General features: G+C 66.2%; 54 protein-coding genes and 1 other RNA gene (2 of these 55 cut by a window edge). 41 read left to right on the top strand and 14 right to left on the bottom strand.

The annotated features are described in order from the left end of the window. The 6 genes from gatA to OKQ63_RS11815 form a co-directional block, all read left to right on the top strand. On the top strand, positions 1 to 384 hold the 3' portion of the coding sequence (gene gatA / locus OKQ63_RS11840) for an Asp-tRNA(Asn)/Glu-tRNA(Gln) amidotransferase subunit GatA (protein WP_264210281.1). 1,104 nt of this gene lie to the left of the window's left edge; only the last 384 of its 1,488 coding nucleotides appear in the window; its start codon lies beyond the left edge, outside the window; the stop codon is at positions 382 to 384. 41 nt (positions 385 to 425) lie between these two features. Next, positions 426 to 1,193, top strand: a complete 768-nt coding sequence (locus OKQ63_RS11835; protein WP_264210280.1) for a hypothetical protein — start codon at positions 426 to 428, stop codon at positions 1,191 to 1,193. Further along, complete coding sequence (locus OKQ63_RS11830; protein ID WP_264210279.1) at positions 1,193 to 1,882, top strand: N-acetylmuramoyl-L-alanine amidase; 690 nt, start codon at positions 1,193 to 1,195, stop codon at positions 1,880 to 1,882. Before OKQ63_RS11835 ends, OKQ63_RS11830 begins: the two co-directional genes overlap by 1 nt. A 188-nt stretch (positions 1,883 to 2,070) precedes the next feature. Continuing rightward, positions 2,071 to 2,504: RNase P RNA component class A (gene rnpB / locus OKQ63_RS11825), an RNA gene on the top strand. A gap of 119 nt (positions 2,505 to 2,623) precedes the next feature. Beyond that, the gene (gene rpmG, locus OKQ63_RS11820) at positions 2,624 to 2,791 is read left to right on the top strand and encodes a 50S ribosomal protein L33 (RefSeq protein ID WP_008554190.1); all 168 of its coding nucleotides are present in this window, start codon (positions 2,624 to 2,626) and stop codon (positions 2,789 to 2,791) included. A gap of 209 nt (positions 2,792 to 3,000) precedes the next feature. Further along, complete coding sequence (locus tag OKQ63_RS11815; RefSeq protein ID WP_264210278.1) at positions 3,001 to 3,432, top strand: hypothetical protein; 432 nt, start codon at positions 3,001 to 3,003, stop codon at positions 3,430 to 3,432. An 18-nt stretch (positions 3,433 to 3,450) separates the two neighbouring features. Here the strand turns inward: OKQ63_RS11815 and OKQ63_RS11810 are convergent, their stop codons facing one another. From OKQ63_RS11810 to OKQ63_RS11800, 3 genes are all read right to left on the bottom strand, one after another. Then, positions 3,451 to 3,924: a GNAT family N-acetyltransferase gene (locus OKQ63_RS11810; RefSeq protein ID WP_264210277.1), complete on the bottom strand. Its 474-nt coding sequence runs from the start codon at positions 3,922 to 3,924 to the stop codon at positions 3,451 to 3,453. 88 nt (positions 3,925 to 4,012) lie between these two features. After that, on the bottom strand, positions 4,013 to 4,789 hold the full coding sequence (locus OKQ63_RS11805) for a Bax inhibitor-1/YccA family protein (protein WP_264210276.1): 777 nt from the start codon (positions 4,787 to 4,789) through the stop codon (positions 4,013 to 4,015). Between the two features lie 210 nt (positions 4,790 to 4,999). Continuing rightward, the gene (locus OKQ63_RS11800) at positions 5,000 to 5,221 is read right to left on the bottom strand and encodes a DUF1127 domain-containing protein (protein WP_264210275.1); all 222 of its coding nucleotides are present in this window, start codon (positions 5,219 to 5,221) and stop codon (positions 5,000 to 5,002) included. 125 nt (positions 5,222 to 5,346) lie between these two features. Between OKQ63_RS11800 and OKQ63_RS11795 the strand changes: the two genes are divergently transcribed. Further along, on the top strand, positions 5,347 to 6,228 hold the full coding sequence (locus OKQ63_RS11795; protein WP_264210274.1) for a LysR family transcriptional regulator: 882 nt from the start codon (positions 5,347 to 5,349) through the stop codon (positions 6,226 to 6,228). A 247-nt stretch (positions 6,229 to 6,475) separates the two neighbouring features. Here OKQ63_RS11795 and OKQ63_RS11790 read toward each other — a convergent pair whose 3' ends face one another. Continuing rightward, the gene (locus tag OKQ63_RS11790; RefSeq protein ID WP_264210273.1) at positions 6,476 to 7,441 is read right to left on the bottom strand and encodes an NADPH:quinone oxidoreductase family protein; all 966 of its coding nucleotides are present in this window, start codon (positions 7,439 to 7,441) and stop codon (positions 6,476 to 6,478) included. Positions 7,442 to 7,791: 350 nt separating this feature from the next. Between OKQ63_RS11790 and OKQ63_RS11785 the strand changes: the two genes are divergently transcribed. The 3 genes from OKQ63_RS11785 (at position 7,792) to OKQ63_RS11775 (ending at position 10,513) form a co-directional block, all read left to right on the top strand. Then, positions 7,792 to 8,163, top strand: a complete 372-nt coding sequence (locus OKQ63_RS11785; RefSeq protein ID WP_264210272.1) for a helix-turn-helix domain-containing protein — start codon at positions 7,792 to 7,794, stop codon at positions 8,161 to 8,163. 141 nt (positions 8,164 to 8,304) lie between these two features. Continuing rightward, complete coding sequence (hisN, locus tag OKQ63_RS11780; RefSeq protein ID WP_264210271.1) at positions 8,305 to 9,054, top strand: histidinol-phosphatase; 750 nt, start codon at positions 8,305 to 8,307, stop codon at positions 9,052 to 9,054. 118 nt (positions 9,055 to 9,172) lie between these two features. Beyond that, entirely contained in the window at positions 9,173 to 10,513 is a 1,341-nt protein-coding gene (locus OKQ63_RS11775) for an 8-oxoguanine deaminase (RefSeq protein ID WP_264210270.1), read from the top strand. 31 nt (positions 10,514 to 10,544) lie between these two features. Here OKQ63_RS11775 and guaD read toward each other — a convergent pair whose 3' ends face one another. Beyond that, the gene (guaD, locus tag OKQ63_RS11770) at positions 10,545 to 11,843 is read right to left on the bottom strand and encodes a guanine deaminase (protein ID WP_264210269.1); all 1,299 of its coding nucleotides are present in this window, start codon (positions 11,841 to 11,843) and stop codon (positions 10,545 to 10,547) included. Positions 11,844 to 11,986: 143 nt separating this feature from the next. On the opposite strand from guaD, the gene mgtE reads away from it, so the two are divergent. The 5 genes from mgtE (at position 11,987) to OKQ63_RS11745 (ending at position 17,104) form a co-directional block, all read left to right on the top strand. Further along, entirely contained in the window at positions 11,987 to 13,375 is a 1,389-nt protein-coding gene (gene mgtE, locus OKQ63_RS11765) for a magnesium transporter (RefSeq protein ID WP_264210268.1), read from the top strand. 9 nt (positions 13,376 to 13,384) lie between these two features. Beyond that, entirely contained in the window at positions 13,385 to 13,948 is a 564-nt protein-coding gene (locus OKQ63_RS11760) for a 5-formyltetrahydrofolate cyclo-ligase (RefSeq protein WP_264210267.1), read from the top strand. A 114-nt stretch (positions 13,949 to 14,062) separates the two neighbouring features. Then, on the top strand, positions 14,063 to 14,875 hold the full coding sequence (locus OKQ63_RS11755) for a TIGR00282 family metallophosphoesterase (protein WP_264210266.1): 813 nt from the start codon (positions 14,063 to 14,065) through the stop codon (positions 14,873 to 14,875). A gap of 213 nt (positions 14,876 to 15,088) precedes the next feature. Further along, the gene (locus tag OKQ63_RS11750; protein ID WP_264210265.1) at positions 15,089 to 16,867 is read left to right on the top strand and encodes an SLC13 family permease; all 1,779 of its coding nucleotides are present in this window, start codon (positions 15,089 to 15,091) and stop codon (positions 16,865 to 16,867) included. A gap of 108 nt (positions 16,868 to 16,975) precedes the next feature. Beyond that, on the top strand, positions 16,976 to 17,104 hold the full coding sequence (locus OKQ63_RS11745) for a hypothetical protein (protein WP_264210264.1): 129 nt from the start codon (positions 16,976 to 16,978) through the stop codon (positions 17,102 to 17,104). Between the two features lie 58 nt (positions 17,105 to 17,162). On the opposite strand, the gene OKQ63_RS11740 is transcribed toward OKQ63_RS11745, so the two are convergent. After that, the gene (locus OKQ63_RS11740; RefSeq protein WP_264210263.1) at positions 17,163 to 18,938 is read right to left on the bottom strand and encodes an SLC13 family permease; all 1,776 of its coding nucleotides are present in this window, start codon (positions 18,936 to 18,938) and stop codon (positions 17,163 to 17,165) included. 123 nt (positions 18,939 to 19,061) lie between these two features. On the opposite strand from OKQ63_RS11740, the gene OKQ63_RS11735 reads away from it, so the two are divergent. Then, positions 19,062 to 19,802, top strand: coding sequence for a YebC/PmpR family DNA-binding transcriptional regulator (locus tag OKQ63_RS11735; RefSeq protein ID WP_264210262.1), 741 nt, complete (start codon positions 19,062 to 19,064; stop codon positions 19,800 to 19,802). A gap of 127 nt (positions 19,803 to 19,929) precedes the next feature. Here the strand turns inward: OKQ63_RS11735 and OKQ63_RS11730 are convergent, their stop codons facing one another. The 4 genes from OKQ63_RS11730 to OKQ63_RS11715 form a co-directional block, all read right to left on the bottom strand. Further along, positions 19,930 to 20,931, bottom strand: a complete 1,002-nt coding sequence (locus OKQ63_RS11730; RefSeq protein ID WP_264210261.1) for a DUF1036 domain-containing protein — start codon at positions 20,929 to 20,931, stop codon at positions 19,930 to 19,932. 87 nt (positions 20,932 to 21,018) lie between these two features. Then, positions 21,019 to 21,855 (bottom strand): hypothetical protein, encoded by an 837-nt coding sequence (locus tag OKQ63_RS11725; protein ID WP_264210260.1) that lies wholly within the window; start codon positions 21,853 to 21,855, stop codon positions 21,019 to 21,021. An 88-nt stretch (positions 21,856 to 21,943) separates the two neighbouring features. Continuing rightward, on the bottom strand, positions 21,944 to 22,636 hold the full coding sequence (locus tag OKQ63_RS11720) for a nitroreductase family protein (protein ID WP_264210259.1): 693 nt from the start codon (positions 22,634 to 22,636) through the stop codon (positions 21,944 to 21,946). Then, positions 22,608 to 23,537: a LysR family transcriptional regulator ArgP gene (locus tag OKQ63_RS11715; protein WP_264210258.1), complete on the bottom strand. Its 930-nt coding sequence runs from the start codon at positions 23,535 to 23,537 to the stop codon at positions 22,608 to 22,610. Before OKQ63_RS11715 ends, OKQ63_RS11720 begins: the two co-directional genes overlap by 29 nt. Positions 23,538 to 23,626: 89 nt before the next feature. On the opposite strand from OKQ63_RS11715, the gene OKQ63_RS11710 reads away from it, so the two are divergent. From OKQ63_RS11710 to OKQ63_RS11695, 4 genes are all read left to right on the top strand, one after another. Further along, entirely contained in the window at positions 23,627 to 24,229 is a 603-nt protein-coding gene (locus OKQ63_RS11710; protein ID WP_264210257.1) for a LysE/ArgO family amino acid transporter, read from the top strand. 84 nt (positions 24,230 to 24,313) lie between these two features. Then, the gene (locus OKQ63_RS11705; RefSeq protein ID WP_264210256.1) at positions 24,314 to 25,246 is read left to right on the top strand and encodes a pirin family protein; all 933 of its coding nucleotides are present in this window, start codon (positions 24,314 to 24,316) and stop codon (positions 25,244 to 25,246) included. Positions 25,247 to 25,374: 128 nt separating this feature from the next. Then, positions 25,375 to 26,250, top strand: coding sequence for a DMT family transporter (locus OKQ63_RS11700; protein ID WP_434086009.1), 876 nt, complete (start codon positions 25,375 to 25,377; stop codon positions 26,248 to 26,250). A gap of 66 nt (positions 26,251 to 26,316) precedes the next feature. Beyond that, positions 26,317 to 27,315 carry a DUF1036 domain-containing protein gene (locus OKQ63_RS11695; RefSeq protein WP_264210255.1) on the top strand — a complete coding sequence of 333 codons (999 nt, stop codon included), beginning with the start codon at positions 26,317 to 26,319 and terminating at the stop codon, positions 27,313 to 27,315. A gap of 10 nt (positions 27,316 to 27,325) precedes the next feature. On the opposite strand, the gene betI is transcribed toward OKQ63_RS11695, so the two are convergent. Continuing rightward, positions 27,326 to 27,901, bottom strand: a complete 576-nt coding sequence (gene betI / locus OKQ63_RS11690; protein WP_264210254.1) for a choline-binding transcriptional repressor BetI — start codon at positions 27,899 to 27,901, stop codon at positions 27,326 to 27,328. A 159-nt stretch (positions 27,902 to 28,060) separates the two neighbouring features. Between betI and OKQ63_RS11685 the strand changes: the two genes are divergently transcribed. The 6 genes from OKQ63_RS11685 (at position 28,061) to OKQ63_RS11660 (ending at position 35,255) form a co-directional block, all read left to right on the top strand. After that, positions 28,061 to 29,269, top strand: a complete 1,209-nt coding sequence (locus tag OKQ63_RS11685; RefSeq protein WP_264210253.1) for a BCCT family transporter — start codon at positions 28,061 to 28,063, stop codon at positions 29,267 to 29,269. Positions 29,270 to 29,395: 126 nt separating this feature from the next. Beyond that, a complete protein-coding gene (gene betC / locus OKQ63_RS11680; protein ID WP_264210252.1) occupies positions 29,396 to 30,904 on the top strand; it encodes a choline-sulfatase in 1,509 nt (502 codons plus the stop codon). Between the two features lie 62 nt (positions 30,905 to 30,966). After that, the gene (betB, locus tag OKQ63_RS11675; RefSeq protein WP_264210251.1) at positions 30,967 to 32,424 is read left to right on the top strand and encodes a betaine-aldehyde dehydrogenase; all 1,458 of its coding nucleotides are present in this window, start codon (positions 30,967 to 30,969) and stop codon (positions 32,422 to 32,424) included. Between the two features lie 210 nt (positions 32,425 to 32,634). Next, positions 32,635 to 34,290, top strand: a complete 1,656-nt coding sequence (gene betA, locus OKQ63_RS11670; protein WP_264210250.1) for a choline dehydrogenase — start codon at positions 32,635 to 32,637, stop codon at positions 34,288 to 34,290. A 164-nt stretch (positions 34,291 to 34,454) separates the two neighbouring features. Continuing rightward, entirely contained in the window at positions 34,455 to 34,694 is a 240-nt protein-coding gene (locus OKQ63_RS11665) for an HP1242/YdcH family protein (protein ID WP_264210249.1), read from the top strand. A 300-nt stretch (positions 34,695 to 34,994) separates the two neighbouring features. Further along, a complete protein-coding gene (locus OKQ63_RS11660) occupies positions 34,995 to 35,255 on the top strand; it encodes a hypothetical protein (RefSeq protein WP_264210248.1) in 261 nt (86 codons plus the stop codon). 30 nt (positions 35,256 to 35,285) lie between these two features. Here OKQ63_RS11660 and OKQ63_RS11655 read toward each other — a convergent pair whose 3' ends face one another. Beyond that, a complete protein-coding gene (locus OKQ63_RS11655) occupies positions 35,286 to 36,674 on the bottom strand; it encodes a helix-turn-helix domain-containing protein (protein ID WP_264210247.1) in 1,389 nt (462 codons plus the stop codon). Between the two features lie 75 nt (positions 36,675 to 36,749). After that, positions 36,750 to 37,961 carry a multidrug effflux MFS transporter gene (locus OKQ63_RS11650; RefSeq protein ID WP_264210246.1) on the bottom strand — a complete coding sequence of 404 codons (1,212 nt, stop codon included), beginning with the start codon at positions 37,959 to 37,961 and terminating at the stop codon, positions 36,750 to 36,752. A 184-nt stretch (positions 37,962 to 38,145) separates the two neighbouring features. Between OKQ63_RS11650 and OKQ63_RS11645 the strand changes: the two genes are divergently transcribed. The 11 genes from OKQ63_RS11645 to OKQ63_RS11595 all read left to right on the top strand — a co-directional run bounded on the left by OKQ63_RS11645 (position 38,146) and on the right by OKQ63_RS11595 (position 49,867). Next, positions 38,146 to 40,920, top strand: coding sequence for a hypothetical protein (locus tag OKQ63_RS11645; RefSeq protein WP_264210245.1), 2,775 nt, complete (start codon positions 38,146 to 38,148; stop codon positions 40,918 to 40,920). Beyond that, positions 40,917 to 41,300, top strand: coding sequence for a hypothetical protein (locus tag OKQ63_RS11640; protein ID WP_264210244.1), 384 nt, complete (start codon positions 40,917 to 40,919; stop codon positions 41,298 to 41,300). Before OKQ63_RS11645 ends, OKQ63_RS11640 begins: the two co-directional genes overlap by 4 nt. A 20-nt stretch (positions 41,301 to 41,320) precedes the next feature. Continuing rightward, positions 41,321 to 42,529, top strand: coding sequence for a hypothetical protein (locus OKQ63_RS11635; RefSeq protein WP_264210243.1), 1,209 nt, complete (start codon positions 41,321 to 41,323; stop codon positions 42,527 to 42,529). A 167-nt stretch (positions 42,530 to 42,696) separates the two neighbouring features. Continuing rightward, positions 42,697 to 44,229 (top strand): acyl-CoA carboxylase subunit beta, encoded by a 1,533-nt coding sequence (locus OKQ63_RS11630; protein WP_264210242.1) that lies wholly within the window; start codon positions 42,697 to 42,699, stop codon positions 44,227 to 44,229. 58 nt (positions 44,230 to 44,287) lie between these two features. Then, complete coding sequence (locus OKQ63_RS11625) at positions 44,288 to 44,737, top strand: hypothetical protein (protein ID WP_264210241.1); 450 nt, start codon at positions 44,288 to 44,290, stop codon at positions 44,735 to 44,737. A gap of 98 nt (positions 44,738 to 44,835) precedes the next feature. Then, on the top strand, positions 44,836 to 45,258 hold the full coding sequence (locus OKQ63_RS11620; RefSeq protein ID WP_264210240.1) for a DUF6497 family protein: 423 nt from the start codon (positions 44,836 to 44,838) through the stop codon (positions 45,256 to 45,258). Between the two features lie 214 nt (positions 45,259 to 45,472). Beyond that, on the top strand, positions 45,473 to 45,613 hold the full coding sequence (locus OKQ63_RS11615; RefSeq protein ID WP_264210239.1) for a hypothetical protein: 141 nt from the start codon (positions 45,473 to 45,475) through the stop codon (positions 45,611 to 45,613). Positions 45,614 to 45,682: 69 nt separating this feature from the next. Further along, positions 45,683 to 46,027, top strand: a complete 345-nt coding sequence (locus OKQ63_RS11610; RefSeq protein ID WP_264210238.1) for a hypothetical protein — start codon at positions 45,683 to 45,685, stop codon at positions 46,025 to 46,027. 793 nt (positions 46,028 to 46,820) lie between these two features. Next, positions 46,821 to 47,024 (top strand): hypothetical protein, encoded by a 204-nt coding sequence (locus OKQ63_RS11605; RefSeq protein ID WP_264210237.1) that lies wholly within the window; start codon positions 46,821 to 46,823, stop codon positions 47,022 to 47,024. A gap of 131 nt (positions 47,025 to 47,155) precedes the next feature. Then, positions 47,156 to 49,201, top strand: coding sequence for an acetyl-CoA carboxylase biotin carboxylase subunit (locus OKQ63_RS11600; RefSeq protein ID WP_264210236.1), 2,046 nt, complete (start codon positions 47,156 to 47,158; stop codon positions 49,199 to 49,201). Between the two features lie 162 nt (positions 49,202 to 49,363). Next, complete coding sequence (locus OKQ63_RS11595) at positions 49,364 to 49,867, top strand: hypothetical protein (RefSeq protein WP_264210235.1); 504 nt, start codon at positions 49,364 to 49,366, stop codon at positions 49,865 to 49,867. A gap of 58 nt (positions 49,868 to 49,925) precedes the next feature. Here the strand turns inward: OKQ63_RS11595 and OKQ63_RS11590 are convergent, their stop codons facing one another. Continuing rightward, complete coding sequence (locus tag OKQ63_RS11590) at positions 49,926 to 50,360, bottom strand: DUF4174 domain-containing protein (RefSeq protein ID WP_264210234.1); 435 nt, start codon at positions 50,358 to 50,360, stop codon at positions 49,926 to 49,928. Positions 50,361 to 50,537: 177 nt separating this feature from the next. On the opposite strand from OKQ63_RS11590, the gene OKQ63_RS11585 reads away from it, so the two are divergent. The 4 genes from OKQ63_RS11585 to OKQ63_RS11570 all read left to right on the top strand — a co-directional run. Continuing rightward, positions 50,538 to 51,470 carry a hypothetical protein gene (locus OKQ63_RS11585; RefSeq protein ID WP_264210233.1) on the top strand — a complete coding sequence of 311 codons (933 nt, stop codon included), beginning with the start codon at positions 50,538 to 50,540 and terminating at the stop codon, positions 51,468 to 51,470. Further along, positions 51,436 to 53,565, top strand: a complete 2,130-nt coding sequence (scpA, locus tag OKQ63_RS11580; protein ID WP_264210232.1) for a methylmalonyl-CoA mutase — start codon at positions 51,436 to 51,438, stop codon at positions 53,563 to 53,565. Before OKQ63_RS11585 ends, scpA begins: the two co-directional genes overlap by 35 nt. 310 nt (positions 53,566 to 53,875) lie before the next feature. Continuing rightward, positions 53,876 to 54,364: an MAPEG family protein gene (locus tag OKQ63_RS11575; RefSeq protein ID WP_264210231.1), complete on the top strand. Its 489-nt coding sequence runs from the start codon at positions 53,876 to 53,878 to the stop codon at positions 54,362 to 54,364. Between the two features lie 86 nt (positions 54,365 to 54,450). Next, positions 54,451 to 54,909, top strand: partial view of a VOC family protein gene (locus tag OKQ63_RS11570; RefSeq protein ID WP_264210230.1) — the 5' portion only. Its footprint extends 150 nt past the window's final position; the window shows 459 of its 609 coding nt (coding positions 1–459); it begins with the start codon at positions 54,451 to 54,453; the stop codon falls past the right edge of the window.

The raw sequence follows: 54,909 nt of genomic DNA, 5'->3' as shown, positions 1-54,909 counted from the left end.
ACCTATGTGCTGTCGGCAGGCTTCTATGACGCCTATTACAACCGCGCCCGCCGTGTCCGCACCCTGATCAAGAAGGACTTCGAGGACGTTTTTGCCGCCGGTGTCGACGCGATCCTGACCCCGGCCACCCCGTCTGCGGCCTTTGGCCTGGGCGAGATGACCGAGGCGGACCCGGTGCAGATGTACCTGAACGACGTCTTCACCGTGACGGTGAACCTGGCGGGCCTGCCGGGCATTGCGGTGCCTGCGGGACTGGACGCCCAGGGGCTGCCGCTGGGCCTGCAGCTGATCGGCAAGCCCTGGGAAGAGGGCGATCTGCTGAACACCGCTTACGCGCTGGAGAATGCGGCCGGCTTTGTAGCCAAGCCGCAGCAATGGTGGTAAACCTCTGCCGCAGCAATTGAGCAGAGCAGACAGGTAACCCCATGCGCGCATTCGCATCCTACGCCGCCGCAGGCAGCCTTCTGATTATGGCTGCCTGTTCCCCCCAGGTCCCCGACAGCGCCGCCGGCGTCGGCATCGACGGCGATCCCTTCGCGCCGCCGCCCGCTGCAGGCACCACGATCACCGGCGAACCGCTGGTGCCGCCGGCACGGGTTTCGACCGAGTCCTACCAGACTGCGTCCGCACCGCGCAGTTCAGGCCCCGCGGCCGCGGCAGTCCCGTCCGGCACGGCCGCCGGCAGCGACGGCGACATCGCCCGCGAAACGGCCGCCGCGCTGGCGGCGTCCCGGGCCAATTCCGGGGTTGCCCCCTTGGAGGCCAGCCCCTCCAACCCGGCGCCGCAGGCGGCTGGCAACGCCAGCATTTCGGATGAGAACGACTTCCAGGCGGTTGCGTCACGGCAGTCGATCGAAAGCGATGCCGCCCGGCTGGAGCGCCAGCGGGCGCAGTACCAGATGGTGCAGCCGGTTGCCGTGCCGCAGCGAATCGAAAGCGCCGGGCCCAACATCGTCCGGTACGCGCTCAGCACCAGCAACCCGAAGGGCGTGCGGGTCTACACCCGCGCGGGTCTCAACCTGCAGTCGCGCAACCAGCGCAACTGCGCCGAATTCGCCTCGCCCGACCAGGCCCAGGTTGCCTTCCTCGAGGCAGGCGGCCCCGAACGCGACCGCAAGGCGCTGGACCCGGATGGCGATGGGTTTGCCTGCGGCTGGGATCCGGCCCCTTACCGGCAGGCCGTCCGGAACTGATGGCCGCGGATCAGCGCGGGCCGGACCAGCCGGGCGCCATCTGGCACCCCAGCCCGAATTCCGGGCCGCGCAGGGACAGTCTGGCACCGTCCCTGATCGTCTTGCACTACACCGCCATGAAGGGCGCCCAGGCCGCGCTGGCGCGGCTCTGCGATCCGGCGGCGGAAGTTTCTGCCCACTACCTGATCGGCGCCGACGGCACCCTCTGGCAGCTGGTGGCGGAAGACCGCCGCGCCTGGCACGCGGGAGCCGGCGAATGGCGCGGTCAGGACGACATCAACTCCCGCTCCATCGGCATCGAACTGGACAATCTCGGAACCCACCCGTTCAGCGCGCCGCAAATGGCGGCGCTGGAAGATCTGATGCGCGGCGTGATGCGGCGATGGAACATCGCCCCGGCCGGGGTCATCGGTCATTCCTGCATGGCGCCGGGCCGGAAGACCGACCCGGGCCCGCGCTTTGACTGGGCGCGGCTGGCGCGGCAGGGGCTGGCCGCGGCTGCGGAAGGCGGTGCAGCGCCGCAAGTCCCGTCCATGGAGCTGTTTTGCAAGGCCGCACAGGCGGCAGGCTTCACCGCGGCTGCCGATGGCGGGGCGCTGCTTCAGGCCGTGCGCCTGCGGCACCGCCCCTGGGCCAGAGGGCCGCTGGCCGCGGAAGACTTCCTGCCGCTTGGCAAATGCCCGTCGTGAAGGCGGCCTGGATGCGAGGCTCAGCCTCGCGCTCCGGGATATTTGGGGCCGGATGACTACAGGATCCAGCTTTCATCCGGCTGAAAAAATCCTGGGGTGAATTGGCCGGAGGCCAAGAGGGGCAAAGCCCCGGTCCGCCGAATTATCCGCTTGACGCCGCACGCCGATGTTTCTACGCCTCGCCTCGCGCAGAAGGCTGGACGGCCGCGCGGGGCGCGCAAGCCCCTGCGAGGAAAGTCCGGACTCCATGGAGCAACGGTGCCGGGTAACGCCCGGGCGGGGAAACCCGACGGAAAGCGCCACAGAAAACAGACCGCCCGCCGGACCGGAGGTCCGCCAACGGAGCATCCGCGCGGGTAAGGGTGAAACGGTGGGGTAAGAGCCCACCGCGCTGCTGGCAACAGCGGCGGCACGGCAAGCCCCACCGGGAGCAATGCCAAATAGGGCCCCCGCGCAGGCAGGTCCCGGGGTTCCGGGAAACCGCTGCTAGGTTCGCTTCAGCCGAGAGGGGCCGGGTTGGCAGCTTGAGCGGTGCAGCAATGCGCCGCCTAGATGAATGGCCGTCGATCCCTGCCTTACGGGGCAGGGGGGACAGGATCCGGCTTACAGGCCTTCTGCGCATAAATCCCTTGGCGGTAGGGGCGAATCCTATTGACTTGGGGGCTGGGGCGGGTAAAAGCCGGGCTTCAGACAGGAATTTACCGAGAGGCTTCCAGCCTTTCCGGACGCAGGAGAAGCACCATGGCGAAGCCGACCACCATCAAGATCCGCCTGAACTCGAGCGCGGGCACCGGCCACTTCTATGTCACCAAGAAGAACGCCCGCACCATGACCGAGAAAATGGTTGTGCGGAAGTACGACCCGGTTGTCCGCAAGCACGTCGAGTACAAGGAAGGCAAAATCAAGTAAGCCTTTCCTTCGGGACGAATTGAAGACGGGTCGCGCCAGCCGCGGCCCGTTTTCTTTTTGCCCGGATGCCTGCGGTTTCCGCCGCTCCTGCGAATTGTCTGAAAATGCTGCCGGGATTTCCGCCGCGGGTTCTCCGTCCGGCACGTTTGTGCCGCATTCCCCGCCTAATCTGCTGGCTGTGGGTTAATGAGCAAACGGGTGGATGTGCCATGAGGATTTTCATGTGTGCTGCCGTGCTGGCAGCGGCCGGGGCGCCGGTTTCGAGTTCCTTTGAAGCCGTGGAGGCGGTGTCTCCGCCGCCCGCCGTTGAGACGCACGCGCTGCCATCGGCGACGCGGACACCGATCCCTGCGGCAGAGCCTGCCGGGGGGCGGCGGGCCGTGGTGGACAAGACCGTGCATCTGCGAGGACGCAGGCTGGCATTGTGCCTGGTCCGCTCCGGCAGTGCCGGCATGGCGGTGCTGAGCGTTCCGCAGGACAGTGCAGTGCCCGGCCTGCCGGATATCCCCGCGGCTGAGTTCCTCGCTCTGGTGAGCGATGCCTCCGGATGCCGCCCGGACGGAGAGGTGCGCGAGGTGGCCGGCCGCCGCGGCACAATTGCGCTGTCCGCGGGCCTTGACTGCAGCGGCGCCGGAACCTGACCCCGGGGCGCAGGGACTTCAGGCGCGCCACTCCGCCACGGTCAGCACGGGTTCCATCCCCATCCCCTTCATCAGCGCGGCCGAGGCGGAGTTGAACGGCGCGTAGGTGGCCGCAACCACCGTGGCGCCCGCTGCCAGCGCCCGCGTTCTCATCGCCTCCACCAGTGCCTTGCCGACCCCCATCCGGCGCCAGGCTTCGGTCACCGAAATATGGTGCAGCATGGCGCGTATTTCGGCTGCGCGGACGGGCAGGGCGGGGCGGTCCTGCAGTTCATAGATGAGGTAGCCCAGCAGCGCCCCTTGCGGGCTTTCTGCGGCCAGGGCGCAGACGCTGTCCTCCTTCAGCCAGTCCTGAAGCCACCCGGCCAGTTCGGCACTGCCGGGTGCTGGAATGTGGCGCTCCGGCTGATGCGCCGCATGCAGCGCATGCAGGTCCTGCAGCAGCGGCAGCAGCCGCCCGGCTTCGGATGCAGGAATTTCAATGATTTTCATGGGGCAACCCCTCTAATTCGTGCTCAAAAAAGAAGAGGGGCGGATCCTTGTGATCCGCCCCCCGCTGTCTTTGGAATGTGCTGTGCGCTTATTCGCGGTTTCCAAGCAGGTGGAGCAGCATCATGAACATGTTGATGAAGTCCAGATACAGGCTCAGCGCGCCCATGATCGCGGATTTTGCCAGCCACTCCTGGTCGCCCGCGTGGGCCATCTGCAGGTAGTCGTTCTTGATCCGCTGGGTGTCATAGGCGGTGAGGCCCGCAAAGATCAGCACGCCGATCACCGAGATCGCAAACGCCATCGCCGAGGAGGCGAGGAAGATGTTGACGATCGATGCCACGATCAGGCCGATCAGGCCCATGATCAGGAAGGCGCCCATGCCCGACAGGTCCTTCTTGGTGGTGTAACCCACCAGCGACAGGCCGGCGAAGGCGATGGAGGTGATCAGGAACACCTGAACAATGGATTCACCGGTGAACACCAGGAAGATCGAGCTGATCGACAGGCCCATGACGGTGGCGAAGACATAGAACAGCAGCTGGACGCCGGCTGCCGACATGCGGTTCGCGGCGGCGCCGATGCCAAAGACAAAGGCCAGCGGGGCAAACATGATGACCCACTTCAGCGGCGAGGCATAAAGCGCATAGCCGATGTTGGTCAGGTACTTGTCAGCGCTGAGCTGCGCCACGGCGTTTGCCGGGTCTGCGGTGACGGCCAGCCCGGAAATGGCCCAGGCAGCCAGGAATGTGATGAACGTGCCTGCGGCCATGGTGCCGTAGACCTTGTTCATATGGGCGCGAAGGCCCTCGTCAATCTGCGCGGCGCGGACGCCGGCGGCAGACCGGATGGTGTCGAATTGTGCCATCTTCAATGGTCTCCGTAATCTACTCCCTATCTGCCGGCACTCGGACCCGGCACTCGGACGGGGCCGCAGCCGGCAGCTTTCCTGCTGAATATCGGGGGAAGCGCGTTGCGGTTCAAGTCTGCCGGGCAAAGAATTGCGCGAAAAAAAGAAGAACGGGCCGCCAGGAGGCGGCCCGCGGGGAAAACAGCCGGCTGCGGGGGCTGCAAACGCTCATCTGGTCCAGTGGTCCGGTGCGCTCCAGAACCCGCGGCGCGCTTCCGCCTCCGCATCCGTCCGGGTCAGGCCGATGTCTTTGAGAGCCCGGTCGTCCAGCGTCGCCAGCTGGTTGCGCTGGCGCCGGACGGACAGGTGCCGCCGGAGGCGCTGCAGCAGCGAGAGGGACGGCCTTTGGGGGGCGCAGTTTGCGGGGCAGGATGCTGTTACGTGGGTCATGGCGCATGTCCTTCAGTGGGATTTGTGATGCTTCCCCTTGGGGTGATCAATTGTGTTGATGAATATGGCGCCGTATGGCATATTTTGAAAACGAATGTTTTTGATGCAATGAATCAGGTTCTGTGATGGTAAGAAATCTCGATATCACCACGCTCCGCTCCTTTGTGGCGGTGGCAGATCATGGCGGCGTGACCCGCGCCGCCGGTTTTCTGCATCTCACCCAGTCGGCGGTCTCGATGCAACTGAAACGGCTGGAGGAGCTGCTGGGGCTCAGCCTGCTGGACCGTTCCGGGCGCACCATTGCGCTGACGGCGGAAGGCGAACAGATGCTGGGCTACGCCCGCAGGATGGTGGCGCTGAATGACGAGGTGATCAGCCGGCTGACCGACCAGGCCTATGAGGGCGAGGTGCTGCTGGGGGTGCCGCATGATGTGGTGCACCCGGTCATCCCCAAGGTGCTGAAGCGGTTCAGCCTCAGCTATCCAAGGGTGAATGTGAACCTTTGCACCTCCAACACCCGCGATCTCAAGGCGGAGTTCGGCCGCGGCGCCTTTGACCTGATCCTGACCACGGAGACCGGTGCGGGAGAGGGCGGCGAGACCATCCACAGCATGCCGCTGCGCTGGGTCGGCGCACCGGACGGATCGGTTTGGCGGCAGCGGCCGTTGCGGCTTGGCTTCTGCCGGGCCTGCAGTTTCCGTCCGGTGGCCACCGCGGCTCTGGATGCGGCGGGCATCGAATGGGAGATGGCGCTCGAGAGTGATTCCGACCGTACGGTCGAAGCGACAGTGAGCGCCGATCTGGCCGTCGGCGTGCTGCTGGAGGGCACCCAGCCGGGGTACCAGGAACTGATCGAGCAGGGCTCCGGGCTGCCGGTCCTGCCGATGCAGCACATCAACCTTTACGGCGCCGAGCATGTGCGCGCGCCCTACGTTTCCGAGCTGGCCGAGTTTGTCCGCCAAGGGTTCCAGGGATTGCGGTCCGCGCCCCTGCGCGCGGCCAGCTGACGGTCTGATGCGGCGCCACGACAGAGGCCCGGTGCAAGGCCCCCTGCGCAGCAGTACGGGACGGCAGGCAGCCAGCGGCAGCGCTCCCGCGCCCGCAGACTGCCCTGGCTGCGCCAGCGCTCCCTTGGCGGCCTTGGGCCAGGCTCAGCGCCAAGGGCGCTGAGCCTGGCCCAACGGCAGCGGCGCATTTCAGCAAATGCGCCGGCGGCGGGCGGGAGAAGCTATGGCGGCGGGTTCTGTCTGCCGGTCAGCTGCCGCCCATGGTGATCACAACCTTGCCTGTGGATTTGCGGCTGCGCAGCAGTTCCAGCCCTTCTGCGGCCCGCTCCAGCGGCAGGGAATGGCTGATATGCGGCTTGATGCGGCCCGCGCCATGCCAGGCAAACAGCGTCTCAAACGACCGGCGCACCGCTTCGGGGCGGAATTTCATGTAGCCGCCCAGGTAGAAGCCGATCACGGTCAGGTTCTTCACCAGCAGGTGGTTGGCCGGGATCTGCGGCACCTCGCCGCCGGCAAAACCGACCGGCAGCAGCCGGGCGCCGGGATTGGCGGCGCGGAAAGCCGCCTTCCACACGTCGCCGCCCACTGCGTCATAGACAACATCGGCGCCGCCCAGAGCCTTTACCGAACTGCGCAAGTCTTCGCCGGCGTCGATCAGATGGTCGGCCCCGGCGGCCGCCGCCACGTCCAGCTTGTCCCTGCCGCGGGCCTGGGCAATCACCGTTGCCCCCATCAGCTTGCCGATTTCCACTGCGGTCAGCCCGACACCGCCCGCAGCACCGGTCACCAGCAGCGTCTCGCCGGGTTGCAGCCGGGCGCAGTGGTCCAGCGCCATCTGGCTGGTTCCATAGGCAATCTGCATTGCCGCGGCATGTTCGAAACTCATCGTATCGGGGATCCGGATCAGCCGGTCGGCCTGGAAAACGCCGGCCGTGGCAAGCCCGCCGGAGCCGCCGAACACCGCAACCCGGTCGCCGATGGCAAAGCTTTCCGTACCTGCGCCAAGCGCCGTCACCACGCCCGCAGCCTCCAGCCCCAGGGTGAACGGCGGCTCGGGGGTGTCCTGATAGCTGCCCTTCATCATCAGCAGGTCGGCAAAATTCAGGCCGCAGGCCCGAAGCTCAACCGCCGCTTCGCCGGGGCCCGGCGGCGGGCAGTCCATTTGCGTCAGAACGGCCGGGCTGCCAAAGGCAGAAACTTGGAAGGCCAGCATGTTTTCTCCTCACCTTTTGCGGGAATCAGCGTGATTCGCACAGTCACACTGGCGGGGCGCCGCGCTGCATCACACCTCGCTATTTCTGGGGAGGTACGCGATCGGCAGCTGGTTGGCAATAAAACGTTTAGAAAAATGATACATGAAATCATGCGCTTGGGTGTGCGGGCTCCGCACGGGGCGACGGCAGCCTTGCAATCAATCGCAAGGGTTGTACACTTTTGCTCAGAGGTTGAGCTCAGATCGCTCTGATGGGGAACCGTGTTTCCGGCAAGGATTTGAATTCGCCAGAACAGGTTATAGGAAACAGCGGTCCGGGTTGCGGCCGGATTCACAGTTAGGAGAAACGCATGGCTCATCCCGTTGACGTGCATGTGGGAAAGCGCATCCGCCACCGCCGGTGGCTGATCGGCATGACGCAGCAGCAGCTCGCCGAACAGGTCGGCATCAAGTTCCAGCAGATCCAGAAATATGAAACCGGTGCCAACCGGGTCAGCGCGTCCCGGCTCTGGGACATTTCGGACGCTCTCGAAGTGCCGGTGAGCTTCTTCTTCGAAGGCCTGCAGGAAGAGGGCAAGGCCGCCGCCGACAAATCCGCCGTGCCGGAAGATCTGATGGGCGACAAGGAAGCATTGGATCTGGTGCGCTCCTACTATGCAATCCCGGAAAACCAGCGCCGCCGCCTGTTCGAACTGGCGCGGGTGCTGAGCGACGCCGCCTGAAACCCGGACGGTCTGTGACAAGGCAATTGCAGCGCAAAACCGGCGGTACAGCGGGATTTGCGCTTGCAATGGCAGCGGACGGGTGGCACCCGTTCTGCTATGACCCAGGCTGTATGTTCCGACCTTGAAGTTGCGCACAGGATGGCAGACGCAGCCCGCGCCGCCATCCTGCCGCATTTCCGCGCCTCCTCTCTGACTGCCGAAAACAAGCTGGCGGGCGGGTTTGATCCCGTCACCGTGGCCGACCGCGGCGCCGAGCAGGCAATGCGGGCGGTGCTTGCCGAGCTGCGCCCCGCCGATGGCATCCTGGGCGAGGAATTCGGCTCCGCGCCCGGCACGTCCGGCCGCACCTGGGTGCTGGACCCGATCGACGGCACCCGCGGTTTCATCAGCGGCACGCCGACCTGGGGGGTGCTGATTGCGCTTGCCGATGAAACCGGACCTTTCCTGGGGGTGATCGACCAGCCCTATACGGGCGAACGCTTTTGCGGCGGTCCGGAGACCGCCGCCATGACCGGCCCGCTGGGCGAGCGGCCGCTGCAGACCCGCGCCACCACGGTGCTGGAGGAGGCCATCCTGTTCACCACCTTCCCGGAGGTCGGCACGCCGGAGGAGCGCGCCGCGTTCGAGCGGGTGTCCGCCCGCGCCAAGCTGACCCGCTACGGCATGGATTGCTATGCCTATGCGCTGGTGGCCGCGGGCCAGGTCGATCTGGTGATCGAGGCCGGCCTGAACGCTTACGACATCCAGGCACCGATTGCGCTGATCCAGGCCGCGGGCGGCATCGTCACCGACTGGCAGGGCAACCCGGCCCATGGCGGCGGCCGCGCCCTGGCGGCGGCCAATGCGCAGATTCACGCCGCGGCGCTGGAGCTGCTGCACCAGGCGTGAATGGCTTGAAACCGGCGGCGGCGGCCTGTATCGTCGCCGCCAGGCCGGTTCTTCGCCCGTTTTCCATCGGCTCATCACACATTCCACTGAAGCGGGCTGCCAAAAGGAGTGTGTGACAATGGCAGAAATCCTGATTCAAAATGCGGATGCCATCCTGACGATGGATGATGCGCGCCGTGTGCTGCACGGGGCGGACGTGCTGATCCGCGGCGGTGAAATCGCCGCTGTGGGGCAGGGGCTGGAAACCGGCGGGGATATCATCTCCGGGCGCGGCTGCGTCGTCACCCCCGGGCTGGTCAACACCCATCACCATCTGTACCAGAACCTGACCCGCGCGGTGCCGGGCGCCCAGGACGCGCTGCTGTTCGGCTGGCTGCAGCGGCTGTACCCCATCTGGGCCCGCTTCGGCCCCGACGAGATGTTCGTCTCGGCCCAGCTGGGCCTTGCCGAGCTGGCGCTGTCCGGCTGCACCCTCAGCTCCGACCACCTCTACCTCTACCCCAACGGCTCGCGGCTCGAGGACACTATCCACGCGGCCCGGGACGTCGGCCTGCGCTTCCACCCCACCCGCGGCGCCATGAGCATCGGCGAAAGCGATGGCGGCCTGCCGCCCGACAGCCTGGTCGAGGAGGAGCGCGCCATTCTTGACGACATGATCCGGGTGGTGGATGCCTTCCATGACCCGTCCGAAGGCTCCATGTGCCGGGTCGGCCTGGCGCCCTGTTCGCCCTTTTCGGTCAGCCGCGGGCTGATGCGCGATGCCGCCCTGCTGGCCCGTGACAAGGGGGTGATGCTGCACACCCACCTGGCCGAGAATGACGAGGATATCGCTTATTCCGAGGCGCAGTTCGGCTGCCGCCCGGGCCAGTACGCCGAAGAACTGGGCTGGACCGGCGGCGATGTCTGGCATGCCCATTGCGTCAAGCTCGACGTGCAGGAGATTGATCTCTTTGCAAAAACCCGCACCGGGGTGGCGCATTGCCCCTGTTCCAACTGCCGCCTCGGCAGCGGCATCGCGCCGGTGCGGGCGATGCGTGACGCCGGCGTGCCGGTGGGCCTGGGCGTGGACGGCTCCGCCAGCAACGACATGGCCAGCCTCAGCGCCGAGGCGCGCCAGGCGATGCTGCTGCAGCGGGTGGCAAACGGCGCTGACGCCATGAGCGCCTATGAAACCCTTGAAATCGCCACCCGCGGCGGCGCCGATGTGCTGGGCCGCCCCGATTGCGGACGGCTGGCGCCGGGCAAGCGCGCCGATATCGCCATCTGGGACACCACCGGCATCGCCTCCAGCGGCAGCTGGGATCCGGCGGCGCTGCTGCTGGCGGGCCCGGCACAGGTGAAACACCTGTTCGTCGAGGGCAGACAGATCATCCGCAGCGGCGAGATCACGACCATCGACCTGCCGCAGCTGATCGAGCGTCACGGCCAGCTGGCACGCGCCTTGGCTTCTTCTTTGTAAAAATACTCAAACCGCCGCAGGCGGAGGCGCGTCAGCGCCTCTCCTGCACCGGCTTGCCGCCGATCCAGACCTCGGCAATTGCGCGGTCATCGCCCATCATGATGGTCGGAAACACCGCCTCCCACAGATCTTCGGCGCGGGCCGAGCGCTGCGCGATCGCGGGGGTTGAGGCCAGATCCAGCACCACCAGATCCGCCTCCATGCCTGCCGCGATGTTGCCGATCTTCGCTTCCATCCGCAGCGCCGTGGCCGAGCCTTGGGTTGCCAGCCACAACAGCTGTGCCGGGTGCAGCGGCGTGCCGCGCAGCTGGCCGATCTCATAGGCCGCCGCCATGGTGCGCAGCATCGAAAAGCTCGACCCGCCGCCGGTGTCGGTGGCAAGGCCGATCCGCTGCCCCTCTGCCATCAGCCCGGCCATGTCGAAGAGGCCGGAACCGATGAAGGTGTTCGACGTCGGGCAATGGATCAGCCCGGCGCCGAATTCGCGCAGCCGGTGCCGTTCGCGCTCTTCCAGATGGATGGCATGGCCGTAAAGGCCCCGGGCGCCCAGCAGCCCGAATTCCTCATAGGTATCCAGATAATCCCGCGCCTGCGGAAACAGCGATTTCACCCAGGCGATCTCGTCAGTCTGCTCGCTCAGATGCGTCTGCATCAGGCATTGCGGATGCTTGGCCCATAGCGCGCCCATGGCCTCAAGCTGTTCCGGTGTCGAGGTGGGCGAGAACCGCGGCGTGATGGCGTAGTCCAGCCGGTCCACCCCGTGCCAGCGCGCAATCAGCGCCTCCGAGGCATCATAGGCCGACTGCGGCGTGTCGCGCAGCCCGTCCGGCGCATTGCGGTCCATGCAGGTCTTGCCTGCCGCGACCCGCTGCCCCCGCGCCTGCGCCGCCGCAAAAAACGCCTCCACGCTTTCGCGGTGGATGGTGCAGTAGCTGCAGACCGTGGTGGTGCCATGCGCCGCGGTCAGGTCCAGGTAGCGGCCGGCGATTTCATCGGCATAGGCACGGTCCGCAAACCGCATCTCCTCGGGGAAGGTATAGCTGTTCAGCCAGTCGATCAGCCGCTTGCCCCAGCTGGCGATGATCGCAGTCTGCGGGTAATGCACATGGGCATCGACGAATCCGGCCAGAATCAGTCTGCCGCCGTGATTGCTGACCTGCGCCCCCGGCAGCAGTGCCTGCATCTCCGCCAGCGTGCCGGTCCCGGCAATCAGGCCGTCCTGCACGGCGACCGCCTCGCCCAGGCGGGCAGCGTCTTCCGGGCGCCCGCCGGCAAACGGCGAGCGGGAAAAAGCCAGCACGTGCCCCTTCAGGATGAAACCGGTACCCATTCTTCCAACCCTTTCCTTGCAAAATGGCTCCGGGCAGGATACCCGCCGCAGCAGCTCCGGTAAATTGTGCCATGGCCATTGTTTTCCGGCAGCAGGGTCTTCTATTTTGCAGGCAAAACGCACGAAATACCGGGGGGCATAACATGAGCAGCGGCGACAACATCTCCGGCGATCTGTCTCAGGACGACGCCTATGACCTGGACCGCAAGCTGGTTGCGCAGGTTCTGGATGCGGTTGAGCAGGGGGATCAGCAGACCCTGACGGCGCTGCTGGAAGACCTGCACGCTGCCGACATCGCCGACCTTCTGGAACAGATCGATTCCGTTGACCGCGCCAGCCTGATCCGCCTGTACGACCGGGAATTCGACGGCGAGATCCTGTCGGAACTGGACGAGAGCATCCGCGAAGAGGTCATCGGGATCCTCAACCCGCTGGTTCTGGCCGATGCGGTCCGGGAAATGGAAAGCGACGATGTCGTCGACCTGCTGGAAGACCTCGAGGTGCCGCAGCAGGAAGCCATCCTCGATGCGCTGGAGGACGCCGACCGGGTCGCGGTGGAGCAATCGCTGAGCTTCCCGGAAAATTCAGCCGGCCGCCTGATGCAGCGCGAGGTCGTGATGGCGCCCGAGCACTGGAATGTCGGGCAGGCCATTGATTTCATGCGCAACTCCGAGGATCTTCCGGATCAGTTCTACCACGTTGTCCTGGTCGACCCGCGCCTGCATCCGATCGGGAATGTCACCCTGGGCCGGATCATGGCCACCAAACGCCATGTGCCGCTGACCGATCTGGTCGAGGACACCTTTCAGGTCATCCCGGCGGAGCAGGACGAGGAAGACGTGGCCTATGCCTTCAACCAGTACCACCTGATCTCGGCGCCTGTTGTGGATGACGAGGGGCGGCTGGTCGGGGTCATCACCATCGACGACGCGATGATCGTGCTGGACGAGGAGCATGAGGAGGACATCCTGCGCCTCGCCGGTGTGGGCGAGGAAAGCTCGCTGGCCGACCGGGTGATCGAAACCACCAAGCGCCGCTTTCCCTGGCTGGCGGTGAACCTTGTCACCGCGGTGCTGGCGTCGCTGGTGATCGCCCAGTTCGAGGACACGATTGCGCAGTTCGTGGCGCTTGCCGTTCTGATGCCGATCGTTGCCTCGATGGGCGGCAATGCGGGCACCCAGTCGCTGACGGTTGCGGTGCGTGCCATCGCCACCCGCGACCTTACCGGGTCCAACGTCTGGCGGGTGATCCGCCGCGAAGTGCTGGTGGGGCTGGTCAACGGGGTGATCTTTGCCATCGTGATGGGGCTGGTCGGTCTTGCCTGGTTCGGCTCGCCGATGCTGGGCGCGGTGATTGCCGTCGCTATGGTCATCAATCTGGTCGTGGCCGGGCTGGCAGGCACGGTGATCCCGGTTCTATTGGAGAAGGCGGGCATTGACCCGGCGCTGGCCTCGGGCGCCTTTGTGACCACCGTGACCGATGTGGTCGGCTTCCTGGCCTTCCTTGGCCTGGCCGCCGCCGTTCTGCTGTAGGAGACCGCCATGACGGATCTGACCGAAATCAAGGCCGCCGCCCGCAAGGCCGCCTTCGTGCGCCGCAAGGAAGCGCATGCGCGCAACATCCCCGGCGCGGCAGGCCACCTGTCGGAGGTGCTGGCCGGCTACCGCGGCGTGCCGCTGGCGGGCTACATGCCGATCCGCACTGAAATCGACCCGCTGCCGGCCATGGCCGAGGCGGCTGCGCATGGCCCTGTCGGCGTGCCGGTGATCCTGGGCGAGGGCCAGCCGCTGAAGTTCAGCCGCTGGCAGCCTGACGGTGCGCTGCGCGAAGGCCCGTTCGGCGCCATGGTGCCCGAGGCGGATGACTTCTTCGAACCGGAAATCCTGGTGGTGCCGCTGGTGGCCTTTGACACCAGGGGCGGGCGGCTGGGCTATGGCGGCGGCTTTTACGACCGCACGCTGGAGCTGCTGCGCGGCAAGCGGGCGGCGCTGGCCATCGGCTTTGCCTTTGACGCCCAGGAGGCCGAAGACCTGCCGCTGGAGCCCACCGACCAGCCGCTCGACATGATCGTGACCGAAAGCCGCATTCTGCAGTTCAGCCGCTGACGCCCGCCAAGCAGCCAAGATTTTTGTGAAAAATCTTGGCAAAACTTTTCAGAAAAGTTTTGCGCGCCTGCCGCGGGCCTTGTCCTGCCGGGCGCATCGGCGTACCACGCCGCAATGCGAATTCTGTTTCTAGGCGATGTGATGGGCCGCGCCGGGCGCCGCGCCGTCACCGAGACCCTGCCGCGGCTGCGGCAGGAGTGGCGGCTCGATTTTGTTGTGGTGAACGGCGAAAACGCCTCCAACGGCATGGGGCTGAGCGGCGAGCATGCCAAGCTGCTCTTGGACGCGGGTGTCGACTGCCTGACGCTGGGCGATCACGCCTTCGACCAGAAGGACATGCTGCAGTTCATCGAGCAGGAGCCGCGCATCATCCGGCCCTTGAACTTTGCCAAGGGCGCGCCGGGCCGCGGCCACCGGCTGTTCCAGGCGCCCGGCGGGCGCAAGGTGCTGGTGGTGCAGGTGCTGGGCCAGGTGTTCATGAAACGCGCCTTCGACGACCCTTTCGGCGCGGTGGAGGCGGTGCTGAAATCGCATCCGCGCGGCGGGCTGGCGCAGGCCATCATCGTCGACATGCATTGCGAGGCCACCTCGGAAAAGATGGCGATGGGCCATTTCTGCAATGGCCGTGCCTCGCTGGTTGCCGGCACCCATACCCATGTGCCGACCGCAGACGCGCAGATCCTTTCCGAAGGCACCGGCTACCTCACCGATGCCGGAATGTGCGGCGACTACAACTCGGTGATCGGCATGGACAAGGCCGAACCGATGCGCCGCTTCCTCACCGGCATGCCTAAGGCCCGCTTCACCCCGGCAAACGGCGAGGCCACCCTGTCGGGCGTCTTTGTCGAGACCGACGACCGCACCGGCGCCGCCAAGCAGATTCGCATGGTGCGCAATGGCGGCCTGCTGCAGGAAGCGGTGCCGTAAGCGGCGGCCGCAGGTCCTGCGGGGCGGCCTGAGGCGGGAAGTTTGGCCGCAAAAGCAGCGATTTGCCGCAAAATCTCCTGAATGGTCCCAGCCGCCGGCCTCCGGACACGGAAATTCTTGCTCCGCCATGGGGTTTCGGAAAGACTGCGCGATGGCGGAGCGCTCTCCGGCACGATAAACCGGCCTTAAACAATATGGGCATAGTCACGGCATATGCAGTTCTTCCAATTTGGTGACACCGGCAACGCAATCCTTGCACTTGTAATTGTTCTGGCCATGTTCCTGGCTTTCCTGCGGGAGACCTACCCGACAGAAGTGGTGGCACTGACCGGCGTGGCGGCGATGCTGGCCACCGGCGTTCTGCCCTACGATCAGGCGCTGCCGGTGCTGGCCAACCCGGCGCCATGGACCATCGCCGCGATGTTCATCATCATGGGCGCCCTGGTGCGCACCGGCGCGCTCGACGCCTTTACCCAGGTCGCCAAGAGCCAGGCAGAGGTCAATCCCAAGCTCGCGGTGGCCTTGCTGATGGGGTTTGTTGTCACCGCCTCTGCCGTGGTCTCGAACACTCCGGTGGTCGTTGTGATGATCCCTGTCTTCATTCAGATTGCGCGCACGCTGAATGTCTCGCCGTCGAAAATGCTCATTCCGCTCAGCTATGCAGCAATCCTGGGCGGCACGCTGACGCTCATCGGCACCTCCACCAACCTGCTGGTCGACGGCGTTGCGCGAGCTCAGGGCCTGGCGCCTTTCACCATTTTCGAAGTCACCCCGCTGGGGCTGTTCCTTGTCGCCTATGGCATGGTCTATCTCCGGTTTGTCGCCCCGCGGCTGCTGCCGGAACGCGACAGCATGGCGGCGATGCTCAGTGACAAGTCCAGGATGAAGTTCTTTACCGAGGCGGTGATTCCGCCGGACAGCAACCTGATCGGGCGCGAAGTCACCGGCGTGCAGCTGTTCAAACGCCCGGGCGTGCGGCTGATCGACGTGATCCGCGGCGATGAATCGCTGCGCCGCCACCTCGAAGGGGTGGAGCTGCAGGTCGGCGACCGGGTGGTGCTGCGCACCCGGATGACCGAGCTTCTGAGCCTGCAGAGCAACAAGGAACTGAAGCGGGTCGACCAGGTCTCCGCGGTGGAGACCCAGACCGTCGAGGTGCTGATCACCCCCGGCTGCCGCATGGTGGGCCGGAGCCTGGGCGCGATGCGCCTGCGCCGCCGCTATGGCGTCTATACGCTGGCCGTGCACCGCCGGAACCAGAACATCGGCGTGCAGCTGGACGATCTGGTGGTGCGGATCGGCGACACCCTGCTGCTGGAGGGCGCGCCCGCTGATATCCAGCGCCTGGCTTCGGATATGGACCTGGCCGATGTGTCGCAGCCGACCCAGCGCGCCTACCGCCGCAGCCACGCGCCGATTGCCATTGCTGCGCTCCTGGGCATCGTGGTTCTGGCTGCCTTTGGCGTGGCGCCGATCCTGATGCTGTCGGTGCTGGCTGTGGCGCTTGTTTTTGTCACCCGCTGCATCGACGCGGAAGAGGCGTTCTCCTTTGTCGATGGCCGTCTTTTGGCGCTGATCTTTTCGATGCTGGCGATCGGCGCCGCGCTGGAAAGTTCCGGTGCCGTCAGTCTGATTGTCAGCGCGGTGGCGCCGGGGCTGTCGATGCTGCCGCCGTTCCTGCTGGTCTGGGCGGTCTACCTGCTGACCTCGGTGCTGACCGAACTGGTCTCCAACAACGCGGTGGCCGTGGTGGTGACCCCCATCGCCATCGGCCTGGCCCAGGCCGTCGGTGTCGATCCGCGCCCGCTGGTGGTGGCGGTGATGGTGGCGGCTTCGGCCTCCTTTGCGACCCCCATCGGCTATCAGACCAACACGCTTGTCTATGGTCCGGGCGGGTATAAGTTCACCGATTTTCTGCGCGTCGGCATCCCGCTGAACCTGACTGTCGGCATGCTGGCCTCACTGCTCATTCCCTTCATCTGGCCGCTCTGATCCGCCTGTGCCGCACAGGCGGCACGGCGCCGCCGCCGAAGCGGCCGGCGGGAACTTTCGGGCGTCCTGCGCATTATAACCGGGAGGAATGTTCAGCAGAGGCGCATCATGAATTTCAGGAATCTGTTTCTGGTCACGGTACTGGCCGGGTCCACCGCAATCGCATTGGCTTCGCAGGCGCTGGAGGCGGAAGGCGAGCGGCCCGGCGTGTCCGCCGCGGCGGCAAAATCCTTCTGAAGGATTTTGACCAAACTTTTCTGAAAAGTTTGGTCCCGCAGGCCGGCGGCGGAGCGCCCTACATCGGCCAGAACAGCAGGATGGCCGGGACCGAGACCGCAATCACCAGAATTTCCAGCGGCAGGCCCATCCGCCAGTAATCGCCGAACCGGTAACCGCCAGGGCCCAGCACCAGGGTGTTGTTCTTGTGCCCGATCGGCGTCAGGAACGCGGCCGACGCAGCCACCGCCACCGCCATCAGGAACGGGTCGGGCGAGACTCCCAGCGTCTGCGCCATCTGGATGCCGACCGGGGCGGCGACAATCGCGGTGGCGGTGTTGTTCAGCACGTCCGACAGCGTCATGGTCACCACCATCAGCACCGTCAGCACCGCCCAGGCCGGCAGGCCGGCGGTCAGCCCGGTCAGCGCATTGGCAATCAGCGCCGTCCCGCCCGAGCTGTCCAGCGCCGCCCCCAGCGGGATCATCGACCCCAGCAGAACCACCACGGGCCATTCCACGTGGTCATAGATCTCGGCCACCGGCAGGATCTTCAGCAGCACGTACCCGATGGCCACCAGCCCCAATGCCACCGGCAGGTACAGCAGCCCCACCGAGGCCGCCAGCACCGCCGCGGCAAACAGCCCGATGGCGGCCCAGGTCTTGTCGTTGTCGGTGACCGCCAACCCGCGTTCGGCCAGCGGCAGGCAGCCCAGCCATTCGGCCACATCCGCAACCCGCCCGCGCGGGCACAGCAGCAGCAGGATATCGCCCGCCTCGATATCGGTCTGGCGGATCTGCCGGGTGATCCGGCGGCCCTGGCGGGACACCCCCAGCAGCACCGCGCTCTGCCGCCAGGACAGGCCGATGGCCTGGGCGCTGCGGCCGCGGATGCGGGCGGTTTCCGGCACCACCAGTTCCACCAGCTCCAGCCCCTCGCCGGCCGCGGTCAGCTTTTCCTGCCGGGCGGCATCGGCAAAATCCAGTTTCAGCGCGCTGCGGAACTCGTCCAGCGCCTCCGGTTCCGCCTCCAGCACCAGCGCGTCGCCCTGCCGCAGGATCGCCGCCACCGAGCGCCCGTAGCGCCGCTTGCCGTCGCGGATCAGGCCGAGGATGGCCACATCCGCCTTTTCGGCCTCTTCCTCGAGTTCGCCCAGCCGCTTGCCGATCAGCTCCGAGCCTTCGCCCACCGTCAGCTCGGCGATATAGGGGGCCAGCTGCGCCTCCGACGCACCGGCGGCGTTCCGGCGCTCAGGGATCAGCCGCCAGCCGAACAGCGCCACGAACGCCAGACCCGCCAGCGCCGCCGTGGCGCCCACCGGCGCAAAGTCGAACATCCGGAACGGCTCGCCCAGCGTCTCGCCGCGGATCGCGGCGATGATGATGTTGGGCGGCGTGCCGATCAGCGTCGCCATGCCGCCGAGGATGGTGGCAAAGGACAGCGGCATCAGGCTCAGCCCCGGCGCCCGGCCTGCCTTGCGGGCGGTCTGGATGTCCACCGGCATCAGCAGCGCCAGCGCCGCCACATTGTTCATGAAGGCCGACAGCACCGCGCCGACTCCGCCCATCAGCGCGATATGGCCGCCGAGGCCGCGCGCCGAGTCCACCAGCGTCCGGGTGATCAGGAACACCGCGCCCGAGCGCACCAGCCCGGCCGAGACGATCAGCACCAGCGCCACCACCAGGGTGGCGGGATGCCCGAAGCCGGCAAAGGCGTCCGCCGCAGGCACCACCCCCAGCACGACGCCGGCCATCAGCGCGGCAAAGGCCACCAGATCATAGCGCCAGCGTCCCCACAGCAGCAGGGCGAAGACAGCGGCAAAAAGGGCAAACAAAACAGCCTGGTCATATGTCATGGCGCCACCTTAGCCGCGAAACCCGGCGGAACAAGGGAGAAGCCGGGGCAGGGGCGCTTGAAAGCAGGCGCCGGCACGGGCTATATGAGCGCCAATTCAAGTTTACAGCAGCAAGGATGCACCATGGCAGGCCATTCAAAATGGGCGAACATTCAGCACCGCAAGGGCCGTCAGGACGCGGCGCGGTCGAAACTGTTTTCCAAGCTGGCCAAGGAGATCACCGTGGCCGCCAAGATGGGCGACCCCGATCCCGACAAGAACCCGCGCCTGCGCCTCGCGGTGAAAGAGGCCAAAAGCCAGTCCGTCCCCAAGGACGTGATCGAGCGCGCGATCAAGAAAGCCATCGGCGGCGATGCCGAGAATTATGACGAGATCCGCTACGAGGGCTACGGCCCCAACGGCGTTGCGGTGATCGTCGAGGCGATGACCGACAACAAGAACCGCACCGCCTCCAACGTGCGCTCCACCTTCTCCAAGAACGGCGGCAACCTGGGCGAGACCGGCTCGGTCGGCTTCATGTTCGAGCGCAAGGGCGAAGTCACCTATCCGGCCGCTGCCGGCGATGCGGACACCGTGATGATGGCCGCCATCGAGGCGGGCGCCGAGGATGTCGAAAGCTCGGAGGACGGCCACATCATCTATTGCGCCGACACCGACCTCAACGACGTCTCCAGCGCGCTGGAGGCGGAGCTGGGCGAATCCGAGTCGACCAAGCTGGTCTGGAAACCTTCCACCACCACCGAGCTGGACCTCGAAGGCATGCAGAAGCTGATGAAGCTGGTGGACGCGCTCGAAGACGACGACGACGTGCAGCGCGTCACAACCAACTTTGAAGCCTCCGACGAGGTCATGGCGCAGCTCTAAGAGGCTGCTGCCCCGCAAGGCTGAAGGCCCGCTTCTCCTGCGGGCCTGTCCTTGACCCCGGCGGGCGCAGGCATTGCCGAGGGGGCAGTGCCCCCTCCCGGCCAAGGCACTGGGAAACGCGCCGGGATCAGTCCAGCTTGCGGTAGCGCAGGACAGTGCCGCGCGGCAGATGCATCAGCGTCAGCTCCTGGCGGCCGGCATGGTCGATCACATAACAGTAATCCTCGCCGGTCTCTTCTTCGCGCGCATGCAGATACGGTCCGCCGCCCTCGAATTCAAAACACCGCTCCGAGACGGACAGGTAGTCCCGCCCGGTATCGGCGCCATCATAGCTGTTGTCCCGCTCCGCCCCCAGAACGGTGAACTGCGCATTGGGATCCTCCACCGAATACCAATGGCCCTGCAGCCTGTTCAGCAGCCCGTCATGCTCGGTCCAGGGCCGCACCGCGGCATCCCGCAGGACGACATCGGCTGTCCGGTCGTAAACGGCCTCCAGATCGCCCCGCACGGTGAGCGGCGTTCCCGGGTCCAGTGCTTCCATGACGGAAAAGACCAACCGCGGCGTGCGGCCGTCATCGCGGACAAGGAACTTGGTGCCCCCGGCATGAAAACTGCACGCCCGCTGGCCTTCGATAGAGCAGCCCTGCAGGGTCACATTGTCCGAATAAGGTTCGCCATAGGCGCCCGGCGCACCGGCCTGCGGTGCGGCCGGGGGCGGGGCCGCCGGCGCGTCAGCCGCTGCATTCAGCGTCAGCGTGAAATGCCTGGCGGTTTCGCCGGTGTCCAGCCTGCGGAACCCCTGCGTCTCATATCCGCGCGGGCCGCATTGGGTGTCGCCGTGAATGGTGAAGGGCTCGGGGGAGGTGCAGAAGGTGTAATCGCCGCTGGCAAGAACCGCGCCGCCGGCATCGGCCCGGTAGTAATAGTAGCGTGTCTTCAAATCGCCGCTGACCGCCGTTTTGCAGCCGCCCGCCGGAATGGTCCACCAGCCTTCCGAGACCCAGCCGCCGCCGCTGGAATAGCCGATGGCGAGGCTCAGGCTTTGCCCCGCGTTGTTGCAGATCTCCAGCCCGGCCAAGGCCGGCGATGCCGCCAGTCCCAGACCCGCGGCCAAAAGAATGCGCTTCATTTTCAATGTCCCCCGGCTGATGCTTGAAACGCTAGGCGGGAATGCCGGGGGCGGCAAGGAAAACCCGGATGCCCCGCAGCCCGGCTGCTAGTCGGTCAGGACACCGCCGGCCCGCAAGGCCGCGGTGCCGGGCACCCAAAGGTTCTGGTGGGAGATGGCGAAGATCCGGTCGGCAAACTCTGCGCTCACCCCTTGCTGCAGCAGAAAAGCGCGGTCCTTTTCCTGCTCCTTTCCCAGGTCGATCTGCGGCAGGCCGCTTTCGAACTGCAGCGCATAGCTGTGAAAGCCAAGCCGCCCCCCGCGCCCCAGGCTGCGGCGGCGGCCGGCGGCGAACATCAGGGTGCAGGCCGAAGCACACAGGCCCTCGGCGCGCGTGGCCAGTCCGCGCTCCCGGATCAGCCTGGCCGCGCCGCGGGCTTCCGCGATCAGACCGCCGGGACTGGTCAGGGACACCCGGTGCAGGCCGGGGTGCCGGTCCGCCATCTGCTCCATCCGCCGGGTCAGCCCGAAGGTGATCTCGCCCTCGAGGACCAGCACCCGGCCGTCAGCGGACACCGTCAGGCTGTACAGCGCCTCGCGCGCCTGCCGCCGCTGCTCGGCATAGGCGGGCTGTTCCACCGCCCTGGCGATCAGCAGCGCATCCCACCACAATGTCAGCGCGGCGAAGCCTGCAAACAGCAGCACCAGCCAGCCGCCCCAGACCGGCGCCATCGCCCCGGTGCTGCGCACATGCGCATCGGCGCTCAGCTGAAAGGCCCGGCCCTGCCACAGCAGAAACAGCCCGTCCGCGGCCATCAGCGCATAAGCCAGCGGCACCGGCAGCCGGATCCAGTGATTGAGCGCCAGCCACCCGGCCACAACCCCCGCCCGCGGCAGCACCACCTGCAGAACCAGGCTGCGGCGCGGGGAGGCGGGGGCGCGCATCAGCCTTGCCGCCTGCCGCAGACGGCACAATTCCCGTGCCGGCAAACCGGCTGGAACACCTGGAATTTGCGGTCCCCTGCGGCCGGGGTCACTCTGCAAATGCGGCAATCTCCTGCAGCGGTTTTTTCACCTTGGCAACGGCGGGCACCGTGGCGTCCGCCGCCGGATGGCCGACGGCGATGATCATGGTGGGCTTCTCCGAGGCCGGCCGCCCCAGGGCGCCGTTCAGGAACTTCATCGGGTTCGGGGTATGGGTGAGGGCGCACAGCCCCGCCGTATGCAGCGCTGTCAGCAAAACGCCGGTGGCGATGCTGACGCTTTCCGGCACGTAGTAGTTCTTGTACCGGCTGCCGTCGCTGAATTCCCCCCAGCGCTGTGCAAAGACCACGATCAGCCAGGGCGCGGCGGTCAGATGCGGCTTGTCGGCATCGGTGCCGATCGGCTCCAGCGCCTTGATCCATTCATCGCCGGCGCCGCCCGCATAGAATTTCCTTTCCTCCGCCTCGGCCTCGGCCCGGACCCGCGCCTTCAGCTCCGGGTTGGAGATCGCGGCAAAGAACCAGGGCTGGTGATTGGCCCCCGAGGGCGCGGTGCCGGCCGCGCGGATGCAGGTTTCGATCACCGCCCGCGGCACCGGCCGGTCTGAATAATCCCGCACCGTATGGCGCCGCTGCATATGGGCCAGAAACTCTGCCGCCTTTTCCTGCATCTGCGCGTCCGAATAGGCCGCCCGGTCGGGCAGGGGCAGCGGATCATAGCTGAGAGCGTCTTTCGAGAACATGGGCGGGCTTTCCGGTTTGGCTTTGCGTCAGATACAGTCTAGCCGATTTCTGCACCGCACGGGTCACCTCTGCAAGGGCAGGCGCCATCACCCGCGCCACCTGCCAGGTCAGCGGCACCGGCAGCGCGGTGTCCGCAATCAATGGGACCAGGCGGCCGGAGCGGATGTCGCCTGCGACCATCGCCAAGGGGTTCATGCCCCAGCCCAGACCCGCCGCAGCGGCATCGATGAAAGCCTGGGTGGAAGGCAGGAAATGGGCGGGCGGCGCCAGCCCGGGCGCCACATTCCGCTCCAGCCACAGCCGTTGCAGACTGTCTTTTGCATTGAAGATCAAGCAAGGCGCGCGGGCCGCGGCCTCCGGTGTCACCCCATCGGGGAACCAGCGCGCCATGAACGCCGGGCTGGCGGTTGCGGCATAGTCCAGCGTGCCCAGCGGAAAGGCGTCAAACCCGGTCACCGGCTTGGAACTGGCAGTCACCGCCGCCGAAACCTCGCCCCGCTTCAGCCAGTCCGCGCTGTGGTCCTGGTCATCCACCAGCAGATCGAACAGCACGCCGTCCACGTCTGCCATCGCCCCGATGAACCAGCTCGCCAGGCTGTCGGCATTGACCGCAATCCGCAGCCGCACCGGGCCCTGGCCCGCCTCCAGCGCCAGCTCGCGCGCCAGCTGCGCCTCCAACAGGCCGATGTCCTCGGCATGTTTGGCAATCCGCAAGCCCGCGGCAGTGCCGGTGCAGGGCGCGCCGCGCAGCACCAGCGCGGTGCCAATGCGGTCCTCCAGCGCCTTGATCCGCTGCGAGACGGCCGAGGGCGTCACCGCCAGCGCATGCGCCGCGGCCTCAAACGCGCCAAGACGCAGCACCGCGCTCAGCGCCGCCAGCTGGCTGGGATCCATCTGCATTAGCAACTCTAATCTGGCTTAAGTCTCTTTAACTGGATTAACGGCGCGGCAGCGCCTAGTCAAATCCCAGCACACCAATGGAGACAGCGATGCCCCCCAGCCTGCTTGCCGGATTTGCCCTTGGCCTCAGCCTGATCATGGCGATCGGCGCCCAGAACGCCTTTGTCCTGCGCCAGGGGCTGCGGCGCCAGCACGTGTTCTGGATCTGCCTCACCTGCGCAGGCTCCGACGCTGTGCTGATCACCGCGGGCGTGTTCGGCTTCGGCTCGCTGGCGCTGGCGCTGCCGTGGTTCGAACAGGCGATGCGCTGGGGCGGTGCCGCCTTCCTGATCTGGTACGGCGCCCGTGCCCTGCGCGCCGCCTGGCAGGGCGGGGAAACTCTGGAAGCCGCGCAGGAGGGGGCAGGCGCCGCGCTGCTGCCGGTGCTGGCCACCGTGCTGGCGCTGACCTGGCTGAACCCGCATGTCTACCTCGACACCGTGGTGCTGCTCGGCTCGATCTCCGCCCAGTATCCGCAGCCGCTGGTCTTTGCCGCCGGCGCCGCCATCGCCAGCTTCACCTTCTTCTTTTCGCTCGGCTACGGCGCCAGCCTTTTGGCCCCGGTCTTTGCCCGCCCGCGCGCCTGGCAGGTGCTGGATGCCATTGTCGGCCTCACCATGTGGGCCATTGCCGCCAAGCTCCTGTTGATGTGACGAACAGTGCCTGTGCGCGCGGCCCCCTAACGCCCGCGCAGAAACGCGCTACCTTTTCCCTGCAGCCGCTGACAGGAGGGAAGGATGAGCTGGAACCCGGCACTGGAACCGCAATGCCCCGACGCGGGCGATCTCGACTCCATCGAAACGGTGATCATCCCGCGGGCCCGCGACATCGGCGGCTTCGAGGTGCGCCGCGCGCTGCCCGCGCCGCGCCGCCAGATGGTGGGGCCGTTCATCTTCTTCGATCAGGCCGGACCGGCCGAGTTCCTGACCGGGCAGGGCATCGACGTGCGCCCGCACCCGCATATCGGCCTTGGCACCGTCACCTATCTGTACGAGGGCGAGTTCGAGCACCGCGATTCCCTAGGTACCCATCAGATGATCTACCCGGGCGAGGTGAACTGGATGGTGGCGGGGGAAGGCGTCACCCATTCCGAGCGCACCTCTGCCGCCACCCGCCAGGGCGCCAGCAGCCTGTTCGGCATCCAGACCTGGATCGCGCTGCCCGACAGCCACGAGGACGTGCCAGCCGCCTTTGAGCATCACGGCAAGGCAGCACTGCCGCTGCTGGAGGGAGAGGGCAAGGCGGTGCGCCTGATCCTCGGCTCCGCCTGGGGTGAGAAAGCGCCTGCAACGCTTTATTCTGAAACCTTTTATGCCGATGTTGTGCTGCAGGCCGGGTCCAGGCTGCCCTTGCCCTCCGATTACGAGGACCGGGGTGTCTATGTGACCCAAGGCTCGGTGGAGATCGCAGGCGAAACCTTCGAGGCCGGCCGGATGATGGTGTTCCGCCCGGGCGACGAGATCACCGTGACCGCAGGCCCCGCGGGCGCCCGGCTGATGGCGCTGGGCGGCGAGACCCTGAACGGGCCGCGCTACATCTGGTGGAATTTCGTCGCCTCCTCCCGCGACCGGATCGAGGCGGCCAAGGCGTCCTGGGCCGCAGGCGACTGGCAGCACGGACGCTTCCAGCTGCCGCCCGGCGATGATCAGGAGCACATTCCGCTGCCGTGACACGGGCGGGCGGCGGGCCGCCCGGAAATATTTCACATGTGAAGTCTTGCGCCGGTGCTCCAACGGGTGTTCAAGTCGCAGTCATGAGCCAAACCGCAGACAGTGCCCCAGCCAGCCAGAGCCCCCTGATGGGGGTATTCTGGATGGTGATGACCGGCCTCTGCTTTGTCGCGGTGACGGCGCTGGTCAAATATCTCGGCGCCCGCATCCCGCCGGCCGAAAGCGCCTTTCTGCGCTACCTGCTGGGGCTGGTGTTTCTGATCCCGATGATCGGCGCCCTGCGCAGGGCGCGGCTGACACCGCGGCTCTGGGCGCTGTTTGCAGGCCGCGGCGCGGTGCATACGGCGGGGGTGATCCTGTGGTTCTTTGCGATGACCCAGATCCCGCTGGCCGAGGTCACGGCAATGAATTACCTGTCGCCGGTGTATGTCACCCTGGGCGCGGCGCTGTTTCTGGGCGAGAAACTGGCGCTCCGCCGGATCACCGCCATCGCCGTGGCGCTGGTCGGTGCCGCGATCATCCTGAGGCCGGGCTTCCGCGAGGTCACGCCGGGCCATGTCGCGATGCTGTTCACTGCCGTTTTCTTCGGCGCCTCCTACCTGATTGCCAAGTTCACCGTGGGCAGCAACAGCCCGGCAGTTGTGGTGGCGATGCTCTCGGTTTTTGTCACCATCGGGCTGGCCCCGTTTGCGCTGGCGGTCTGGGTGACGCCGACACTGGCGGAAACCGGCATATTGCTGCTGGTCGCGCTGTTTGCCACCGGAGGCCACTACACCATGACCCTGGCATTTGCCGCGGCACCGGTGTCGGTGACCCAGCCCGTCACCTTCCTGCAGCTGCTCTGGGCCACCTTGCTGGGCGCATTGGTGTTCGGGGAACCGGCCGATATCTGGGTGGTGTCCGGCGGCGGGCTGATCCTGTCTGCGGTCAGCTTCATTTCCTGGCGTGAAGCCAGGATCAAAAAGAAGGCTCTTACACCTTCCGGTAACGCAACCGGCGTTTGATGGACTCAGGGATGCCGCAAGCCCGGGACGGTTTCCCGCTCTTGTTGGCGCACGCGGGGGCTGCAGATGGCAAAATTCCTTTGGCTGGCCGGATTGCTGCTGGCGGCCCTGCTCAAAGCGCCGGCCGGTGAAGCCCGGATCCGTATCTGCAACGATACGGAGGCCTTGCATCATCTGGCTGTTGCTGCCCGCGCCAATGGCAGCTGGGTTGCACAGGGCTGGCAGCCCGTGGTGCCGGGCGGCTGCTTCGAACCGGTGCCGGACGGGTACCAGGGCAGGTTCTTCTATTTCCGTACCGAAAGTCCCGGATACCGGTTCCGCGACGACAGTATCCGGTTCTGCACCGCGCCGGGCCGGTTCCGGGCCGCGGACCACGGCGATTGCGCCGCCCTGGGCTATGCCGAGCAGGGATTTGCCAAAGCGGTGGCAAAGCCCGCAGACCAGCGGATCCTGCTCAGTACCCGCTCCCAGGCGGTCACCGGGAGCGCCGCCGAGGCTGCTCCCGCCGGGCTGCCCTTTGCGGCGGAAGTGGTCTTTCAGGGCTGCAAGCCGCTGGCAACACCGGAAACAGTGGCCTGCCGCTTTGTCGGAGGCGGTTTGGAAATCGGCAGCGAGGGCCGGGTTCAGGTGTCCGACCCCGTGTTTACCTTCCTGCTCGGACTGCTGCCCGGCGCCCCGTTGGCCATCGAAGGAGAAATGACGTCCCTTTTCGGCACATCCGGCGCGCTGGACCTGCAGAGTGTCACGCCGCGGGCTCCGAACCGGTTCGACAGGATGCTGCAGCAGATGCAGGGGGAGTGGCTGTCAGTGAGGAACCCGAAGGACAGGTTTTCCATCTCGGGCGCCGTCCGCCAGGTCAGCTACGCGGGCAGGCGCATGACCCCCGAGTTTGTCTCGATCCAGGAAAGCTGCCGGGGAGCGGACCGCACCGGTGATTTCCTGATGGCCTGGGACAGCCTGCGCGGCACCAGCCTTTGCTACCGGATCCAGTCCCTGACCAGCGGCAGCATGACGCTGGTCTACCTGCCGCGCGGCATCCGGCTCGACTACCGGCGGCTGCCTTGAGGCACCGCAGTCAGGGAATCACCAGATCCACCACCCGGTGCGCCGCGGCGCGCGCGTCCTGCGGGTCCAGCGGCTCCTCGGATTGCGCCGCCTGCAGCCAGACCCCGTCCATGTAGCTCTGCAGCGCCTGGCGCGCGGTTTCCACCCGGCCCGGCGGCAGCAGCGCCTTCAGCTCGGCCAGGAAATGGCTGCGCACCCGGGCCCGGTTGATTCGGTGCAGGCGGCTCAGCCGCGGCGAATAAGGCGCATTTGCCCAGAACTGCATCCAGATGCTGCACTGGGGAACGGTATAAAGACCATCGGCAAAGTTGGCATCCATCACCGCGTAAAGCCGCTCGCGCGGGGTGCGCGCGGTGGCGTAGCCTGCGCACATCGCCCGCCGCAGCTTGCCCAGAAGATGCAGCATGGTGGCTTCCATCAGCCCTTCCTTGGAGCCGAAATAATAGTTGATCGAGGCCGCCGACGCCCCGGCCTCCCTGGCGATTTCCGCCATGGTTACAACCCCGTAGCCCCGCTTGTGCACGGCGACGATGGTGGCTTCGATCAGCTCTTCGTTGCGGATGTCCCGGATGCGTTTCCTGCTCATGACAAAGTTGTGCGGCAATTGGGGCGCCGTTTCAACTGTTGTTAGCGTGAATTGAAAACTTGAATGGCCGTTTAAAAAATCGTTTGGCCAGTCAGCCGGCTGTGTTATGTACCCATTCCATGTCTATGGGCGGCTTCCGCCCGGAAATGGGAGGGACATATGACCTACATAATCTCATTCGGGATTCTGCTGGCCTTTGCGCTGGTGGCGTTCTGCGTGATCAAGTGGTGGAACGTCCGCAACGTCGGCGTGACCCCGGTTCACCTTTTCACCTTCATCGCAATCCTGTTCACCTCCGGTCTGGACGTGGGGCTGATCATGTTCCCGCTGGCCTGGGACTTCCCGCTTTATGCGGACACCGCGGCGGAGCCCGCTTATGGCTTCACCAACCCGCTGGCGCTGGAATTCGGCTTCTGGGGCTTCCTGATCTGGGGCTTCTACTTCCTGACGACCTTCTACTTCTGCGTGATCGAGCCGCGGGTGAAGTTCTTCGAGATCCCGCTGGTGAAATGGATCAACAACATCGTCATCATCGGCACCTGCGCCTTCACCGGCGCGCTGTTCCTGATCTACCTGCCGTATTACGCCACCTTCATGGGCGACGGCGAGACGGTGATCCCGGCCTTCTATGTCATCACCTTCCTGGTGATCCTGTTTGCCGCCTTCTCCTCCACCGACATCAAGTACGTGCGCATTCTGTCGATCGGCTCCACCGTACTGTTTGCGGCGCTGATCCTGGGCATGTGGGCCTATGCCGGCATGGGGCTGGGCGCCTTTGCCGATACCGCCTCCAACATCGGCGGCTATTTTGCCAACATCCACAAATTCGTGCTGCCGCTGACCGACTATCATGAGTTCTACCTGTTTTGGTGGTTCGCATGGTCGATCATGATCGGCCAGTTCACCTCGCGCTTTGTCGGCGGGTTGCGCACCTGGCAGGTTCTGGCGGCGCTGCTGGTGTTCCCGTCGATCCCGCTGGGCGTGTGGTTCTCGGTGCTCTACTACTACCACCTGAACAGCATCGAGACGACGCTGCTGATCAACGTCTCGATGGTTGCCGTGGGCATCATCTTCGTGGTCAACTCCTTTGACTCGCTGATCCGCCTCTACACCGACAACCTGAACCTTTCGGCCAAGCGTTTCGGCACCATTCCGTATGTGCTGGGCAATGCGGTTGTGCTCTTTGCCCTGACCCTGGCGTTCCAGAGCCAGTGGCTGCAGATCCAGTGGATCGGCACCGCGGTGATCGGGATCTATGTGGCCTGCCTGGCCTATATCGCCCTGTACAAGCGCAGCGAAGTGATGAGCATCGACGCCTCGCCCGAGGAGAACACGCTCGACTTCGAGAAGATCAAGGCGGCCCACTAAGGGCGGTCTCCCGGCTGAACCCCTGTTTCCCCGAATAGATGGTTCAGCCTCCAACTGCCTGGCGGCGCCTTCGGGCCTGCCAGGCGCCTTTGCAACGAAACATCGCCAATACTTGGGAGGTCCGCGATGAGTGCCCCGAATATCCTGATCCTGATGGTTGACCAACTGAATGGGACACTTTTCCCGGACGGCCCCGCCGACTGGCTGCATGCACCGAACCTGAAGAAGCTGGCGGAACGCTCCACCCGCTTTGCCAACGCCTATACCGCGTCGCCGCTGTGCGCGCCGGGGCGGGCCTCCTTCATGTCCGGCCAGCTGCCCTCGCGCACCGGCGTCTACGACAACGCGGCTGAGTTCCGCAGCGATATCCCCACCTATGCCCACCACCTGCGCCGCGCGGGATACTACACCTGCCTCTCGGGCAAGATGCATTTCGTCGGCCCCGACCAGCTGCACGGCTTCGAGGACCGGCTGACCACCGACATCTACCCGGCCGATTTCGGCTGGACCCCGGATTACCGCAAGCCGGGCGAGCGCATCGACTGGTGGTATCACAACATGGGCTCGGTCACCGGGGCAGGGGTGGCGGAAACCTCCAACCAGATGGAATACGATGACGAGGTCGCCTACAACGCCACCGCCAAGCTGTATGAGCTGTCGCGCGGGCTGGACGACCGCCCCTGGGCGCTGACCGTCTCCTTCACCCATCCGCATGACCCCTATGTGGCGCGCCGCAAATACTGGGACCTCTATGAGGATTGCGAGCATCTGCTGCCGCAGGTCCCGGCGATGGACTACGAGGACCACGACGCCCACGCCAAGCGGATCTTCGACGCCAACGACTGGCGCAGCTTCGACATCACCGAAGACCACATCAAACGCGCCCGCCGCGCCTATTTCGCCAATATCTCCTATCTGGATGACAAGATCGGCGAGATCCTGAACGTGCTGGAAACCACAAGGCAGGAGGCGATCATCCTGTTTGTCTCCGACCACGGCGACATGCTGGGCGAGCGGGGCCTGTGGTTCAAGATGAGCTTCTTTGAGGGCTCCAGCCGCGTGCCGCTGATGATCTCGGCGCCGGATCTGCCTGCGGGCCGGATCGATACCCCGGTGTCCACGCTGGACGTGACCCCGACCCTGGGGGCGCTGGCCGGTGTGGACATGGGCGAGATCGAACCCTGGACCGACGGCCAGAACCTGGTGCCGCTGGCCACCGGCTCTGAGCGCAGCGAACCGGTTGCTGTGGAATACGCGGCCGAGGCGTCTTATGCGCCGCTGGTGTCGCTTCGCTACGGCAAGTGGAAATACAACCGCTGCGCGCTGGACCCGGATCAGCTGTTCGATCTGGAGGCCGACCCGCATGAGCTCAGCAACCTGGCGGACGACCCGGCCCATGCCGGCACGCTGCAGACATTGCGTGCCAAATCCGAGGCCCGCTGGAACCTGGACACCTTCGACGCAGAGGTGCGCGCCAGCCAGGCCCGCCGCTGGGTCGTCTACGAGGCCCTGCGCCAGGGCGGCTACTACCCCTGGGACTACCAGCCGCTGCAAAAGGCCTCCGAGCGCTACATGCGCAACCACATGAATCTCGACACCCTCGAGGAAAGCAAACGCTTTCCCCGGGGCGAATAACCCGAAATCCGCATCCCGCCAGTTCTTCTGGCCCTAAATATCCCCGCCGGAGGCATAAAAACATGACTCATCCCGCTCAACCCAAAGCCAGCCATTTCATCAACGGCGAATACGTCGAAGACACCGCAGGCACCCCGATCCCGGTGATCTATGCCGCGACCGGTGAGCAGATCGCCACTGTCCACGCCGCCACGCCCGCAATCGTGGAGCAGGCGCTGTCCACCGCCAAAGCCGCGCAAAAGGCCTGGGCGAAGATGACCGGCACCGAGCGCGGCCGCATCCTGCGCCGCGCCGCCGACATCATGCGGACGCGCAACCGCGACCTCAGCGTGCTGGAAACCTACGACACCGGCAAGCCGCTGCAGGAAACCCTCGTCGCTGACGCCACCTCCGGCGCCGACGCGCTGGAATACTTCGGCGGCCTCGCAGGTTCCCTGACCGGCGAGCATATCCCGATGGGCGAGGACTGGGTCTATACCGTGCGCGAAGCACTCGGCCTGTGTGTCGGCATCGGCGCCTGGAACTACCCGACCCAGATCGCCTGCTGGAAGGGCGCCCCGGCACTGGCCTGCGGCAACTCGATGGTGTTCAAACCCTCCGAGACCACTCCGCTGTGTGCTTTGAAAGTGGCCGAGATCCTGCACGAGGCCGGCCTGCCCGCGGGCGTGTTCAACGTGGTGCAGGGCATGGGCGAAGTGGGCGGCGCGCTGGTCACCGATCCGCGCGTCGACAAGGTCTCGCTGACCGGTTCGGTGCCGACCGGCAAGAAGGTTTATGCCGCCGCCGCCGCAGGCATGAAGCACGTCACCATGGAGCTGGGCGGCAAGTCGCCGCTGATCATCTTTGACGACGCCGATGTGGAAAACGCCGTCGGCGGCGCCATCAACGGCAACTTCTACTCCTCCGGCCAGGTCTGCTCCAACGGCACCCGCGTGTTCGTGCAGAAGGGCATCAAGGAGAAATTCCTGGCCCGCCTGGCCGAGCGCACCGGCGCCGCGGTGCTGGGCGATCCGCAGGACGAGGCCACAAATTTCGGCCCGATGGTCACCGAGAACCAGATGAACATCGTGCTGGGCTACGTTGAGAAGGGCAAGGCAGAGGGCGCCCGCCTGATCTGCGGCGGCAACCGCGCCGACCTGCCGGGCTTCTTCATCCAGCCCACCGTCTTTGCCGATGTGACCGACGATATGACCATCGCGCGCGAGGAAATCTTCGGCCCGGTGATGTCGGTGCTGGACTTCGACACCGAGGAAGAAGTCATCGCCCGCGCCAATGACACCGAATTCGGTCTCAGCGCCGGTGTCTTCACCAACGACTTCAGCCGCGCCCACCGGGTGATCGGCCAGCTGGAGGCCGGCAGCTGCTTCATCAACTCCTACAACGACGCGCCGGTCGAGGCGCCGTTCGGCGGGGTGAAGGCGTCTGGCGTCGGCCGCGAGAACTCGAAAGAGGCGATCAAGCACTTCAGCCAGGTGAAGTCTGTCTACGTGCGCATGGGCGACGTCGAAGCGGCGTTCTGATTGCCCTTTCGGGCAACGCCCACCCACCCGCCCCGTTGCCCGAAAGGGCAATGGGGAAGGGTTTGCTGAGAAGCCCGTTGAGGGCGCGCTGCGTCCTCAGCGGACCAGACCAATGATGAGGCGGATTCGGGCGCCTCAAGGACAAGCCGCGCCAGGCGCGGTGCCTCGCGGCATCCTTGACCCGGCCCGGAACCGCAATGGAGAGAAGCGATGAACGCGGATTATGTGATTGTCGGTGCCGGCTCGGCCGGCTGTGCCATGGCCTACCGGCTGTCCGAGGCCGGCAGGTCGGTGCTGGTGATCGAACACGGCGGCAGTGATGCCGGGCCGTTTATTCAGATGCCGGGGGCGCTCAGCTACCCGATGAACATGCCGCTCTATGACTGGGGCTACAAATCCCAGCCCGAACCGCATCTGGGCGGCCGCCAGCTGGTCTGCCCGCGCGGCAAGGTGATCGGCGGCTCCTCCTCGATCAACGGCATGGTCTACGTGCGCGGCCACGCGGGCGACTACAACCACTGGGCAGACTCCGGCGCGGCGGGCTGGTCCTATGCCGACGTGCTGCCGTACTTCAAACGGATGGAAACCTGGAACGGCCGCGGCCATGGCGGCGATCCGGACTGGCGCGGCAAGGACGGCCCGCTGCATGTGACCCGCGGCCCCCGCGACAACCCGCTGCATGACGCCTTCGTCAAGGCCGGTTCGCAGGCCGGCTACCCGGTCACCAAGGATTACAACGGCGAGCAGCAGGAGGGCTTCGGCCCGATGGAGATGACGGTCTACAAGGGCCGCCGCTGGTCCGCCGCCAACGCCTACCTCAAGCCCGCGCTGAAACGTGAAAACTGCGATATGATCCGCGCGCTTGCCCGCAAGGTGGTGATCGAGGACGGCCGCGCCGTGGGCGTCGAGATCGAACGCGGCGGCAAGGTCGAGGTGATCCGCGCCAATGCGGAGGTGATCCTGGCCGCTTCCTCGCTGAACTCGCCCAAGATGCTGATGCTGTCAGGCATCGGCCCGGCCAAGCATCTGGCCGAACACGGCATCGACGTGATCGCCGACCGTCCCGGCGTCGGCCAGAACCTGCAGGACCACCTGGAATTCTACTTCCAGTTCGCCTGCAAGCAGCCGATCACCCTGTTCAAATACTGGAACCTGGTGGGCAAGGCCTATGTCGGCGCCCAGTGGATGTTCACCAAAACAGGGCTCGGCGCCTCCAACCAGTTCGAAAGCGCCGCCTTCATCCGCTCCGACAAGGGCGTGGACTACCCCGACATCCAGTACCACTTCCTGCCGATCGCGGTCCGCTACGACGGCCAGGCGGCGGCAGAGGGCCACGGCTTCCAGGCCCATGTCGGCCCGATGCGCTCGCCTTCGCGCGGCGAGGTCACGCTGGCCTCCGGCGACCCCAAGGACGCGCCGAACATCCTGTTCAACTACATGTCGACCGAGCAGGACTGGATCGACTTCCGCAAATGCGTGCGCCTGACCCGCGAAATCTTTGCCCAGGACGCGATGAAGCCGTTCCTCAAGCATGAGATCCAGCCCGGCACGGACCTGCAAACGGACGACGAGATCGACGGCTTCCTGCGCGAGCATGTCGAAAGCGCCTATCACCCCTGCGGCACCTGCAAGATGGGCGCGGCGGACGATCCGATGTCGGTGGTCGACCCGGACTGCCGGGTGATCGGCGTCGAGTCCTTGCGCGTTGCCGACAGCTCGATCTTCCCGCGCATCACCAACGGCAACCTCAACGGCCCCTCGATCATGACCGGCGAGAAGGCCTCCGACCACATCCTGGGCCGCCGCCTGCCATCGTCGAATGCAGAGCCGTGGTTCAACCCGAACTGGCGCGAAGCGCAACGCTGATCCTGTTGCGTTGCCAGCAAGCCGCCCGCCACCTCCCCTTTGTGCGGGCGGCTTACTTTCTGCCTGAAAATCAGCACCTTTCCCGCATCTCTTGATCCGCGTCAAAGCGGCCGGGCAGGGCAGGCAATACCCTGCAAGCGACCCTAGGAAGAAGGAGCAGGCAGGTGTCCAACACGCCCCATGAACTGGCCGAGGAATTCCCGGAAAAAGCGGCGCTGATGAGCCGGCTGAAACAGACGGATGCGCATTTCGCCAAACTGTCGGATGAATACCACGCGGTGAACCGGGCCGTGCACCGGGCGGAAACCAGCGTGGAGCCGGTCAGCGCCCAGGCCGAGACCGACATGCGCAAGCAGCGCGCCGCGCTGAAGGATGAGATCTGGGGGATCCTGTCCAGGGCGTAAGGGCCTGCAGACAGAGCTTTCGCAGAAGGGGCGCCCGGTGCGCCTCTTTTCTTTGTCCGGCGCAGGCCGGCCGCCTTGTCTTCGGTGCAGTGCGAGTCGCGGCGGCCGGATTGATCCTGGACCGGAAACAATTGCCGCGCAGCCCGGCGGCTGTTGAAAAACCCATCCCGGATACAAGGGAATTTTGGTGAATTTAAGGCAAATTCGTCAAAATCATGACCGGAGGCGCTATGTATAGCCTGCAGCCCGGGTCCGGCCTCAAAGCGGCGGCTGCGGAGTATCGTGCGAAGGAGTAACCGTATGGGACAGGTCTATCAGCCGGGGCGCTGGCAGGAGATCGAGGGGGTGCCGTCCGAGCATTCCGATGCAGAAATCCTTGCAGCGGTCCGAAACGTGGTCAGGGCAGACGCGGCGGTCCCGGCAGAGGCGGAGGAGCCTGCCCCAAACCGCATGCGCCAGTGGCGGACGGCCCCGGCAGACCAGCCCGAACAGCCGCCGCAAGCGGCGGTCAAGGCGGAACGCGCACTGATGGCCCGCCTGCTGGACCGCCTGCGCGGCTGACTGCGCCGCCCCGTAACGCGCGGGCCGGCCTCAGCTCACCTCATAAGGCAGCACGCCGCGCTGGTCGGTGTTGATGGTCAGCCGCCGCTCCAGGGGCGGCACCGAGCGCTGGTGGCAGTCCTTCCTCTCGCAGATGCGGCAGGAGATGCCGATCGGCTCATAGGCGCTGTCCTGGCTCACATCCAGCGTGTCGGCATAGACCAGCGCCTCGGCATGGCGCACCTCGCACCCCAGCGAAATCGCATAGCGCCGCACCGGCGCGCCGAATGAGCCGCCCGGTTTCGACACATCCCGCGCCAGCGAGATATAGCGCACCCCGTCCGGCGTCTCCGCCAGCTGGCGCAGGAACCGGCCCGGGGTCTCGAACGCCCGGTGCACGTTCCATAAGGGGCAGGCGCCGCCGAAACGGGCAAACTGCAGCCGTGTGGCGGAGTGCCGCTTGGTGATCGTGCCGGCCTGATCGACGCGCACGAAGAAGAACGGCACCCCCTTGGCGCCGGGCCGCTGCATCGTCGACAGCCGGTGGGCAATCTGCTCGATCGAGGCGCCAAAGCGGATCGACAGCAGCTCCAGGTCATGGCGGCAGGCCTGCGCCGCCTGCAGGAACCGCGTGTAGGGCATCAAGGCCGCCCCGGCGAAGTAGTTGGCCAGACCGATCTTGGCGATGGCGCGGGCCTCCTCGCTCTGGAACTTTGCAAAATCGAGCGTCGCTTCCAGCAGTGCGTTCTGCCGCAGCAAGGCCACCTGCAGCAGCATCTGGAACAGCTGCGTCTGCGGCGCGGAGCGGTTGGACAGATGCAGCACGCCGGTCTCCGCATCATAGCGGCGCAGCCCCTCCATCTCGGTCTGCTTCACGGTGACCCCGCCGCGCTCCAGCTCGGCCACCGCCGCGGCGCGGATATCATTGGTGGCGGCAAAATGCTCCGCCGCGTGGTCCACTGCGTCGATGTAATTGTCGCAGTAATGGAAGAAGTCCCGCACTTCTTCCCAGGGGCTCGCTTGAATGCGGGCATCCTCGCGCCCCAGCGCCTCGTCCAGCGACGCCAGCCGCTCATGGGTCTGCCGGTAGGCCCGGTGCAGCGACAGAAACGCCCGCGCCAGCGCCGGGGCATTGGAGGCGGTCAGCCGCAGGTCCGCCAGCGGCGGCGCATCATCGGCAAACACCGGATCCGCCATCGCCTCGCGCATGTCGCTGACCAGCCGCTCGCTGTCGCCGGCGCTCAGCTCGGTCACATCCATGCCGAATTCCTGCGCCAGCGCCAGAACCACCGTGGTCGACACCGGCCGGTTGTTGTTCTCCATCTGGTTCAGATAGGGCAGGGACACCCCCAGCTTGGCGGCAAAATCCTTCTGCGTCAGCTCCAGCCGCTGCCGCATTTCGCGCAGCTTGGCGCCGGCGTAAAGTTTCTGGGTGGCCATGGGGCGTGCCTTTGCAAATCCATTTCCTGCGAATGGTATAATTGCAAATTCAGGGCCGCAAGCCCGCCGCAGCCCTCATGCGCCGATCTGCCGCTCCCGCACCACCACCAGCACGATCGCCAGCAGCCCGCACAGGGCGGTGCCGAACATGATCGCCAGCAGCGGCACCGCGGTGGAGCCCGGCACCAGCAGCCAGCCGGCCAGGGCGCTGAGCACAGCCCCCGCACCGATCATGATCGCGCCGCTGAGGCCGGAGGCGGTGCCCGCCAGATGCGGCCGCACCGAAATGGCCCCGGCGGTGGCATTGGGGATCGCCATGCCGTTGCCGAGGCCGACAAAGCACATCAGCCCGAAGAAGGTCAGCACGCTGTCGGCGCCCGCCATTGCGATCAGCAGCGACAGCAGCACCCCGCCGCCATTGAAGACACAGCCCCACAGCACCATGCGGTTGATGCCGATCCGGGTGGAATAGCGCCCGGAGGCGAAGTTGCCGGCAAAATACCCGATCGCCGGCGCCGAGAAATAGACCCCCAGCTCCGCGGTGCTCAGCCCGTAGACCTCGGTGCCGACAAACGGCGCGCCGCCCAGGTAGGCAAAGAACGCGCCCGAGGCGAGGCCGGAGGACAGCGAATAGCCCCAGAACCGCGGCGAGCGCAGCAGCTCCGGGTATTCGCGGAATTGCGCCATCAGCGTCTTGCCGCTCTTGTGGGCGGTCTCGCCGAAATCGGTGAAAGTGATCGCCAGCGTTGCCGCGCCGACCAGGAACAGCATCCAGAAATTGGCTTTCCAGCCCATCCACTGGTCCAGAAAACCGCCGATTGCGGGGCCGATCATCGGCACCACCGCCATGCCCATGGTGACATAGCCGATCATGCTGGCGGCCTCGTTGGTGTCGAACATGTCGCGCACCGCGGCCCGGCTCAGCACCATGGTCGCCGCCACCGCCGTTTGCGCCACCCGGAACAGCAGGAACAGCTCCGCCGTCGGCGCATAGATGCAGCCCAATGTGGCCAGCAGGAACAGCACGATGCTGGTCAGGATCACCGGCCGCCGCCCCATCTGGTCGGAGATCGGCCCGACAAAGATCTGCACCACCGCATTGCCGGCAAGATACAGCGCCACCGACAGCTGCATCACCCGGTAGTCGACCGTGTAATACTCGGCCATCCCCGCCAGCGACGGCAGATGCAGGTTCATGCCAAGCGCCGACAGCCCGGCAAGCAGGATCAGGGTGAAAATGCGCGGAGGCGTCCGCTGGCCGGACACGCGGGAATTATATGTGGACATACCATCCGGTTAGAGCAGTCGGCCGGTCTTGTCCATCAGTCCTCTGCATGGCCGGGCATAAGGTTGCCGCTGCGTCAAAAGACTCTTGCGTGAAATTCGAAGCCTCACCTATGGTTGCCTGACTGCTGCATTTTTTGACGCGTTTCCCGAAGGCCCGTCCTTTTAAGTTCCGTTGAGGTGACCCATGGCCATTACCCCCGATCCGCTTGCCAACAACCCGGCTATCCGGCAATGGGCCGAACGGTTCTACACGATCAAGGCCTGGACCATGCCGGATCTGCCGGACGCCGGGGACGAGGAGCTGGAGCTGCGGCGCGCGGCGGCCCTGGCCGAGCTGAACAAGATCACCGTTCCTGCCGCGCTCAGTTCGGGGGCGCGGCGCAGCCTGGCGGGCGGGCGCAAGGCGCTGAAAAAGGAAATCCTCAGCGCGGACGGGACAGGCGCCTTCGACGCGCTCGACAGCGATATTTCCGATCTGTCCGCCCGCATCGCCGCGCAGCTGGCGGTTGCGGCGGCACGGGATCTGGCGCAGGCCGCCCTGGCCGCGGCGGAGGACAAATTCGCATCGGTGCGCGGCAGTCTGGATCAGGGCGCCTTCACCTATGTGGAAGGGCTGATCAAGGCCGCGCAGAAATCCATGGGGGCGGCCGTCTCGGACACGGATTTCGAGGCGGTGGAGGCGCAGGCCAAGGACATCGCCGCCAAGGCGGATGACGCCAATGCCTACGGCATCTATTTTGACAATTGGGCCAGCGCCACGCTGTCGCTGATCACCCCGATGACCGGCGGCACCAGGGACGCCGCCGAAACCGCGCGCAGCGCGCAGATGAAAACCGCGGCGGGGCATTCCAGCGCCGGGGATTTCGGCGCCGCCAGGACCGCACTGGAGGCCTGGAAATCCAATCTGGGCGATGAGGACGACCTGGCCGCCGCGCTCAGCTTTGCGGCGCTGATGGATGACTACATGTCAAAAACCCACGACCGCAGCGATTTTATCCTCACCAGCGCGGTGCCGGATGCCAGGGACTACCGCAACCACCTGAAAAACGCCAAGAAAAAGGCCTACAAGGAGCAGAAGTTCGCGGAAGCTCAGGCCCTGCTGCAGGAGCTGATCGACTACAGTTCCAAGGACCGCGGCAAGCTGGCCCGCTACATGCGCAGCTTTGACGGCTCGCTGCGGGCGGACCAGGGGTTCCGGGACGCCCTGGCGGCGGCCGGTACCAAGCAGAAGTTCACCGGCACCAACGACCCCCTGGGGGCGATGGCGGATATGAAAGTCTGGGAAAAAGCCAACCGCGCCCTCATGCGCAAGAGCTATTCCAAGCAGATCGTCAAGGCGCTGGAAAAGAAGTACGACGCCCTCAAGAAGGTTCTGGCAGAGCCGGAGCTGAGCGATCTGACCGCGACATGGGACGCGCACAAGCTGCTGGCGGATGCCGACAATTTCGACAAGGACACAGGTGCGCCGCAGTACCACGCCAAGCTGAACCAGCTGTTCCAGCTGGAAAAAGTGGTGGATGACCGGCGCGAGATGGCGCAGATCCTGGCCCGGCACCCCGGCGCTGCGGGCTATGATTTCCACAAACCGGTGGCGGACGCCCTCACGGCGCAGAAATACCCCGAAGCCATCGCCGCCGTGCCGGCCGCGCTGGCGCTTTTGCGGGCAATGCCGGCCTATCTGGCCGCCAAACAGGCCGCCGAAGATCTGCTCGCGGTGCTGCCCGGCGATGCGGATGCCGTGAGGGGCACGCTGGATGACGCGGTCACGGCGGCGGAGGCCGCGGCCCGCGGCGGTGATCCGGCCAAGGCCGCAGGTGATCTGCAGACGGTTCTGGATGGTGCCGATTACCTGGATCTCGTGCTGGCCATGGCAGATTACCGCGCCAAGCTGGCCAAGGTCGAAAAGGAGCACGCCCGGACCAAGAAGTACCTCAAACTGCCCGCCGCAGAGACCAAGCTGGACGAGGCGCTGCAGGCGGCCAAGGACCGGGCCGGGACGGACAGGGAATACGGCGATGCTTTCCTGATGCTGGACACCCATGAAAAGCTGCTGAAGACGGTCAAGCCGATGGCCACCGCCCGCTTCCAGGTGCAGGGGATCATCGCTGCGCTGAAACGGGCCGGGGTGGCCTCGGACGAGCTGGACCCTTTCGAGGTCAAGGCCGCGGCGGCGGAGGATGAGGCCGGGAAGCCGGATTTCGACAAGGCCAGGACCGCCTTTGATCAGGTCCGCAAGGAACTGGAAAAACTCAGCGCCGAGGCGGCGGAAGCCTATGAGATGATGGATGGGGTCGGCAGCAACGCGGGCCACTCGCTGGACCGCCACGGCCCGGATGTCAGCGACGAGGATCTGATCACCCGGCTGAAAACCGGCAAGCCGCCCAATGCGCATTCCGACGACGAGCGCTCTTATACCGGCGCGTCCTCCAAGTTCCACAGCCCGCAGGACTGGCTAGCCGGGCGCGAGTTGGCCGCCCAGGCGGCGCTGGCCAAGGGCGTTGACATCACCGGGACCGAAATGGCCTTCACCGGCGATCCGCTGGCCGATCCCGACGAAAGCGCCGATTTCACCGTCGAGCACGGCCGCCCGATCGACAAGGCCTATATCGGCCATAAGAAACATGTGCGCTCCGATGACAGCGGCGAGCCGATTGCCGACAAGACCTATGAAAGCTTCGAGGAGGTCGAGGGCCTGACCCGCGCCTATGTGAATTTCATCTGGGAGCCGGAAATGCTGCCCGCCGAAACCACGGACCATCCCGACCCCGCAACGGACTACCCGGAAGAAAAGGCGCAGGACAACGCCGACTATGCGGTGAAATACACCACCCGGCACGGGGCCGCTCCGGCCAGGATTCCGGGCCGCTGGGTGATGATGCAGCAATACCCGGTCGCCGACGGCTGGGACAACGAGACCAAGACCTATACCAATGGCAATCCGGGGAACATGATCCCATGAAAATCCGCAAGGAACTGATCGCGGGCTACCTGCGGCTGCTGACTATGGGCCGGGCGGTGAACGCGCCCGATCCGATGGCCGATCTGGCCCAGTTCGACGCCGACATCCGCAGCATGCACAAACGCGCCTACAAGGAGGGCAACCTCGACTGGCTGCGGCTGGCGCTGGATTCGCTGATCGCCGCCCCAAGCGGCCGCATCGGCCAGTTTGCGGGCCAGCAATACCCCTTTGACGAGGCCGAGCTGCAGGCGCTGTTCCGCCGCGCCTACGGGATGATCTGGCCCGACCAGCCGCTGTCCGAACCGGGCGACGAAGCGGATCTGGAGTTTGTGGAAATGAGCGCCGAGGACTGGGACGCCTTCACCGGCAGCGCCAGCTAGGGGCCAGTTAGGAGACTGCCATGCCTGATCAGGCTTTTGATGCGGACGCCGTCCTGAAACTTCTGAAAAAGGCCAAGGCCTCCGGCAAGGCGCTGCCGTTTGCCTTCGGGCTGGCCGGAAAGCCGGAGGACTGCGGGCTGATGATCGACCTGCGCAAGCCCGGCAAGGTGCTGCGCGGCGACATGAAAAAGGCGCCGGGGATCAAGAAATCCTGCTTCGGCACCCTGCGGGTCGAGGAGAACGAGGTTCTCCTGCAGCCGGAAAAGCCGCTGAAGGGCATCGTCAAGCAGCTGAAGAAGAAATTCATGAAGGAGGGCATGGTCAAGTTCAAGCCGGTCCTGATCGGCCCCGACGGCAGCATCATCGACGAGGACAGCCTGCCGGATGACGACGCCGGGACACCTGAAGCCGGCGCGCCGGCACCGGCGGAAGATGGGGCGGCAGCCGCATTGAAGCAGCGCATCGCCGCCGCCGTGGAGGCGGTCAAGGCGCTGGGCAACCCGGAGCTGGCGGGCAAGCTCGCGCCGGAAATCAAAGCCGGGGTGAAACTGCTGGGGCAGGGCGACCACGACGGCTGCGCCGCACGGCTGGACCGGCTGGAGGCCGCACTGGCCAAGCTGCAGTCCCAGCCGAAATCCGCCCCGGCGGATCCGGAACAGGCCGCCAAGCTGTCCAAGCTGCTGGCGGCGCAGGCGGCAAGGATCAAGGCGCTGCCGCCCGAGCAGGCGGCCCCCTTGGCCGCGCAGGCCCGCGCCATCGCGGCCAGCCTCAAGTCCGGAGCGCTGCCGCAGGCCGCCGACGGGCTGAAGGCGCTGATCGGGGCGCTGGATGCCCCGGCTGCGGAGGCGCCGCCGCAAGCGGACCCGATGGAGATCTGGCAGGCCGCCAAGGAGGACGTGGACCGCGGCGTCTCCAGCCTGCAGGACGCGCTGAAATCCCACAACCACCCGGTGCTGGCGCAGATCGCCGATGCCGGTCTGGCCGGCGTCACCGATGGCAATCAGACCGCGCTGATGAAGGCGCTGTTCGAGATGAAATCCGCCACCGGCGCGGCCCGCCAGAAAGCCGCGCAGGCGCTGCTGGCCCAGATCGCGGCCTACTTGAAGTTCCTCAAGGACGATCCGGTGATCGCCATGGTCGAGGACAATCCTTTCGGCGTGAAGGCCCCGGTCAAAACACCGCTGGCAAATGCCCTGCGGCAGATGGCCGAGATCGCCAAAGCCGCCTGAGGCTGCGTATCCGGCCCCGGGCAGGGGCCGGAATCCGGACCGGAACTTTGCTTATTTGCGGGTTTGCGGCCTGCGTATGCAAACGATTTGCAAATTTGCGATAATGTCCTTTGGCTTCGCTGCGGCGCAATATATGGTCCCGGTGAAATCTACAGGGGACATGTGCCATGAAAGACATTCTTTCCGAGCTGGAAGACCGCCGCCAGGATGCGCGGCTGGGCGGCGGCCAGCGCCGCATCGACGCACAGCACGGCCGCGGCAAGCTGACCGCCCGCGAACGGATCGAACTCTTGCTGGATGAGGACAGCTTCGAAGAGTTCGACATGTTCATGAGCCACCGCTGCACCGATTTCGGCATGGAAGACAACAGGCCCGCCGGCGATGGCGTGGTCACCGGCTGGGGCACCATCAACGGCCGCCAGGTCTATGTCTTCAGCCAGGACTTCACCGTGCTGGGCGGCTCGGTCTCGGCCACCCATGCGCAGAAGATCTGCAAGATCATGGACATGGCGGTGCAGAACGGCGCGCCGGTGATCGGCATCAACGATTCCGGCGGTGCCCGCATCCAGGAAGGCGTCGACGCGCTGGCCGGCTATGCCGAGATCTTCCAGCGCAACATCATGGCCTCCGGCGTGATCCCGCAGATCTCCGTCATCATGGGCCCCTGCGCGGGCGGCGCGGTCTATTCCCCGGCGATGACCGACTTCATCTTCATGGTCAAGGACACCTCCTACATGTTCGTGACCGGCCCCGATGTGGTGAAAACCGTGACCAACGAGGTGGTGACCGCCGAGGAACTGGGCGGCGCCTCCACCCACACCCGCAAATCCTCCGTCGCCGACGGCGCCTTTGAAAACGACGTCGAGGCGCTGGCAGAGGTCCGCCGCCTGGTCGACTTCCTGCCGCTCAACAACCAGGAAAAGCCGCCGGTGCGGCCGTTCTTCGACGAGCCGGGCCGGATCGAGACCAGCCTCGACACCCTGATCCCGGAAAACCCCAACAGCCCCTACGACATGAAGGAGCTGATCACCAAGGTGGCGGACGAGGGCGATTTCTACGAGATCCAGGAGGATTTCGCCAAGAACATTATCACCGGCTTCATCCGCCTCGAAGGCCAGACCGTCGGCGTTGTCGCCAACCAGCCGATGGTGCTGGCGGGCTGCCTCGACATCGACTCATCCCGCAAGGCGGCGCGCTTCGTGCGCTTCTGCGACTGTTTCGAGATCCCGATCCTGACCTTCGTCGACGTGCCGGGCTTCCTGCCGGGCACCTCTCAGGAATACGGCGGCGTCATCAAGCACGGCGCCAAGCTCTTGTTCGCCTATGGCGAGGCCACCGTGCCGAAAGTCACCGTGATCACCCGCAAGGCCTATGGCGGCGCCTATGACGTGATGGCCTCCAAGCACCTGCGCGGCGATTTCAACTATGCCTGGCCGACCGCCGAGATTGCGGTGATGGGCGCCAAGGGCGCCACCGAGATCATCCACCGCGCCGATCTCGGCGACGCGGACAAGATCGCCCGGAAAACCGCCGAGTACGAGGACCGCTTCGCCAACCCGTTTGTGGCGGCCGAGCGCGGCTTCATCGACGAGGTGATCATGCCCCAGTCCACCCGCCGCCGCGTCTCCCGCGCGTTTGCCTCCCTGCGGGGCAAGCAGCTGAAGAACCCGTGGAAGAAGCACGACAACATTCCGCTGTAAGGCAGATGTTGCGCGGGGGCTGTCTGCCCCCGCACCCCTGAGGATATTTTTGGGCCAGATGAAGAGGGATCCCCGAGTCGTGTCGCGCAGCCGTTGGCATATCACCCGCACGGACAGCACCCTGACGCTGTCGCGCCGCCTGCCGCCGCGGTTCGACGTGGCGGCGGAAACCGTGCTGCCCGCGGGCGACCCGCTGCGGCTGGCGCATCAGATCCGCCAGGACATGTGGCGGCGCCTGCAGGGCCTGCGGGGCTTCTGTCCGGTGGTCGAGATTGCCCGGACCGGGCAGGGGCTGACGGTCCGCGCGGGCGGCCAGCTGATGGGCCGGGTGCCGGCCAATGCGGCGGCGCTGATCGCCGGCGTGCTGGAAAACCCCGCCAACCGGGCCCGCTGGCTGCGCCATGCGGCGCGGCGCCGGGACAGGATGTGCCCGGAAACGGGTCTGAATGCGAATAAATCGCCCGGAATTGCGGCAAAAATTGACATGGGGAGCGAATCAGTCTCATGATCCGCGTCAGCCAGATTCAGACAGCGCGCGCTTTATGCGCTGCGCCAGCAGCCCTGGCCGGAGGAGCCTGGTTCGCCAGGGGCCGGGGCTGCGGATATTTGGCGGCCCTTCGCTCTGCCTTGCTGCCCTGTGCCCTGCTGCCCTTTGCCCTGCTGCCCTGTGCCGCTGCGGCCGGCGGCGCTGTGGCGGTGCCTTCGGGCCAGGTGGTGACGCTGGACGAGGTGCGGCTTGAGTCGGCGCCGGGGCAGCCCGGCCAGACCTGGGCACGGTTCCGTTTCCTGGCGCCGCAGATCGCGCGGGACAGCGGCTCTGTCACCCATGAAGCGGCCGCATCCGACATGGACCACCTGTGCGGCGCCCTGGCCCTGCCGTATCTGGCAGAGCGCGGCATGGCAGCCGCCCGGGTGGTGATTTCGCTGTCCGACCGGGCCGTGCCCTTCGGCGTGCAGGACCCTGCCGCCACGCAGTTTTTCGAAGCCTACCGCCCGGAAGGGCCTGCCTGCATATGGGAGGCTTTCTGATGCATCCACAATATCTTGCGGGGCATGGCACAGATCGGCGGAATCTTGCGGCATTGCAGCCACAGCGCCGTCAATTGCCGCTATTGGCATGTGACTCGGCCGCAAAGCCCGCTATCCTTGGCGCGGGCAGCCCGCGGGCTGCCTTCACATTGAGGTTGAGGCAGGCGGCGGGCAAAGCCCCCGCAGGTTTCGCATTTCCAATCAGGAGACAGAGATGTCCAAGAGCATCAAGCTTATCGCCCTGGCAGGCCTGCTGGCCGCCGTCACCGCCTGCGCCCAGCAGGAAGAGGAATTCGTCGTGGTCGAGCCCGAGCCGATCTCGCAAGAGCCGGCCTTCACCGGCAAGTACAAGTAATCACTTCAGGGGTCCGGCCCTGCGGCCGGCCCCCGCCGCCCCGTGGGGTGCCGGATCGGAGGCACCCGAATGCTGAAACACCGCGGGTTCCCGGGCCGCATGCCCGGCACCGATTTCCAATTCACCATCCGCCGCCCCAACCCCAAAGGGGTGACGCCGCTGACCCGGCGCGAGCGTTTCCGCGACCGCAAGAATGTCGACAAACGGGTCGACGCCATGTTCATGCAGGCGCTGTGGGAGCAGTTCGGCGATCAGCCGTTTGAGCGCGGCAATCTCGATGCCGGCCGGCTCAGCTGGCTGTTCGGCCGCGAGGTGGTCCCCGCCGAAGACCCGTTTGACCCGGCAAGCTATGAGGCGCTGCTGGTCATCAACGAGGCGGTGGCGCGGGCCTCCTTCCCGGAGGCGTTTGACTGATGGCGCGGCCCCGGACGCATAGCACGCACCAGCCGCCGCGGGCCCTGCCGCGGTGCCTGGCGCTGCGTCCGGGGCGCCGCCTGTCTGACGCTCTGCCAGAAGGCCGGCTGCACCGCCGCGAAGCGCCCGCCCTGCAGGTCATGCTTGGGGCTGCCCGGCTTCCCTGGATTTCACGCAGCCGGACTCCCGCCTGCGCAAATGCGGGGAAACCGGCATCGAAAAGTGCCGCCATGACGATCCGCGCCGGAAAAAGCCGCGGGTTGCCACCGGCTGTGCACGCCGGGCCGCAAAGCGCCGCGCCGGTTCGGCGCCGCCGCTCACAGCGCTGCGGCGCTTGCCTGCCGGACCAGGCCGGCCAGCGTCAGCGCTGTACCGGCGATGTGGCACCGCTGACGCGCGTCTGCGTCACTGCCCGGGCGGCAGACCGCGGTTTCGGCGTGAAATTGCACAGGCCCTGCGGGGGTCAGCAGGAATCTGCCCAAATTAACGGCTATGCATTTCAGGGGCTTACAGGGGCCGCCGGGGCGTGCATCGTGGTCCAAGCAGCGCAGCCACGCTGCTGTGCCGAGCATCTGTTCCGGCCCCTTCGCCTGAACGGGCAGGTCCGCGCCCCCATCCGCGGCCTGCCCGTCTTTTATCCCCTTCAGGCACCGGCGGAAGCTTGCCGTATACCCCCCCCAATGCGGCAAGCCTCCGCCGAACTGAAGGGCCGCCCCAGCAGACCGTTGCGCCCGGCCTTGGCGCCTGCAAATTCCGCCGGGACACTCACGTCCCCGGAAGAAGGAAACTGGACATGCGGGCAAAATCTCTCATCGCGGCGCTGTCGCTGTGCGGCCTTGTGGCGGCCTGCGGCGACACCACCGGCGAGCGGCTCATCTACGGCGCAGGCGCCGGTGCGGCCGGTTCGGCGCTGCTCAATGGCAACCTGGTCACCGGCGCTGCGGTCGGCGCTGCCGCCAACCTCATCTATTGCCAGGAGAATCCCCGCAGGTGCTAAGGCGCCCGCCACTGCCTCTCTGAACACACGGCCCGCTTGGGCCGCTTGTGACATCGCGCATGCGCCGTGCCCGGGATCGCCCCGGGCGCGGCGTTTTGCATTCCGGACTACCAAGAAACAAGGGACTGCCTATGTTTGATAAGATCCTGATTGCCAACCGGGGCGAGATCGCCTGCCGCGTCATCAAGACGGCGCGGAAAATGGGCATCAAGACCGTTGCCATCTACTCCGACGCCGACAAGCAGGCCCTGCATGTGCAGATGGCGGACGAAGCCGTCCACATCGGCCCGCCGCCCGCCAACCAGTCCTATATCGTCATCGACAAGGTGATGGAGGCGATCCGCGCAACCGGCGCCCAGGCGGTGCATCCGGGCTATGGCTTCCTGTCGGAAAACTCGAAATTCGCCGAAGCGCTGGAGGCCGAGGGCGTCGCCTTTGTCGGCCCCCCGAAAGGCGCGATCGAGGCGATGGGCGACAAGATCACCTCCAAGAAGATCGCCCAGGAGGCAGGCGTGTCCACCGTGCCCGGCTACATGGGCCTGATTGCCGATGCCGACGAGGCGGTGAAGATCTCCAACCAGATCGGCTACCCGGTGATGATCAAGGCCAGCGCCGGCGGCGGCGGCAAGGGGATGCGCATCGCCTGGACCGACGAGGAGGCCCGCGAAGGCTTCCAGTCCTCCAAGAACGAGGCCGCGAACTCCTTTGGCGACGACCGCATCTTCATCGAGAAATTCGTCACCCAGCCGCGCCACATCGAAATCCAGGTGCTGTGCGACAAGCATGGCAACGGCATCTACCTGGGCGAGCGCGAATGCTCGATCCAGCGCCGCAACCAGAAAGTGGTGGAAGAGGCGCCGTCGCCGTTCCTCGACGAGGACACCCGCAAGGCGATGGGCGAGCAGGCGGTGGCGCTGGCCAAGGCCGTCGGCTACTCCAGCGCGGGCACCGTGGAATTCATCGTCGATGGCGACAAGAACTTCTACTTCCTGGAAATGAACACCCGCCTGCAGGTGGAGCACCCGGTGACCGAGCTGATCACCGGCGTCGATCTGGTCGAGCAGATGATCCGCGTCGCCGACGGCGCCGAGCTGCCCTTGCGCCAGGAGGATGTCAAACTCACCGGCTGGGCCATTGAAAACCGCCTTTATGCCGAAGATCCCTACCGCGGCTTCCTGCCCTCCATCGGCCGCCTGTCGCGCTACCGCCCGCCGGCGGAGACCGCCGCAGGGCCGATGCTGGAAAACGGCAAGTGGCAGGGCGATGCGCCCGCGGGCGCGGCCGCGGTGCGCAATGACACCGGCGTCTACGAGGGCGGCGAGATCTCGATGTACTACGACCCGATGATCGCCAAGCTCTGCACCTGGGCACCGACCCGGGGTGAGGCGATCGACGCCATGCGCATCGCGCTCGACAGCTTCGAGGTCGAAGGCATCGGCCACAACCTGCCGTTCCTCAGCGCGGTGATGGATCACCCGATCTTCATCGACGGCACCATGACCACCGCCTTCATCGAAGAGCAGTACCCGGAGGGCTTCGCGGGCGTCGAGCTGCCGGAAGCGGACCTGCGCAAGATCGCGGCCTCCTGTGCGGCCATGCACCGGGTTGCCGAAATCCGCCGCACCCGGGTGTCGGGCCGGATGGACAACCACGAGCGCAAGGTGGGCACCGATTGGGTTGTCAGCCTGCAGGACCAGTCCTACAGCGTGGTGGTCGACGCCGACCGCGAAGGGGCGACTGTCCGCTTTGACGATGGCGCGGCCCTGCGGGTGACGTCGGACTGGACCCCGGGCGACCAGCTGGCCACCCTGGACGTGAACGGCGAGACCCTGGTGCTGAAGACCGGCAAGGTGACCCAGGGCTTCCGCATCCGCTCCCGCGGCGCCGATCTCAAGGTGCATGTGCGCACCCCGCGCCAGGCCGAACTGGCAGAGCTGATGCCGGAGAAACAGGCGCCCGATACCTCCAGGATGCTGCTCTGCCCGATGCCCGGCCTGATCGTGAAGGTCGACGTCGAAGTGGGGCAGGAGGTCCAGGAGGGCCAAAGCTTGTGCACCGTCGAGGCGATGAAGATGGAAAACATCCTGCGCGCCGAGCGCAAGGGCGTGGTGTCCAAGATCAACGCCGCCGCGGGCGACAGCCTGGCGGTCGACGACGTGATCATGGAATTCGAATAATGCGGCACGGGGTAGGCATAGGCGCAGCAGGGCAGGCGGGCCGTCCCGCCGGCCGCTGCGGGCCTGCCCCGCGCGCCATGCGGGCGGCAGCCGCTGCCGCATGCACGGAATCTTCAGGAATTTCTGCGACACTGCCCCGGTTTGACGACCTGAAGGTGCCGCATGAACCGTCTCTTTACCTGCCTGCTGACCGCCCTGGCGTTCCTGTCAGCCTGCGCGCTCGACAAGGAGGAGGCGCTGCGCGCCCAGCTCTCCGCCTGGGTGGACCTGGGAGAGACCTTCTTCTTCCAGTCCTCGATGAGCTGCACCGCGGCTGTCTTCCACACCGCCGAGAGCCCGCGCATCACCTCTCTGGTGGAGCGCGCCCGCTCGCTCAACACCGGCATGCAGATGCTGGAGGCGGGCAAGCCGGTGGCCTTTGCCGTGTCCGGCAAATCCCCCAATGCGGTGACCGAGGACATCATGTCGCGCAATTTGCCGCAGGGGCTGGGGGTGCTGAACTCCGGCCTTGCGGGCGTCAGCTGCATGTCCGATCTGGTCAAGTCGGTCTATTACCAGGCGATCCGCAATCCCGCGTCGACGCTGGTCTTCGTGCCGGACAGCGGTGCGATGCTGGTGCTGGACAAACAGGCGATGGCGCTGATCTACGTCCGCGGCAACGGCTGACCGGCCGCACGCCCGTATTCAGGCGCCCCGGTCTGCCCGGTCTGCCCGGCCGCCTCGCTCAGCCGCCGCGCCGCTCTTCCACTTCGCGCAGGCGTTCGGGGGATTTGTCGATGGTGCGGGACAATTCACGCGCCGTCCAGGGATGCGGCTTGCGCAGTTTCACCTCGCCGTCCTTGCCCACCAGCACCAGCATGAAACCGCGCGGCCGCAGCTTCTTGCGCAGGGCCGATTTGGCCGCCGGGTCCGTATCCGTCAGCACCACCACGTCGCGCTCGCGCAGCGTCTCGATGCCATCCATCAGCCGCTCCATCTGCTCATGGTACCGCGGATCTTCCGGGCTGTCGGCAAACACCACCACCGGCCGGTGCGTCCACCGGAAATCCTCCAGCACCGCGTCATACCCGGGCCGGATCAATTCAGGCATGCTGCCATCGGCAGCCGCGCCGGCCACCGGAAGAAAACCTGCCAAAACAACACTTAGGATTGCTCTCATGATCTCTCCTGTCCCGTTGAATATATGTGCAGCGGCGGCAAATGCGACTGAGAAATCCAGCACTTGGTCAAAAAATATCATCGTTAACGGGATAATGAGGGGTTGCCGGCCATGATTGCGGCATTCCCCTTGACCGGGCTGCGGCCTGCGGCCCTCCAGCAGAGGCCCCGAAGCACGATGAAAGTGATCCTTCACGCCGGCGCGCACCGCTGCGCCACCACCTCTTTCCAGGAATACATGCGCCAGAACGCATCGGGACTGGCCAGACAGGGAATCGGCTTCTGGGGCCCGGCCCGCACCCGCAACGGGCTGTTCCACGGCATCCAGCCGGGACCGGCGCCGGTGACCGGCCGCGACCTGGCGCAGCGCGCCCGCGGGCGGCTGCAGATCCAGCTGGACAATTGCGGCAGCGGCGGGATGCATCAGCTGCTGGTCAGCGACGAGAACATGATCGGCGCAACCCGCGCCAACCTGCGCCTCGGCGACCTCTACAGCGGCGTCGGCGAGCGGATGGCGCGATTCGCGCAGGCCTTCGGGCCCGCGGTGACGGATGTGGCGTTCAGCATCCGCAGCCTCGACGGCTACTGGGCCTCGGCGCTGGCTTACGCCGTGGCACGCGGCCACCGGGTGCCCAATTCCGCCGGCCTCGAACGGCTGGTTCAGTCGCCGCGCAGCTGGCGCGACGTGATCACCGATATCGCCTGCGCGATGCCGGATGTGCGCCTGCATGTGCTGCCGTTCGAAACCTTCGGCTCCCGGCCCGAGGCGCAGCTGGCGGCGCTGACCGGGGCTGATGCCCCGCGCACCCATGCACGGGTGCGCCTCAACGCGTCGCTGTGCCTGCAGGACCTGCGCGCCGGCCTGCCGTCCCCGGTTGCGGCCAGGCTGCCCGCGGGCAGCGGCCGCTGGCGCCCCTTCGACGATGCGCAGACCGCACGCCTGCGCGAGGCTTACGCCGACGATATGATGTGGCTGGCGGCCGGGGCCGACGGCCTCGCCACGCTGGCACAAGACCCGGATAAACTGGCGGCGGGCCTGAACCCGCCCCTTGCAAGACTGACAAGAGGAAGACCTGATGACAAACAAAGACGAATGGCGGGCTCTGGCTGAGAAAGAGCTGCGCGGACGGGCGGTTGACGACCTCAATTGGCAGACGCTGGAAGGCATCGAGGTCAAGCCGCTCTATACCGAAGACGACACCCGGGACCTGCCCCACATGGGCACGCTGCCCGGTTTCGGCCCCTTCACCCGCGGGGTGAAGGCCACCATGTACGCCGGCCGCCCCTGGACCATCCGCCAGTACGCGGGCTTCTCCACGGCGGAGGAATCCAACGCCTTCTACCGCCGCAACCTGGCCGCGGGGCAGCAGGGCGTCTCGGTCGCCTTCGACCTCGCCACCCACCGCGGCTATGACAGCGACCACCCCCGCGTGGTCGGCGATGTCGGCAAGGCCGGCGTGGCCATCGACTCGGTCGAGGACATGAAGATCCTGTTCGACGGCATCCCGCTCGATCAGGTTTCGGTGTCGATGACCATGAACGGCGCGGTGATCCCGGTGCTGGCCTCCTTCATCGTCGCGGGCGAGGAGCAGGGCCACGACAAGTCGGTCCTCGCGGGCACCATCCAGAACGACATCCTGAAGGAGTTCATGGTCCGCAACACCTACATCTACCCGCCCAAGCCCTCGATGCGGATCATCTCGGACATCATCGGATACACCTCCGACCACATGCCGAAATTCAACTCGATCTCGATCTCCGGCTACCACATGCAGGAGGCCGGCGCGAACCTGGTGCAGGAGCTGGCCTATACCATCGCGGACGGGCGCGAATACGTGCGCGCGGCGCTGGACGCCGGCATGGACGTGGACAAATTCGCAGGGCGTCTGTCGTTCTTCTTTGCGATCGGCATGAATTTCTTCATGGAAATCGCCAAGCTGCGCGCCGCCCGCACCCTGTGGCACCGGGTGATGACCGAATTCGGCGCCAAGTCCGAACGCTCCAAGATGCTGCGCACCCACTGCCAGACCTCGGGCGTTTCCTTGCAGGAGCAGGATCCCTACAACAACGTGATCCGCACCGCCTATGAGGCGATGTCGGCGGTGCTTGGCGGCACCCAGTCCCTGCACACCAACGCGCTGGACGAAGCCATCGCGCTGCCCACCGACTTCTCCGCCCGCATCGCCCGCAACACCCAACTGGTGCTGCAGGAGGAAACCGGCGTGACCAACGTGGTCGACCCGCTGGCCGGCTCCTACTACATCGAAAGCCTCACCAACGACCTGATCGAGAAAGCCTGGGCGCTGATCGAGGAAGTCGAGGAGATGGGCGGCATGACCAAGGCCGTCGAGAGCGGCATGCCCAAGCTGCGCATCGAAGAGTCGGCGGCCCGCCGCCAGGCGATGATCGACCGCGGCGACGAGGTGGTGGTTGGCGTCAACAAGTACCGCAAGGACAAGGAAGACCCGATCGACATCCTGGATGTCGACAACCACGCGGTGCGCGACGCCCAGATCGCCCGCCTGCAGAAAATGCGCGAGATGCGCGACGAGGCGGCCTGCCAGGCCGCGCTCGATGAACTGACCCGCCGCGCCAAGGACGGCAGCGGCAACCTGCTCGAAGCAGCTGTCGAAGCCGCCCGCGCGCGGGCCTCAGTCGGAGAGATCAGCATGGCGATGGAAAAGGAATTCGGCCGCCACCGTGCGGAAGTGAAAACCCTGGCCGGCGTCTACGGCGCGGCTTACGAGGGCGACGAGGGCTTTGCCGCGATCCAGAAGTCGATCGAGGATTTCGCCGAGGAGGAGGGCCGCCGCCCGCGCCTGCTGGTGGTCAAGATGGGCCAGGACGGCCACGACCGCGGCGCCAAGGTGATCGCGACGGCCTTTGCCGACATCGGCTTTGACGTCGACGTGGGCCCGCTGTTCCAGACCCCGGCAGAGGCGGCGCAGGACGCCATCGACAACGACGTGCACGTGATCGGCATCTCCAGCCAGGCCGCGGGCCACAAGACGCTGGCGCCGCAGCTGGTCGAGGCGCTGCAGGCCGAAGGCGCAGGCGACATCATCGTGATCTGCGGCGGCGTGATTCCGCAGCAGGATTACGAATTCCTGTACTCCAAAGGCGTCAAGGCGATCTTCGGCCCCGGCACCAACATCCCCGAGGCCGCCCAGGACATCCTGCGCCTGATCCGCGAAGCGCGTTCCTGACGCAAACACCGCACCTGCGGGGGCAGGGGAGGCTCTCCCGCACCCGCAGGTGCCTGCCCTTCGGGCCGCCCCCTTGGCGGCTTTGGGCCCGGCAGCCAGCCCTTCAGGCTGGCTGCCGGCATCGCGCGCCGCAAGGCGCGCGATGCCGTGCCCAACCGGCGCGGTTGTGCCTGTGGCACAGCCGGCGGCGGGCGGGAGCGCTGCGGTTCGGATTTCTGTCTCCAGAACCAGCCTGCATCTTTCCGCTTGGCGGTCCAGGCTGACGGCGGCCGGTCTTGGCAAACCGCCGAACCGGTGATTGAGTGGCGCCATGCTGCGCTCCAAACGCCCTCAGATCCTTACCGGCATGGCCCTCGGCGCCCTCTGGGGCGTTGCGGTCACCGGCCTGCCGCAATGGCTGGGCCTGCCGTATATCCCGGCCCCGATCGCCTTGCCCGGCGCCTTCCTCGCGCCTGGCCTGATCCTCGCCCTGATGACCGGCCGCATCGCGCAGCGGCGATTCTTTGACGACGCCATCATCGACGGTGCCCCCTTTGCGCCCGGTTCCCCGGCAGAGATCGACCAGCGGGTGCTGGCCAACACCGTGGAGCAGCTGGTGCTGGCGCTGGCCATCTGGCCCTTTGCCGCCGTCACCCTGGGCGGCGCCGTGGCCATCGCGCTTGGCCTGTCCTTTGCGCTGATGCGCCTGCTGTTCTGGGCCGGCTACCACCTGTCGCCGCCGCTCAGGGGGCTGGGGTTTGCCGGCACGTTCTACCCCACGGTGATCGCCGGTGTCTGGGCCGCAGCCATCTGGGTCTGAGACGCGGGCGCCCGCCCGCCTGAAATCCCGCCTTGCACCCGGCCGCCGCACCGCTAGTCTCGGGTGCCAAAGGGGAGGGCGCGCACATGATACTCGATCACCTGGCGGTGGCCGGCGCAACGCTGGAAGACGCCGCGGCCCATGTGGAGCAGTCCCTGGGCATCCGCCTGGGCCCCGGCGGCAGCCATGCGCGCTATGGCACCCATAACCGGCTGATGGGGCTGGAGGACGGGCTCTATCTGGAGGCCATCGCCATCGACCCCGCAACCCAGCCGCAGGAGCAGCCGCGCTGGTTCGACCTCGACCGGCTCAACGGCCCGGCGCGGCTCAGCAACTGGATCCTGCGAAGCGAAGACCTGGGCGCGGAAAAAACCCTGCTGCCGCCCCATGCGCAGCGCCACGTGCAGATGCAGCGCGGCGACCTGCGCTGGCTGATGACGGTGCCGGAGGACGGGCTCTTGCCCTATGACAACCTCTTTCCCGCCGTCCTGCAGTGGCAGGCAGAGCCGCCCGCCGCCCGCCTGCCGCAGTCGGGCTGCCGCCTG

Source organism: Leisingera thetidis (assembly GCF_025857195.1).
Classification (GTDB): Bacteria; Pseudomonadota; Alphaproteobacteria; order Rhodobacterales; family Rhodobacteraceae; genus Leisingera; species Leisingera thetidis.
Note: the sequence above shows the minus strand (reverse complement) of the source record. Positions and strands in the feature narration are given on the sequence as shown.

What these genes read in the sequence shown, in the direction of transcription:
- OKQ63_RS11835 (WP_264210280.1), top strand. Translation starts at nt 426, where the DNA reads ATGCGCGCATTCGCATCCTACGCCGCCGCAGGCAGCCTTCTGATTATG.
- OKQ63_RS11830 (WP_264210279.1), top strand. Translation starts at nt 1,193, where the DNA reads ATGGCCGCGGATCAGCGCGGGCCGGACCAGCCGGGCGCCATCTGGCAC.
- rpmG (WP_008554190.1), top strand. Translation starts at nt 2,624, where the DNA reads ATGGCGAAGCCGACCACCATCAAGATCCGCCTGAACTCGAGCGCGGGC.
- OKQ63_RS11815 (WP_264210278.1), top strand. Translation starts at nt 3,001, where the DNA reads ATGAGGATTTTCATGTGTGCTGCCGTGCTGGCAGCGGCCGGGGCGCCG.
- OKQ63_RS11810 (WP_264210277.1), bottom strand. Translation starts at nt 3,924, where the DNA reads ATGAAAATCATTGAAATTCCTGCATCCGAAGCCGGGCGGCTGCTGCCG.
- OKQ63_RS11805 (WP_264210276.1), bottom strand. Translation starts at nt 4,789, where the DNA reads ATGGCACAATTCGACACCATCCGGTCTGCCGCCGGCGTCCGCGCCGCG.
- OKQ63_RS11800 (WP_264210275.1), bottom strand. Translation starts at nt 5,221, where the DNA reads ATGACCCACGTAACAGCATCCTGCCCCGCAAACTGCGCCCCCCAAAGG.
- OKQ63_RS11795 (WP_264210274.1), top strand. Translation starts at nt 5,347, where the DNA reads ATGGTAAGAAATCTCGATATCACCACGCTCCGCTCCTTTGTGGCGGTG.
- OKQ63_RS11790 (WP_264210273.1), bottom strand. Translation starts at nt 7,441, where the DNA reads ATGCTGGCCTTCCAAGTTTCTGCCTTTGGCAGCCCGGCCGTTCTGACG.
- OKQ63_RS11785 (WP_264210272.1), top strand. Translation starts at nt 7,792, where the DNA reads ATGGCTCATCCCGTTGACGTGCATGTGGGAAAGCGCATCCGCCACCGC.
- hisN (WP_264210271.1), top strand. Translation starts at nt 8,305, where the DNA reads ATGGCAGACGCAGCCCGCGCCGCCATCCTGCCGCATTTCCGCGCCTCC.
- OKQ63_RS11775 (WP_264210270.1), top strand. Translation starts at nt 9,173, where the DNA reads ATGGCAGAAATCCTGATTCAAAATGCGGATGCCATCCTGACGATGGAT.
- guaD (WP_264210269.1), bottom strand. Translation starts at nt 11,843, where the DNA reads ATGGGTACCGGTTTCATCCTGAAGGGGCACGTGCTGGCTTTTTCCCGC.
- mgtE (WP_264210268.1), top strand. Translation starts at nt 11,987, where the DNA reads ATGAGCAGCGGCGACAACATCTCCGGCGATCTGTCTCAGGACGACGCC.
- OKQ63_RS11760 (WP_264210267.1), top strand. Translation starts at nt 13,385, where the DNA reads ATGACGGATCTGACCGAAATCAAGGCCGCCGCCCGCAAGGCCGCCTTC.
- OKQ63_RS11755 (WP_264210266.1), top strand. Translation starts at nt 14,063, where the DNA reads ATGCGAATTCTGTTTCTAGGCGATGTGATGGGCCGCGCCGGGCGCCGC.
- OKQ63_RS11750 (WP_264210265.1), top strand. Translation starts at nt 15,089, where the DNA reads ATGCAGTTCTTCCAATTTGGTGACACCGGCAACGCAATCCTTGCACTT.
- OKQ63_RS11745 (WP_264210264.1), top strand. Translation starts at nt 16,976, where the DNA reads ATGAATTTCAGGAATCTGTTTCTGGTCACGGTACTGGCCGGGTCCACC.
- OKQ63_RS11740 (WP_264210263.1), bottom strand. Translation starts at nt 18,938, where the DNA reads ATGACATATGACCAGGCTGTTTTGTTTGCCCTTTTTGCCGCTGTCTTC.
- OKQ63_RS11735 (WP_264210262.1), top strand. Translation starts at nt 19,062, where the DNA reads ATGGCAGGCCATTCAAAATGGGCGAACATTCAGCACCGCAAGGGCCGT.
- OKQ63_RS11730 (WP_264210261.1), bottom strand. Translation starts at nt 20,931, where the DNA reads ATGAAGCGCATTCTTTTGGCCGCGGGTCTGGGACTGGCGGCATCGCCG.
- OKQ63_RS11725 (WP_264210260.1), bottom strand. Translation starts at nt 21,855, where the DNA reads ATGCGCGCCCCCGCCTCCCCGCGCCGCAGCCTGGTTCTGCAGGTGGTG.
- OKQ63_RS11720 (WP_264210259.1), bottom strand. Translation starts at nt 22,636, where the DNA reads ATGTTCTCGAAAGACGCTCTCAGCTATGATCCGCTGCCCCTGCCCGAC.
- OKQ63_RS11715 (WP_264210258.1), bottom strand. Translation starts at nt 23,537, where the DNA reads ATGCAGATGGATCCCAGCCAGCTGGCGGCGCTGAGCGCGGTGCTGCGT.
- OKQ63_RS11710 (WP_264210257.1), top strand. Translation starts at nt 23,627, where the DNA reads ATGCCCCCCAGCCTGCTTGCCGGATTTGCCCTTGGCCTCAGCCTGATC.
- OKQ63_RS11705 (WP_264210256.1), top strand. Translation starts at nt 24,314, where the DNA reads ATGAGCTGGAACCCGGCACTGGAACCGCAATGCCCCGACGCGGGCGAT.
- OKQ63_RS11700 (WP_434086009.1), top strand. Translation starts at nt 25,375, where the DNA reads ATGGGGGTATTCTGGATGGTGATGACCGGCCTCTGCTTTGTCGCGGTG.
- OKQ63_RS11695 (WP_264210255.1), top strand. Translation starts at nt 26,317, where the DNA reads ATGGCAAAATTCCTTTGGCTGGCCGGATTGCTGCTGGCGGCCCTGCTC.
- betI (WP_264210254.1), bottom strand. Translation starts at nt 27,901, where the DNA reads ATGAGCAGGAAACGCATCCGGGACATCCGCAACGAAGAGCTGATCGAA.
- OKQ63_RS11685 (WP_264210253.1), top strand. Translation starts at nt 28,061, where the DNA reads ATGACCTACATAATCTCATTCGGGATTCTGCTGGCCTTTGCGCTGGTG.
- betC (WP_264210252.1), top strand. Translation starts at nt 29,396, where the DNA reads ATGAGTGCCCCGAATATCCTGATCCTGATGGTTGACCAACTGAATGGG.
- betB (WP_264210251.1), top strand. Translation starts at nt 30,967, where the DNA reads ATGACTCATCCCGCTCAACCCAAAGCCAGCCATTTCATCAACGGCGAA.
- betA (WP_264210250.1), top strand. Translation starts at nt 32,635, where the DNA reads ATGAACGCGGATTATGTGATTGTCGGTGCCGGCTCGGCCGGCTGTGCC.
- OKQ63_RS11660 (WP_264210248.1), top strand. Translation starts at nt 34,995, where the DNA reads ATGGGACAGGTCTATCAGCCGGGGCGCTGGCAGGAGATCGAGGGGGTG.
- OKQ63_RS11655 (WP_264210247.1), bottom strand. Translation starts at nt 36,674, where the DNA reads ATGGCCACCCAGAAACTTTACGCCGGCGCCAAGCTGCGCGAAATGCGG.
- OKQ63_RS11650 (WP_264210246.1), bottom strand. Translation starts at nt 37,961, where the DNA reads ATGTCCACATATAATTCCCGCGTGTCCGGCCAGCGGACGCCTCCGCGC.
- OKQ63_RS11645 (WP_264210245.1), top strand. Translation starts at nt 38,146, where the DNA reads ATGGCCATTACCCCCGATCCGCTTGCCAACAACCCGGCTATCCGGCAA.
- OKQ63_RS11640 (WP_264210244.1), top strand. Translation starts at nt 40,917, where the DNA reads ATGAAAATCCGCAAGGAACTGATCGCGGGCTACCTGCGGCTGCTGACT.
- OKQ63_RS11635 (WP_264210243.1), top strand. Translation starts at nt 41,321, where the DNA reads ATGCCTGATCAGGCTTTTGATGCGGACGCCGTCCTGAAACTTCTGAAA.
- OKQ63_RS11630 (WP_264210242.1), top strand. Translation starts at nt 42,697, where the DNA reads ATGAAAGACATTCTTTCCGAGCTGGAAGACCGCCGCCAGGATGCGCGG.
- OKQ63_RS11625 (WP_264210241.1), top strand. Translation starts at nt 44,288, where the DNA reads ATGAAGAGGGATCCCCGAGTCGTGTCGCGCAGCCGTTGGCATATCACC.
- OKQ63_RS11615 (WP_264210239.1), top strand. Translation starts at nt 45,473, where the DNA reads ATGTCCAAGAGCATCAAGCTTATCGCCCTGGCAGGCCTGCTGGCCGCC.
- OKQ63_RS11610 (WP_264210238.1), top strand. Translation starts at nt 45,683, where the DNA reads ATGCTGAAACACCGCGGGTTCCCGGGCCGCATGCCCGGCACCGATTTC.
- OKQ63_RS11605 (WP_264210237.1), top strand. Translation starts at nt 46,821, where the DNA reads ATGCGGGCAAAATCTCTCATCGCGGCGCTGTCGCTGTGCGGCCTTGTG.
- OKQ63_RS11600 (WP_264210236.1), top strand. Translation starts at nt 47,156, where the DNA reads ATGTTTGATAAGATCCTGATTGCCAACCGGGGCGAGATCGCCTGCCGC.
- OKQ63_RS11595 (WP_264210235.1), top strand. Translation starts at nt 49,364, where the DNA reads ATGAACCGTCTCTTTACCTGCCTGCTGACCGCCCTGGCGTTCCTGTCA.
- OKQ63_RS11590 (WP_264210234.1), bottom strand. Translation starts at nt 50,360, where the DNA reads ATGAGAGCAATCCTAAGTGTTGTTTTGGCAGGTTTTCTTCCGGTGGCC.
- OKQ63_RS11585 (WP_264210233.1), top strand. Translation starts at nt 50,538, where the DNA reads ATGAAAGTGATCCTTCACGCCGGCGCGCACCGCTGCGCCACCACCTCT.
- scpA (WP_264210232.1), top strand. Translation starts at nt 51,436, where the DNA reads ATGACAAACAAAGACGAATGGCGGGCTCTGGCTGAGAAAGAGCTGCGC.
- OKQ63_RS11575 (WP_264210231.1), top strand. Translation starts at nt 53,876, where the DNA reads ATGCTGCGCTCCAAACGCCCTCAGATCCTTACCGGCATGGCCCTCGGC.